Below are 57,671 nucleotides of genomic sequence, written 5' to 3'. Positions count from 1 at the left end.
AAGTCAGTCAGTCTTCCGGTCTTTCTTCGGCTTTCTGGTGCGCCGGGAGATGGTTGACCGGGATGTCACCCTCAATCTTGAAGCCATCCAGTTTCAGCAGAAAGAACGGGTCTATCTGAGTCAGGAAGAAATGACACAGCTGATTGCTGCCATTGATCATGATATTGTGCGCTATGCCGTGATTGTCATGGTCAATACCGGTCTTCGAGTCAGTGAATTGTGTCATCTGCTCATGACCGATGTGGATTTAAAAAATCGGGTGATCCGAGTCCGTCAGGGCAAAGGCAACAAAGATCGCAGCATTCCCATCAGTGACCGGCTGCTGATTGAGCTCCATACCTATCTTGAAAAATATCGACCGCTGATGGAAACCACCCGTTTCTTTGCCACCTCAAAAACCGGTACCTTATCCCGACAGACCATTAATCATGAACTGGAAAACACCACCAGAAAACTGGGCTGGGACAAGCATGTGACGGCACATATTCTAAGACACAGCTTTGCCACAGCACTGGTTCAGAACAATGCACCGCTTCCCGCTGTGCAGAAACTGATGGGACACAGTGATCTGCGGGTGACCAGTCTTTATATTCATCAGAACATGGCTCAGCTGCAGCAGGCAGTCAATCTCATTTAGAGATTGGCGGTTTGTGATTCAAGGGATTAAAAACGAAAGGAAAAAATGAAAATGAACGAAGAAAAGAAACTGGAAGAAAAGAAACTAGAAGAAAAGAAACCAATTGAACCGATTTATGATCGACGAGTCAATGCCACTCTGGCTGGTCTGATGGAGGGTAAGTCCCGGGAATCATTAGCTGAAGGTTTAATCTGACCAACTGGCGATCCCTGGATACCTACATGAGACGAAAGGGCTTCACCTGGGACAGTACCAATCAGACCTATATTCCGGCGGTGACCAGTGCCGATAGTATTCTTGAGGAACTTGATAGTGGGGCACCCTTCAAGGCTGAAATGATCATCAAACGTTTTGAAGAAATGGGTGATGAGGCCGATCCCAGAGCCATTGCCCGATCCTTTGATTTCAGTGATCATCGGGAGCTGGGCGAGTATATGGAAAGTCGCAACCTCTTCTGGGATTCTGACAAGAAAAACTATGCCCTGAGGGTTGATCATTCCGGGGATGACAAACCGGAAGAAATGGCCAATCTGACAGCCGTTGTTTTTCAGCCAACGGATGAGCAAAAAGAAAGCCTGAAAAGTCTGGAACCCTACCTGCCGATTTTGAATCTGCTGCTTCAAAACAAGGATCGGCTGGTGACCCTACTGATGCCTCAATCCGGTGGTGCTCTTCCACGGTATGCGGTTCCAGGGAAATCTGTGACACAGAGTATCTATATGTCAGAAGCCCTGACACGGCTGATGAAAGAATACTGCGACAGCCGGAATCTCAAACAGCGGGATGTCATTGACGTCGCTTTGATTGAATTCTTCAAACGCTATGGCTATCAACGGGAAGTTGACAAGCTGCTGGGCAAGTGCTGAGAAATAGATTGATGATTCCACCCTTTTGTCCTGTTTTTGTCGTCAGTGGTGTCAGTATCGACAATTTTCTGACCTGACTGACGGTTCTGACGATCGTTTTGGAGGAAAAAGGTGGCGAGTAGATTTTCCAGATTCAGTTTTAATAGCATTTTAAAGGGAAATCGATTATAATGATACTAATATCGAAGAAGGTGAACGAATGAACGAGACTGAGAAAAAAGTACAGAATCCGCATGACAAGTTTTTCAAGGATACATTCTCGAATCCACTGGTGGTTAGAGATTTTATTGAGAACTACCTGCCGGAATCTATTTTAAAATTAGTTGATCTGAATGAACTTGAAATTCAGAACAGCAGTCATGTCGATGAGGAACTTAACGAGGTGTTTTCAGACATGCTGTTCCGGACGAAAATCAATCAGAAAGACGGGTATCTTTATTTTCTGTTTGAACACAAGAGTTATCCGGACAGAATGGTTGCCCTGCAGTTATTGACTTATATGGTTCGTATCTGGAATGAAAAAGTTAACAGGAAAACGGATACCCATATTGCAGTGATTATCCCGATAGTGATTTGTCATGGGGAAACAAAATGGAAAATCGGATCGATGTTTAGTGATCTGATTCTGAATTTTGACACATTGCCGGAAGAAATCGGACAAATGATACCGAATTTTAACTACCAGCTTTATGATTTATCACAGTTTTCGGATGAAGATATTAGGGGAAACGCAGAACTGATCATTGCCCTTTCAGTTGCCAGGGATATTTTCAAGAAAAGTGGTGAGGAATTTCTCGAAACGATTTTCAAAGCCGCCAGAGCTCTGGCGGAGCTGGATGAAAAGAAAACGGGCATTCAGTATTTTGAAACATGTATGCGCTATATTCTGACATCTGGTCCAAAGCTCACAAAGGAGCAATTGACGACTGTTATTAAACAATTGGCAGTAACCTACAAGGAAGGAAGTGAAGTAACCATGACATTGGCTGAAGTATTAAGAGAAGAAGGGAAAAAAGAAGGAATTGAAGAAGGAAAAAAAGAACTGGCGATTGGTCTCGCAATTAATCGATTGACTAAGAGATTCGGAATAATGCCTTCAGAGTATCGGGAAAAAATCAATACGCTTGATCTAAATTCTCTGGAAATGTTGAATTACGAAATTGATGATTTTAATAGTCTTGATGATGTCAGGAAGTTCCTTGGCTTCTGATTTTTAATTTTTTGATTCTAATGAAAAGAGTGACGGTGGATGACTGGCACAAATCACTGAGTGCCTGAGCACCACTCTTTTGTCCCGTTTTTATCGTCAGGGGTGACACGGGGACGTTTCTATTGTCACACTAGTTGAAAAAGTCTGAGCGATCTGACTGAAAAATTTTGTAGTAGTTGCAGTGGCTTTTAGCTTTTGTCTGTTTCCAATGAGTTGAGCTAGTTTGGGATCATCCAAACTCACTTAAGAATCTGAATTCTCCAGCCAGCTATCTTTATTGTCCCTAAATTGCCGTCAGTGCCGACAGTCGTGTCAGGTCAGTTGTTGTAGATCGTTCCGGACTCCAGTGCCAGTCGATCTGACGACAGAGTCACCCAATCCGGACGAAAGTGCCAATGTTTTCGGTGTCAGAATTGCAATCTCAGTTGTCACCATTGTCGGGACTGTCGGGAAAAACGAATCAAACTAATGTGATCATCACCGCTTCCCCAGAAAAACGTTCCAGATTTCCCCACAATCATCGGTTCCCTGAATCAAACTCCCATCTTAAATAGATATTATAATTTTGAAGATCATTGGCTTAAGTAGTCAATGGTCTTTAATACATTTTTGGAGGAAATCAGTATGAAACTAATGAATGAGACGATGATTCCATTGAGATGTCATTGCTATTCAAGGATTGAGGTGATAAAATAAAGAAAAGAAAAACATGTTTAAAGGTATCACCTTCATTGTAATAAGTTACTGGTTATGTTCGTGTGTTTTCGATTCGAAAAAGAAATGAAAAAATAGTAGTGAACGTGAAAGGACAATAAAAATGCCGACAATTAGTATGTTTTATGGAATTATCATTCGGATGTTTTGTGCTCCAGAAGAGCATAATCCGCCACATTTTCATGCGTATTATGGAGAATACAAAGCCATTATTGACATTAAAACTTGTGAATTAAAAGAAGGCAATTTGCCAAAGAAACAGCTTAAGCTTGTTTTAGCATGGGCTGAGCTAAGACAGGAAGAACTACTTGCAGATTGGATGCTGGCAATGAATAGTGAGCTTCCATACAAAATTGATCCATTAAAATAGGAGGTCGAATAATGTATTTAGCAGTTATTGATGTAGAACCTTTAAATGATTATAAGTTACTCTTAACTTTTGAAAATGGTGAAAAGAGAATATTCGATGTCAGTCCATATTTGGATAAGGGTATTTTTCAAGAATTAAAGAACGAGGAAAAATTCAGGACTGTACGTGTTAGTTTTGATAGTATTGAATGGTGCAATCAAGCGGATTTAGATCCAGAGTTTTTATTCGAAAAGAGCAAAGTTTGCTAGGGTGTGTCTGAAAACTAATTCTTTATAATCGCCACGATGTGTTTTAGAATAAAGCAAAAACGACGGGAGAAGTATGATGCCATCAAAACGCTATGAAATTACAGATGAACAATGGGAACAGATCAAAAATTTATTTCCCAAAGCCAAAACGGGTCGTCCGCCTAAAGATAATCGGTTAATCTTCAATGCAATTTTATGGATTGCACGAAGTGGTGCTGCGTGGCGAGATCTTCCCGAACGTTTTGGTTCGTGGAAAACGGTCTACAGCCGTTTCTGTAAATGGCGTGATGACGAAACACTGGCAACTATTTTTTATGCCTTAAATGCCGATGCAGATTTCGAAAATCTCAGCATTGATTCAACCATTGTAAAAGCGCATCAGCATAGTGCCGGTGCTAAAAAGGGGCTGTAAATGCAGAAGTGAATCAATACATCGGAAAAAGTCGGGGCGGTAACACGACTAAAATTCATGCAGTCGTTGACGCCCTGGGAAATCCGATTTACTTTGAACTTTCTGGTGGTCAAGTTAACGACAATACTGTCGCGATTGATCTATTATCAAATATTGATATAAAAAGCGCCAATATCCTGGGCGATAAAGCTTACGGAACTAAAGATATTAGAACTTACATCACTTCACAAGAAGCTGTCTATACAATTCCGCCAAAGTCAAATACTAAAGAACCATGGGATTGTGACTGGTGGCTTTATAAAGAACGTCATCTGGCTTTTATCAAAATAATAAGAATTTCGACTTTTCAGACACACCCTAAGAAAATTTAAAGACTTTGAATTGGAAATAGTGCATGAGAAAATTGACTGCTTTTTAGAAATGGAAGAACTTAGAAAATTTTTCGGTTTTTGCAAAGAAGACGTAAGGAATGAAGAGGAAAACTAAATGAATTTTGTAAAGGAATGATAATGTTTATCAGCATATAGGAGAAGAGGATGAAAGAGCGTATAAAAAAAGGTTTAGGTTTATTCATTATTATGATGATGCTCAGCTGCATAATGCCAATCGGGGTCTTGGCAGAAGAAATTTCCGTAAAAGGGGCAGAAATTGATCTTGGTGTTGAAGATGTTAACATTCAGACCAGTGCTACCGAAGGCGATTTTGAGTATGTAGCAGTTGAAGGGGGAGTTTCAATCACATTGTATACCGGAAATGGAGGAAATGTAATAATCCCCGATACGCTGGGTACTAGTAAAGTTGTGGCCATTGGTGAATTTGCGTTTTTCAAGTGTTCTAAATTAGCCAGCATTGAGATCAGCAACAACGTCACTTCTATTGGTACAGCTGCGTTTGGTTATTGCAGTGGATTGTCAAGTATCACGATCCCGGACAGCGTCACTTACATTGGCAATGTAGCATTTCAGGATTGTAGTGGATTAACGAGCATTGAAATCCCGGACAGTGTAACAACCATTGGTGATGGGGCATTTTTGAATTGCGGTGCTTTAACCAATATCGAGATCCCACCAAATATAACAACGATTGGTGCACATACATTTTACAACTGCAGCGGTTTAACCAGCATCACGATTCCGGATCGGGTGACGTCTATTGCGGATTGGGCATTTGCATCATGCGGCGGATTAACCAGCATCAGCATCCCGGACAGCGTAGCATCCATTGGTGAATATGCACTAGTACTTTGCAACAAATTAACCAGCATCCAGGTCGATGAAAATAATTTAACCTATTCAAGTGTGGATGGGGTTCTATTTAATAAAACCGGTACCACATTGGTCAAGTGCCCTCCGGGCTTAACCAGGATCTTGATTCCGGAGGGCGTGACGGCTATTGGTTATGGTGCCTTTGATCACTGCGGCGGTTTAACGGACATTAGGCTTCCCGATAGTGTAACGAGCATTGGCGACTATGCATTTTATGGATGTTATGAGTTAACCGGTATCCATATTCCAGATGGGGTGACAACTCTTGGGGATAAGGCATTCTATCTTTGCGGCCAACTAACTGGTGTCAATATTCCTGATAGCGTGACAAAAATTGGTGAGTATACATTTTATGGGTGCAGTAGATTAACCAGTCTCGATATTCCAGCAAAAGTCGAGACTATCGGCCCGAATGCTTTTGATAGCTGCGCAAATCTGGCCAATGTTACGCTACGTGCCAATAAAACGGATTTTGGTGATGCTGCCTTTGCGGGAAGTCCACAGGTTACTATTTATGGCATTCCCGGGTCTGATTCTGAGAAGTATGCCAAGGCCAATAACATTCCTTTTGTTGCACTTAATGGAGGATTGACAGGATTTGTGGGACAGGATCCGGCTGGGAATTGCTATTTTTACAACAAGACTGATTTTAATAACGCCTACCTGGCCTATCAGATAAACCCAAGCGTATCTCAAGCAAAAATGTATCTGCATTACTTGAATCAGCAATGTCGAATTGTAGCGCTCGAAGATATCAGTAAGGGTTATATGGATTACAGTGCGGCAGCGGCAGCTTCACTTTTGGCCCAAATGCGAGGCGAAACCTTCGATATTAATGCTTATTTTAGTCGAAGTGATGCCATACTTTATCAAGAAGCAGTGAACCACGTTGGTATTGTCGATTTAAGTGGAAATGTGAGTTACTAAAACCGAATGCATAACAAATTAGAGTCGGGGTTTAATCTCCGACTCTAATTTGTGTACACAATTTTTTAGACTTCTTACTAAAATCGCATCTCGTCAAAATATTATTTTATAAAGCATCAAGATGGAGTATAATGGTGAAGAAAATAAAAATTTGGCTAAACTCGGAGTCATGAATGGTAAAAACAACCGATGAATTTAAAGGAGAAAAGTAAGTTGGAACTACAGATAACGATCGTTGATGATTGGAAAAAGTATTATTTAGAGAGTAATCAAGGGAAAGCATTGGAGATACAAAACGAGTCAGATTTTTGCAAAGACAGTTTGGCAAAGGGCGAAAATAATAAAAAATCAGCAGGCGGTTTTTTTCATCAACAATTGACTTTGCTGATTAGAGTCGAAGAAACCATCCGGGAGAACATACAATTGTTTATTGAAGGGTTGGAAGAAGAGGGGATGCTTATTCCTGGTGATTTTGTTTTTAAGCTGCTGATAAAAAATGATCGCTGGTTTATTGCCGAAAAAAACAGTCAGATTGTTTTTGAAGTTGACCACTGATTTTTGGCATACGACTTGCCACAGTTTGAATAGGTGGCAGAAGCCGCTGTTTTAAATCAAAACCGCTTGAAGCAGGCAGAACGGCCTTGTAATTTTAGCTTGGATCATATATAATTTTGATAGTGAATACGTTTAATATGGTTGGGTCTATCAAGCGTGCAAAAAAAGTGGATTGCGAGGATACAATGGAAAAACAGGTAAAAAAATTTACGGCTTTATTAAGCTTGGTTCTAGTCCTGCTGGTGTTTTCTCCCGGAAGTATCTGGGCAGAGGAGAAAACTGATTTGTCGGCACCTCTCAATCCGGCATTTGTTGAGTACGTGAAGGAATTAAACACGGAAACAATCACTGGCCAATCGGCAACTGGCAACCTGCGGGGACACATTCCGATACCTGTTGACCGCTATCTGGGCGATAGCGATCAACTGACAACGTCAGAAGTTCTGCCAGCAGCCTATGATCTGCGATCAACAGGCCGGGTTACGGCGGTCAGAGATCAGAACCCCTATGGCAGTTGCTGGGCTTTTGCTTCAATTGCCTCGTTGGAATCATACCTGAAGGCAACGCAATCAACCGATCTCTCGGAAAATAATCTTATGCTTAATCACGGCTTTGACTGGGGTCCTGATGATGGTGGCAATGAAGGCATGGCAATTGCCTACCTGACCCGTTGGAGTGGTCCGATCAGTGAAAGTGATGATCCTTACGGATCAGCTCAAAAATCAGGGCTGTCACCGGTATATCATGTTCAGGAAGCAGAACATCTGCCCAATTCTCCTTCAGTTATCAAACAGGCCCTGATGGATGGTGGGGCCCTGGACACATCAATTTGTTCTGCGGCGATGGACAGTGATTATTATTTTAACAGTGAGACCTCGGCCCTTTATTATGATGGATCTGCCCGGGTCGATCACGATGTGGCTATTGTCGGCTGGGATGATCACTATGACCGGAGCAATTTTAATAATCAACCTCCGGGAGATGGTGCCTGGATCATTAAAAACAGTTGGGGAAGCAATTGGGGTGATGGCGGATATTTTTATCTGTCATACTATGATACCTATGCCGGCAATAATATTACGGCGTTTCACAATGCTGAAGCCACGAACAACTACAACCGGATTTATCAGTATGACCCACTGGGGCAAATCTCTGCCAGAGGTTATGGCAGCAATGTGGCCTGGGGAGCCAATATTTTTACAGCCTCAGACAATGAGGTGTTGACAGCTATCAGCACCCATACCTTAAGTCCCGATGCCAGCATACAGATTAATGTCTATACCAATGTCAGCCCCGATGAGCCGGAAAGTGGTGAGCTCAAAGCGACAAAAACCGTTACGGTGCCCTGGAATGGCTACCATACAATTAGTCTTGATGATGCCGTTCCGTTAACTGCCGGTCAACGCTTTTCGATTGTGATCAAGTATACAACCCCCGGCTATTCTTACCCGATACCGGTTGAAGAAGCCTTGTTTAATTACAGCAGTGAGGCGACTGCCAATGCGGGTCAAAGTTTTATTACTTCTGATGGTGGCTATTTATGGAAGGATATCTCCCGCTCGGATTATGTGAATGTTTGTATCAAGGGGTTTACCGAGGCAGTGTCTTCATCGGTTCTTAACAGCATTGCCATCACCACGCCAGCCAATAAACTAAGCTATCAGGTGGGGGAAGCCCTCGATCTTTCCGGGTTGGTCGTCACCGGCACCTACAGTGATGGTAGCAGCAAGGTGGAAACCGTCACGGCTGCCAATGTTACTGGTTTTAACAGTGCTACTGCGACCAGCAGTCAGTTACTGACGATTAATGTGGGTGGCAAAACCACGACCTTTATCGTCCAGATTGTTGGTTCGTCGGAACCGGGTGTGGGTGTCTTTACCGGTTTTCTGGGACAAGACCCTTACGGGAATTACTTCTTTTATAACAAAACGGATTTCAACAATTCCTATCTGGCTTACCAGATCAATTCAGGGATGCCATCAGCGAAGATGTACAAGCACTATTTGAACAATGGATGTCGGATTGTGGCCCTGAAGGATTTGAACAAGGGATATATGGATTATGGAGCCGCCGCATCGGCCAGTCTGCTGGCGCAGTTGCGGGGCGAAAGCTTTGATATTAATGCTTACTTTGGTCGCAGTGATGCCAGTCTCTATGCCGATACAGTCAGCAGTGTCGGAACTGTGGATGTCAATGGAGTGGTCACTTACTAGCGGATTGACGAGCTGGTTATTTTAGATCTTAATTGAGTTTTACAGCTAAAAATGGGTAAACAAATACAAACAATGGCTAGAAAGGTAAGCGGTGTTTGATGTTTATCCATTTTTTATTTTAAGATCGGGACGATCAGATTTTGAAAGGAGTTAAAGAAAAAATGAAGCGCTGGGCAAGTTTGGAAAAGCCAATGAGAACCAAAAACGATGAAAGATGGTTCTATCAGAAGCAGGGGTTTGTCAAGAGTGTGATAACTGGTTTTATGGTATTGGCAGTTTTGTTTGTGTCTTTCGGGAGCGTATCGGCTGAGGAGACTCCGGCGATCTCTGATTCAGAGCAGTTTATCCGTTGGCATTCGACAGCCTTCGGAACCGGTTGGTACCTAAATAATTATGTTCAAAGCGTGATTCAGGCCGAAGATGGTTCTTATGTTTCAGTGGGATTTACCTCCCCTTATCAGAATAACAGCATAGCTCAGCATGCCTATATGACCAAGTTCAATCAAAATGGCTCAATTGCCTGGGATACGGTTTTTGGTGGTGGGGCCGACGGTCAGGGAACCGCATCTCCCAATACCAATTACCGCTTTTTGAAAGTAATCCAGCTGGCCAACGGTGATTTTTTAGGAATTGGCCAAACGGATGACAATCTCGGTATGGCGGTAAACGGTTATCAGAATATATTTGCTGTACGTGTCAGTAATGAAGGCAATGTTATCTGGCAGAAAGCCTATGGTGTCCAGGACCGTGAGACCAATGTCAACGCCTGGGGTGCCGCTGAAAATGTTGATGGTTCGATTGTTGTCTGGGGCAGCTACTGGAACCGCTATAATGATTATGACCGCGGTTATCATATCCTGGTTGAGCTTAATCTGAGTGGTGATGGCAATCTGAATCAGACAAACCTGATTACCGACGACTTTGGTAACGATTCAACCATCGATGCGACTGATCATGATATGAAAAAAACGGCCGACGGCGGTTATCTGGCCTACCAGAATATCTGCACTTCCGGGGCCCTCTGGACTGACACCCTTGTTAAACTCAATGCCTCCGGTCAACGGGAGTGGGGTCTGGCTCTGATCCCCAAAGAATCATCAACTGGATACGGTTCATCACGTGTTCAAAACTCAAGTATCTGCGTGCTGCCCGATGGTTACCTGATTGCCGGGATCACGACTGTGGCTGCTGATGGCGGCTTGTCAAATGCTCCGATTGTTTATAAACTTGATTTGGCCGGGAATGTCCAGTGGACAAAGGTTTATCAGCATTTGACTCTCAATAATCAAGCCACGGATATCTTTGCCTGTCAGACCGCCGACAACAATGTCATCCTGTCAATTGTCAATGGTTATTCAACTACCGACTTCACTGCCTTTAAAGTGGCAAGTTCGGACGGGTCAATCCAATGGGCTAAGTCTTATGGGAATACGACCGGCTTTGAACGGGGCTATGGTGGTAACGCTTTTATCACGATCAAGGAAAATAGTGTCGGCCAATTGCTTGGGGTCGGGAATGGTTTTATTACCAAATTTTCTGGCGATGGCAGCGTTGCCTTTGTGACAGAAAAATTCACCACTCAGGTTCGTGACAGTTTCAATATTATCGATATCGAGGCGAACGCCTTTACCGATGCCGGAGCCATGATGAAGTTCACCTTTAGTGGCACCATGTCACAAAAGGATCTTTCCTTACTGACCGGACTGACTGCTCAGGACAGCAGTGCTGTCGGGGAACCGGCAACCTTGCAAAGCATCGCCATCACCACCCCGGCCAGTAAGCTGCAGTATCAGGTCGGTGAAGCCCTCGATCTTTCTGGTCTGGTGGTTACCGGAACCTACAGCAATGGCACCAGTAAGGTGGAAACCATCACTGCTGACAATATCAGTGGTTTTGACAGCTCGGCAGCAGCCATCAATCAGGTGTTGACCATTACTGTGGGCGACAAGACCACTACCTTTACGGTGCAGATTGTAGGATCTTCCGAACCAGGGGTCGGAGTTTTTACCGGCTTCCTGGGACAGGATCCTTATGGCAGTTACTTCCTTTATAATAAGGAAGATTTCAACAACTCCTTTCTGGCTTACCAAATCAACCCAAGTCTGCCATCAGCGAAGATGTACAAGCATTATCTGAATAATGGTTGCCAGATTGTGGCTCTTAAAGATCTGAACAAGGGTTATATGGATTATAGTGCCGCCGCCTCGGCCTGCCTGCTGGCGCAGATGCGGGGGGAAAGCTTTGATATTAATTCCTATTTTGGCCGCAGCGATGCAAAACTCTATGACGAAGCAGTCAGTAATGTGGGCATTGTTGATCAGTATGGCAATGTGACGTATTAACGTCTATTTAAAAAAGGTTTGCTAAATAACAAGATCTTTAAGCCGGGGTAACCCGGCTTTACTTATATCCAGGGCATTTGGTTGCGTTTATAGATGAATTAGAGATTATAATTAAAAATAACTTAAGAAAATTTAATCTTTGCCGATAATAAAATAAGTCGTGTGATTATATCATGACTGATCTGAAAAACATTCTTTAGAGTATATAGTCCGTCATAACAGGAGGTGGTGATCTGTTGCCCGATTGTTACGGCAGTGATCGCAACGAAATAACGAAGCTTGAGCAGTTTCTCAGGGGGCAAAAATCCGGCATCCTGATTGATTGTCTGAAATTTAGCTTTAAGCTGAATAATTAGCACTTATATGGACTTTTTGTTGCACTTTTTGGTTAAATGTGGTAAATTTAGATTAAGACAAAATTAATAATAAATGACAACGAGGACAAGCAGTAAAAGGAATAGTTGACGAGTTAGTTGGAGTAATGAGAAAGAGGGAGAAAAAATGAAAAGACAGTTAAAAAGATGGATCAGTCTGCTTTTGGTTTGCCTGATGCTGGTAAGCTCGATCCCGTTTAATGTTCTGGCACAAGAACAGCAGGCCGCCGCACCGGTTGCCAACGAGACGGTTGATCAGACAGAGTTTAGCGGGGCGACGCCGGATGGCGAGCTGCCTGATGCGGCATTTACGGCTCCGGCAGTTCAGCCGGAAATAACGGTGCCAGATGCCACCGTCCAAAGCGACCAGAGTGTGGTGGCGTCGGAAAGCATTACCACCGCAGAAACCGAAGATTTGGACGTTATCTTAACAGCAGATAAATCATCCCCACAAAACCGCAACACGACGGTCACCTTTACGGCCACCGCAACCGGTGGCGTGGCGCCCTACAGCTATGAGTTTACGCTTGATGGCGAAACGGTTGTGGCAACGACCAATGCAGCCACCATCGAGTTAACTGCGGCCGGCACCTATAATATCGAAGTGACCGTAACCGATGCGACTGAAGGTGAGGCCGAGACAGATTCTACTTCGCTTAGCTATGTCATCAGAGACAATCCGCTGGTAAGCCTAACCATTGATCCGGATCAAACCAGCAACCATTATGTCAATGAACCAGTCACCCTCCAGGTGGCTGTTGATGGCGGAACCAGTCCGCTTAGTTATCGTTTTTATTATCAGCTGGGTTCGGCGTCAAAGGTCGAAATTAAAAATCCCACCATCAACGATCATCTTGCCCAGGTAGCCTTTACACCAACCAAAGCTGGCAGTTATAGTCTGTCAGTGGAAGTAGCTGACAGCAACTATCTCAAAAAAACTGAAAAAATCAATTTAACGGTGCTGGCTCCGGTTTCAGCCGGAAGCTTTACAGCGGATAAACCCTCGGGCCAGAATGTCGGCACCACCATCAAGCTGACGGCCAACGGCAGTGGCGGAAAAGCCCCCTACACCTATGAATTTAGCTATCAGTTAAGTGGCGACGAAAACATAGTTCCCATTGATGTCGAAAAACTGCCAACCGCCAATACAGTTGAGTTCACCCCCGAGACCCCCGGTATCTATACCTTTATTGTGACAATCAAGGATAACGGGGGGCTTGAAGATAAAAGCGTAACTAAATCGATCAGTGATTTTCACATCGTCAATGGTCCGGTTATTGAAGCCTTTACGGCCACAAATATCAGTGATCCAAGTAATCCCGAAAAACCGACCTATGTTAACGACACAATTCGGCTGAAAGTAGCTTTGGCAGAGGATACCGGTAGCGATGGGGTCAAATACACCTATATCATTAAAAACGGATCAAAAATCATCAAAACCGTTACCCAGGCCGGGGATAGCTATGATTTTACACCAGACAGCCCGGGTACCTACAACTTTACGGTCAAGGCGGTCGATTCTGACAATTTATCAGATACTGAAGCCACCAGTCTGACGGTCTTAAAAAACGTAGCGGTGACCCTTAAAACGGATAAACCCTCCGGCCAGAAAATCCACACCGACATTAAGCTGACAGCCGCCGCCAGTGGTGGCCAGGCCCCCTACAGCTACCAATTTGAATATGTCTATCTGGATGAAACCAAGGTCTTGCAATACGCTTCCGAGACCAAGACTGCAACATTTGTCATCCATGATCAGGATAAAACCGGTTTGTATACCCTGCAGGTTAAGGTAACCGATGCCAATGGCTTACAATCCAGTGCGGATATAAACAATTATTGTATTACGAATCCACCGGTGATTGACAGCTTTAGTGCCGACCCGGTCAAGGGCAGCACGGTCTATGCCGGAGAAGCGATTACCCTGGCAGCCTCAGTTACCGAGGGCACCGGTGAAGGTGCGCTGACCTATATATTTACGGACAATGGCGTTGACGTAACCGAAGATCCGACGTCAGCAAGTAACACCTGTGTTATCCCTTCGGCAACTGCGGGCAGTCATACCTTTGAGGTGACGGTTTCCGATGGTGTGACCACGGTTAAACAGAAAATTACCAGCTACAAGGTGACTGCTGGGGTCGAAGTCACCAGTTTAAAGGCTGATAAGCCCACCGGCCTGATCGATGGCGATATCATTCGCCTGACCGCCACCGGCAAGGGCGGCGTCGGCCCTTACAGCTACGCCTTTTATTATGATTTTGACGATGGAACTTCGCCAAAATCGATAAAAAATCCCGTCAGCTTTACCGATCCCAAGTCAAAAACCGTCAGCCAGAAACTGGCAGCCGGGGAATATACCTTTTATGTGGAGATAACCGATAAAAACGGTGAGCCCAGTAAAAACGGCATGGATAAGAAAATGGTTGTTAAGGTTACCGCTCCGCCGATTATTACCGGATTAAAGGTCACCGATCCAGCGGATGCGACAAAGGAATTGACCAGTTCCTATGCCGGTGATACGATCACCTTAACGGCAACAACTGATTACACAGATGATCTGAGCTACACCTTCTCCTATAAGGTCGGTTCCAAAACAACGATTATTACGGATGAATTGGATGACGATGGCGTAGCTGACGATAAAACAGCGAAATTTAAGCTACCAGCTGCCGGCAGCTATACCTTTGAAGTCAAAGCTACCGAAGATAAAGTGGACGGTTTAACCAGTCCAGCCGTAGCCTTGCAAAAATTTACGGTCTATAAAGGCTTTGCCGTAAAAAGCCTGACAACCAGCAAGCCCTCGAGCCAGAATATCAATACCGAAATCAAGCTGACTGCGACCGCAGCGGGCGGCCAGGCGCCTTATACCTATGAGTTTTTAAGAAAAGCGCCTTCAGATGCCGACTTTAAGGATATTACCGGTGATCCGGAAAAAAATTACGTCATCGATAATACTACCTCAGAAGCAGGTAACTATACCTATAAGGTCGTGATCACCGATGCCGGCAAAACAAAAAAGGATGAAAAGACTATCGATTTTACATTCACCAATCCTTTTACGGTTACATTAACGGCCGATAAACCAAGCCAAACCGTCTATCAGGGGGATACGGTTCCGCTGACGGCGACGGTTGACACCGGCGCGGATACAAACACACTTGATTATCTGTTCTACTGGAAAATGGGCACCGAAACCGGTGAAATCGCATCTTTAACTGCAAAGACTGAACGAACCCAAACGGCCGATTTTAAACCCGAGGCCCCCGGCAGCTATACCCTCTTTGTTGATGTCATTGATGCGGTTGGCACCGTCAAAACTGCAAAAATTGCCAGCTATCAGGTGCTGGCAACCCTGACGGTTGACAGCCTCGTCGTTGATAAAGAAGCCCCCCAGAATATTGGCACCACGATTAAACTGACCGCCACCGGCAGCGGCGGAAAAGCGCCGTATAAATATCAGTTTTATTATCAATTAGAGGGATCAGATTGGGAACCGCTGGGCACCATAACCACATCCAAATCGATCAATTATCGGCTCCATAAAGTCGGGACCTACAAATTAGGCGTCCGATTATTTGATGCCAATAGCACAAGCGAGGAAATTAACAATGCGACTGAACCTGATGCTGACTCCGTTTATCTTGACTATGTGGTGGTCGACAAACCAGTCATCACCAGTTTTACCGCCAGCCCGTCGTTAAAATACTATGCCGGGGAAGCGATTACTTTGAAGGCCGCAGCCAAAGGCGGCAGCGGTACCTATACTTATGCGTTTTCATATGTGGATAGTGAGGGTGCGACAATAACTAAAGAGGTTGAGGGAGCTAGTTCATCCGCAACCGTAACATTTGAAGATGATGTAACTACAGCAGATATCAATGAAGCCATAACAGCAGCCGGGACCTACCAATTCAAACTGATAGTAACGGATGAAGATAACGATGATCCCGATTCAAATACGGCTGAAAAGACCCTTACCTACACCATCGTCAACAAACCTGCTATTAAAACCTTTAAGATCGACAATAAGACCGGGGAGGTGACCGTTAAGAAAGGCACCAGCATCAAACTGACGGCATCGGGACAGTATGGCATCGGCACCTATCAGTATAAATTCTGGTATAAAGAAGATAAAGATGGAGCTGTGCCAAAAATGATCCGCTCTTTTTCAGGCACTCCCACTTTCACCTACCGACTCCCAGCAGAAGGAACATACATATTTTATGTTGATATTAAAGACAGCAAGATGATAACTGATGGTACTGTTGAAGAAAGTAAAATGGTTAAAGTCACAGTCACTGAATAAATCAATTAGTTGCATCAGCAGAAGGGACAAATAATGTACACAATCGACAAAACAGAGTAAGCGTGAAATACAGCCCAAATTGAAAAGCAGTCCAATTGATGAGACAATAATCTCACCAAAGGACTGCTTTTTTACGTTTGATGGAGAACGATACAGTAGCTCAGCTGATCTCAAAATAAAGTGAGTCATTTTTATTATTTGCAGAAAAAGCTGGCACACAAAACGCCACACGTTGTTTTTTGAAACCATTACGATATAATGAATAGAATAAGTTGAGATGGGAGAAATTGAAATGGAAAAATCAAAAATAAAGTGGCTGATTGAAACAGTTCTGATGATGCTTTTGGTACTGGTTTGCGCATCACCAGTCAGTGCCGAACTGCAGACGTTTCTGGTTCGAACGAATGATGGGAGCTATTACGAGTACAATCATGTTGAGCTGAATAATTCCTACCTGAGTGAACAGATCACGCCGGGTGCGACCGGCGGGAAAATGTACCGGCATTTCAGTGGTTTGCTGAGTGATTCCGGTAAAGTTGTGGGATTGGGCGATAGTGCAAAGGGTTACATGGACTATCAATCGGTGTCAACAGCCTTTCTGAAAGCTCAGCTGCAGGCATTACCCTTTGATGTCAATCAGTATTTTGCTGAGGATAGTGCCAAGCGGATGGAAACCTTGGTTGGGCATTTGAATTGGGTTGATATTGACGCTCGGGTAACTGCGGCAACCTATCCGGTATCACTGGGGGAGATCATCCGGGAAGAAGGTGATATGGAAAGTACGATCAAAATTGAGTTCACACCGGCTGAATCCGGCACAGCGGTAACGCTGACAGTTTTGCCCAAAACAGGGATGCAACTAAAGACTGATTCTTTAAAAGCGATCACCAGTCATGGTAGTGTTTGCCTATTAACTCCAGGGGTTGGGAAAACGGCGACTTTCACCATGCCGACCGATACGGTTCTGGTTTCAGCAGCCTTTGAAGGGATTCCCGTTGTTGCCTACAATGAAGCTGGGACATTTGGCCCGACAACTGGTTTAGAAACACTTGACAGTAATGTTTGTATCAATGTTCCTGGCGTAATTTTACAGAATCTGCATATTACCGGGGATCTGACCATTGGCGAAGGGGTTGGCAGCGGCGATGTCAGCCTGAATAACGTGACGGTCGATGGCGATACCTTTGTCCGTGGTGGTGGTAAAAACAGTATTCACATCAATGGTGGCAGCTACAATAAGATCACTGTTGAAAAAACGGCCACTGGTGAAGTTCGAATTGTCGCAACCAATGCTGAGGGGCTTGAAATTGTAGTCTCAAATGATGCCACTGGCGAAGATATTATCCTAGAAGGGGATTTTTCTGATGTCACCGTCAATGCCCCGGATGTGGTCATTAAAACCCAGGGTGACACCACCATCGAAAAAATGAATGTGGCTGAGGCGGCAACTGGTTGTCAGGTTAATCTGGCTGAAGGAACACAAGTTAAAAGTGCTGTTCTTGAAAGCGGGGTTGATATGAAAGGAAAGGGCAAGGTCGATAGCGCTGAAATCAATTCGGATGGAGTTAAATTTGAGACCGCTCCGGTAAAACAGCAGGTAGCCGAAACAGTGACTGTGCCACCGGTTGTCACACCGGTCACCCCGCCGCCAACCCCGGATCCTGTGTATATTCCGGCAACGAATGTCACGCTCACGAGCGCAGATATTTATGATGAAGTGAAAGTTGGCAATACCCTGCAGATAAAAGCGACGGTAGAGCCGGTTAATGCCAGTAATAAGAAAATTAATTGGACAGTTCAAAAGGATGGCGATAATCCGGGTAAAGCAGAAATAAATACTGCTGGTGTATTAACGGCTAGAGAAGCAGGATGGGTCATAGTTATCGCTAATAATCCGGCATCAGACATTGAACAGATGATTTTTATTCATATTCTAACTGCAGATGAATGGAATATCCGCCAGTATCGGGATTCAATGGCAGTCTATCCGGCAAAAGACGAAACGGGTCAAAAGATCATTGCCAATTTTACCGGTCTTTCCGATGAGGTTCAGGCGGGTTTAGCGAGTTATCAGGCGGATATGGAACTGATGTTTAATCGTCAGCTGGAAGATGGGGAAGAACTGAAAGTGACAGTTGGCGGAAAAGATTATACGATTTCAAAAAATATACTAACGGCAACGGCTGGTTCTTATAGCGAATCGTACCCGTATGGAGTAAAGTTATCTGATTTAGAATATTTTTTATTTGGCTATGATCCCCTGACTTCAGATCAGTCAGGCTCTTGGGAAATATATGTTGCTGATAACAATGAGAGTTTAAAAACAGAAATTAAGCTCAGCAGCATGATGATGGTCAGCAAAGGTGCAATGGATACCGATGTGATCTTTATGGGCGGGCCTTTAAAGATCTTTACCGCAGCTGTTACAGATTATTTTGATTCAGTCAGTATATCTGGCGGATATGATCCGAAAAATCTAGAAATAACGGTCAGTTACAATGGCATAAAGGAAGCGTCAAAAACGGATTTGGCAGGTTACTATGCTGATGCGATGATCCATCTTTTCCGGCCATTGGAAGACGGCGAAGCGGTTATCCTAAATGCATTTGGCCAGGATTACACCATTACAAACAAACAAGTGCCGGAACAGGATATTCTTTTATCAAAGCTGATTGGTCTGGAGAGCTATACAGATGCGAATCTGGCGATAAACCAGAGCAATTCATTTGAGATCAGTATTAAAGATAAAACCTTGCACTCGGCGCTTGACGTATCGGCCGATGCGGTGCTGGTAAAAGGTGAGGAGGTTATTTCCAAAGGTGATCCCTATGGTTTTTGGGTTTGTACCAAAGGGATACTGGCCTATACGGAGTCTGTTCTGGCAACGGTAACTGAAAATAAGCTTGAGGTTAATTTAACTTATCAGGATGGCTTGACTGTTGCGGAAAAAGCCGGGTTAACTGGTTATTATGCCGATGTTGAAATTTGTCTTGGTCGCCCTCTGGAAGCGGATGAATCCCTGACGATTAAAAGCTTTAATAAGACGGCAACCGTCACAGCAGCAGATCTGCCAAATCAGGGGCAGTGGTTAAAATTATCCAAAATACTGGAAACAGCCCCGGAACTGGCGACTGAGCATAAAGGCTTATATCCCATTCAGGTGACAAACAACACGCTAAAGACCAATCTGGACATTAATTTTTATCCGGTTTTAGTTAATTCAAATGATAATATGATCCATTTGCTAAATATCAATTGTGAGAAACAAGCATTATTGAAAATAGCAGCGGGCGAAAACCAGGATCAACCTGAAAACCTGACGGCTGTTGCCCCGACAACCGTTGATGGGAGTGATGGCAAAATCACCGGGGTGAATGATCAAATGGAATACCTGGATCCGAGCAACGGCTATTGGACAAAAGTCGCTACTGGAATAACAGAAATTACTGGACTAAAAGCTGGAAACTATTTAGTTCGATATGCAGGTAAGCCGGGAGTCAATGCCAGTGAATTGGCTTCTGTATGGGTGCCGCAGCCAGCATCCGTGCCGGAGAGTTTGAGCTATGATCAGGCAACGGATCAGGATCTGGAAATCCCGATTAGTTTTAATGGAAATATGTTAAAAAATATAACGGATGGGAGTGATGACCTGCGGGATATGACAGATTACACAGTTGATTATGAAAAAAGCAAGGTTGTTTTAAGCAGAGAGTATCTAAAAAGTAGAGCGGTTGGATCACTTAACTTGAACTTTGAGTTTTATGGCATGACCGATACCTGCGGGATTGATGTTAAAAAGCTAGGCCTATGTGTTGCGGTCTCGAAATTAGTTAATGTGCCCGACGATGCAAATAAAGATTATTGTCAGGGAAATCAGAATGCTGTTGAGATAAGTCAAAGCAACAATTGCGTGAACATATATGGGGATTTGGACGTCTTAACAGCGTATACATCAACGGATGGAAGTCAGGCGCAAGAAGCGAAGAAATGGATTGGTCTGATCGTTGATACGGGTGAAGACAGCATTATTGGTGTGAAATACGGAGATTACGAATTTAAAGATAGTGATGTGACAGAAGCAGACAGTGTTTTAGCGACAGCAGGAAGCTTTGTGCTTTGGATTGATGCCGAAGCGGTGGCGACAAATCCAAAAACCTTTGCTTTAAGCAAAGACGGAATGAACTCTACAACCATGACGATTAATTTTAAAGGCGCAAAAACAGAGTTTTATCAATCTTTAGTACCAGAAAAGAAAGATATTCTGGTTAGTCTGTATAAAGCGAACCCAACAAGTTATATGGTAACTTATGATGGGATTGAATTGAGTTATGACAAAACTTTTGGAGGTTTCACGGCTGAAATAGATATAGACACGGATGAGAGTAAGTTACCTGTTATTATCAAAAAAACAAGCGAATAACAAAGGAATATCAAGAGCGTTGGGATTAAACAAGAAATAGAATCATAGTCAATTAAAAGTATCGCTGCTTTTAATTGACTATTTTCTTTTTAAGAAAGTTATTCTTTTGTCGTTGGATAAAGCTCCATTAGTTTTGTTTTGCAAAAAAACATGTCACACAGGTTGCCACACCTTGTTTTTATGAAAAATTAAGATATAATTAAGAAAACAGTTGAGATGAGAGAGGTTGAAATGGAAAAATTTAAAACAAAGTGGTTGTTGAGGGCAATCCTCGGAGTGGTATTTTTACTGCTCTGTACGTCATCGGTCAATGCCGAATTGAAAACGTTTTTGGTCAGATCCATTGACGGAAGTTATTATGAATATAACAGTGCGGATTTAAACAACTCCTATTTGAGCAATCAATTAAATCCGGGCGGCAGTGGTTCGAAGATGTATCTTCATTTTGAAAACCAGCTGAGCTCAAAGGGAAAAGTAATTGGGCTGGGAGATACTGTAAAAGGCTACATGGACTATCCCCAGACAGCCATGATGCTGCTGAAGTATCAGATGTGGGGTAAGAGTTTTGATATTAATGCCTATTTTGCTTCTAGTGAGGGGGTTAAACTGACGGAGGCGGTTACCAATGTCAAGGTGGTTGATAAGAATGGGAATGTTGGGGGAGGCGGAGGAGATGACGATGCCAGTTTTGCGGTTAAGATCAAAACCGATGGATTTATCTATGATGCAGCTACCAACACCTATTTATGTGATTCAAAAATTGATTCAATCAGTGGGACAGTCGCTTCAGAAAATCCGATGAAAGATTTGAGCTATAAACTAACGGATGATAAAGGTAATGTGTTAAAAGAAGGTAGCTTATCTCCAGCGAAAAGTTGGACAATTAATGACGTCGGTCTGTTTTTTGGAAAAAACACCTTAAATGTCACCGCCAAGGACAACAGCAGCGTATCGGTGTCTTCTGAAATTGTAATTAATAACATCAACATGGAAAATATGGAAAGTCTTAAATTGGATGTAAATGACAACGATAAGGATGGGCTATTAAATTATCTTGAAAACTATTATGGTACCGATATCAATAAGGCCGATACCGATGGAGATGGATTAAATGATGGTTTTGAAATTGTAATCAGTAACACCGATCCGCTTAAAAAAGATACGGATGGGAATGGCGTTGAAGATGGCAATGAGGATTTTGATGCCGATGGATTGAACAATAAAAGTGAACAGGATAACAGTGGAGATCCCTATCTGACAGATACCGATATGGATGACTTGGCGGATGCGGATGAAGTGAAATATAAAACAAAATTGGATAATTATGATACCGATGGGGATTCGTTAAAAGACGGTGAAGAAGTGACAATGGGACTCGATCCGCTAAAACAAAAAACGGATGGTGTCACTCTTGACAATGAAAGAACTTTCGAACAAATATTAAGCACAGAAAATATTGAACCTGTTTTAATCGCCGATGACAGTCCGGCAAAACCATCGCTTTCAGGTGGTGCTACCGGAAATTTAAATACGGGCACATCGATTTCAGTGTCGAATAATGATGTCTTGACTGAGAATCGGACGATAGTCGGAGAGCCGGTGGAAGTCGCATCGGCATCGGATTTTGGTGCAGATATGAAGTTGTCTTTTCAGGTGCCTTATGCAACACCGGATAGTGGTGAAATCATGGGGACAATTAATGATGCAGGAGAAATTGTTCCGATTGATTCCAGCTATGACAGTGCCAGCCAGACAATATCCACCAATATCAGTGAAAATGGTACTTACTTTGTAATGGATGGTTACGCCTTTTTAACGGGGCTGGGCATTGATCTGGATGTTGGCAGTGGTATTTCAAGTAGTGTCAGCAGTGAATCAACTCCAGTTGTAGAACCCAAAACGCCTGAGGAAATTGAAAAGTCACAATCTAATGATCCATTGGTCAAACCTCAGAGTAATAAAATTAGCGTAAATAGCGTGACTGATGCAACGCAAACTGAAATAACGGATATAACGGAGATAACCTCTAAAACGGATTCGTCCTTGTCAGAAAGTCTGAGTGCATCATCTACTTCAGGAAAAGGTCAGGCTGAAATAGTTTTTGTTCTTGATACGACCGGTTCGATGGGCGATGAGATTTCAAATGTTGCGCTGAACCTGAACCGCTTTGTCGATATCCTGACAAAAGACTATAACATCAATGCAAGTTTCTCAATCGTTAATTATCGGGACATAACCTGCGACGGTTACGATTCGACACATGTTATCAAAAATAATGTTTCCAACTGGTTTAACAATAGTGAGATCACCAAGTTAAAAAATACGATCAGCAGTATCACGGTTGATGGCGGCGGTGATGAGTCGGAAACGACAATAGATGGTCTTGAGATGGCGCGTCAACTTGACTATTCCAGCACAACGAAAAAATATATGATTCTTTTGACTGATGCCGACTTTAAATCTGAAAACCGCTATGGCATTGGTTCAATGGATGAAATGATCAGCAAATTAAACGCCGATAACATAAGTACATCAGTGATTACCTCCTCTTATGGACAGGAGACCTACCGTAAATTGTATGAAGGAACCGGCGGCGTCTATGGAAATATTTATGATGATTTTTCCAGTGTTCTGGAAGGAATAGCGAAATCAATTGGGAAAGAAGTGGGGACAAACTGGATCACCTTGGATGGCACTTATGAAACTGTCCAATTGAAAGCTCCACTTACCGCAGGGAGCACAACGGATTCTGATAGTGATGGAGTGCCTGATAATAAAGAAATTGCGAATATCTCAGGAATTCAGCGTGATTTGACCCCGACAATCAGAGCGACTTTGACACGAATGAATAAAAATTGGGAGACGTATCTAGCAGCTGGAGGTAAAACGAAGATCACGACTTATCCTTATAAATCGAATCCGACAAATGGCGATACAGAGGCTGATGGAATTAATGATAATGAGGACACTGCACCAAAGACTAAAGGACTGAAAGATGGGATAGTCGGAGCGTTAAAGATTTGTTCTTATGGTGTGGGTCCTAGTAGTTTTGGTGCCCTTTCCGGACATGCATTTCTTGCATATACGAGCTTTGTAAATGATACTACGTCTCTTTATGGTATAAAAGTAGATACATATGATGACCGTGCAAAAGAAGGTGATATAAGGAAAAACAGGGCTGTATGGAACCACATTTCACTTACTTCAGATCAAGTATTGACGATTGGCGGCTGGGCGGGATGGTTACCGGATGAATTAAAAGGTACCTGGATAAACAATGAATTGATGCTCTTTGAAAAATCTGGTTTACCATCCGATCAACGATCTCTTACTCATTATGTAACGCAAGATGAGTTTGACAAAATAGCTTCACTTACTAAAGATCATTGCAAATGGACAGAGCTTTATAATTGTTCTGCATTTGCTGAGGATATATGGAATGAAACTTTTAAAGATAATCTGTCTGCCAAAGGCTACCTGATGTTCAGCAATCCAGCTTCATTAAGTAATAACATTGAAAAACGTGATGGGTATAAAATAGCTGACCCATTACATGCTGAAAGACCTTATTCTAGTTCACCCGGAGGTGGTGGCGGTGGCGGCGGATGGAATATTTTGAATAGTGAGGTTAACTGATGTCAGCTCAGTTAGTTTTAGTTATGCTCCCCAATCGTATCCGATATAAGTCAATAAAACGCTGCTAGAGAGTGAATCTAATGAAAAAACGACGTAGACGTAGAAACATGAGGACTTCTATATCTTTGCGCCTCGTTATGCAAAAACCACATAAAGAGTCAGGAATCCCATATTGTTGGGGATTATCGGTGTTCTCGTTATGTTAATCTGGGAATGCAGGTTAGACTACGATTTTAGTCCAGGAAAAAAATTATTACATATACCTTGCTTTCCGCCTGTTTTGCTTTAACGTTTATTTACAAATATTATACAATTCACAGGTGTGAAAATTATATAGCTATGCGTAAAAACCCAATGCTAGCAATGGGGTTCGGCATTTCGCAAATGCCTTAATTAAAATTAAGAGTAGGATTTGACTATTATGCGAAGAATAATAATTATTATAATAGTTGCGATAGTATTTGTTGTTAGTATTATTGGAATTAGATTTATTCAATTTGATGCTAATTCTCAAAACATTCGTTTAACTAACGTGCAAATTAACTCTTCAAGTATTACATTTGAAATTGTTCGGCTCGATAGTGGTTTCTGTTTAAAAGGATATAAGTATGATGTAAACAACGATACACTAACAATAAGATTTTATGGAACAATGTTCAAAGATTTTGCAATGTCGGGTTCAGTACAGACAATTGATATACAAAATGCAACTCATATTAATAAAATTGAATTATGGATGCCAAATGAAGCTAATATTACCGTATGGGAGAAAAATTGAAAAATAGCAATGGAGTGATATCATAAAAATGCAGTCCCAAATATCAAGGAAATGAGGTGAAAAAGAAAGAAAAAAGGACTGGAAAATTATGAAAAAAGCATACAGTGAAGAAGAACGCTTTGAAGCGTTAAAACACAAACCAGTTGCAGTTCTTGATGGTCCCTGCCATATTGTGGCCCTTAAAGATCAGAGCAAGGGCTATCTGGATTATCAGGCCGCGGCAACCGCCTGTCTGATGGCACAGATGCAGGGAAAGACTTTCAGTATCGGTGATTATCTGGGCGGCAGTAGTGCCGCCGGCTTTTCGGTTACGGAGAGTATGATTAAAGTAATTGACTCAAACTTCGCACATAATAATCGTCTAAAACCATTGTAATTCCGATGTTACGGGCATAAAAATAGCATGAAAACACCAGATTTGTTATAATTGAATTAGCGAAAAACAAATAAACAACCTGGAGGCTCATGCTATGAAAATTATAACACAAACCTGCGCAGACTTGAATTCTAATTCTAAACTTGTTACACGTTTTAAAAAAAAATATCAGGTTGGCCTGCTTTTAAAAACATGTAATGCTTATAAAACCAAAGGTTTTTCAGTAATTTCGGTTTTTGAGTATCTGTTGAGTGTCATTTTTACCAACCGATCGATGTACATGAATTATGTGACCAATCACCATTGTCCAGAGTGTGGAAAAGATACGATTTATCGCTTCATGAACTCCCCCAAAATCCATTGGCAGAAGTTTACCACGTTGCTGGCCGCCCGGGTGACCAATCAGAGTCTTACCAATGAATCCCGGGAAAATGTTCTGATTGTAGATGATACCCTGTTTGAGCGAAACCGCTCGAAAAATGTGGAGCTGTTGTCCCGCGTCTTCGACCATGTGAAGCATCGCTATACAAAAGGATTTCGCCTGTTGACGCTGGGGTGGTCTGATGGGAACACCTTTATTCCGGTTTCAGGTTCGCTGTTGTCATCATCCGATGATAAAAATCTTCTGAACAAGGCTGATGACAGTCTGGACAGACGCAGTATTGCAGCCAGACGACGAAGCCAATCGGGACGTAAAGCGACGGAAGTGATGCTTGAGCTGATTCAATCCGCCCTGAAATCAGGGATCAGTGCCAGCTATGTGCTGTTTGATACCTGGTTTTGCAGCCCATCCTCTCTGATTGCCGTAAAGAAAATCGGGATTGACGTGATTGCCATGGCAAAGAAGACACCCAAAATTCACTATCTCGTTGATGGCGAGAAGAAATCGGTCAAAGCCATCTATTCATCCTGCAAAAAACGTCCGGGGCGATCACGATACCTGCTTTCAGTGGACGCTACTATTCAAAATGACGACATCACGATACCGGTCAGACTTGTCTTTGTCAGAAACCGGAATAAACGAAATGATTACCTGATTCTGATTACGACCGATCTCACCCTTTCTGAAGATGACATCATCCGCATTTATGGAAAACGCTGGGCTGGAGTGTTATCATAAAAGTACAGTCCCAAATTGCAAGGAAATGAGGTAAAATAGAAATAAAAAGGACTGACTAATAATGAAAAAAATATATAGTGCTGAAGAACGCTATGAAGCGTTGAAACTGGCAAATGAGATTGGCAACAAAGCGGCAGCAGAGCGATTAGGTATAAAAATCGATACATTATACACATGGATCAGCAAAGCTAAAAGTGGAAAGGTTGGTTTTTGTGATGATCCAGGGAATATCCCACTAGCAGATCCCAATCGTTTAAAGCAGCTCGAAAAAGAGCTACGGGAAGCAAAAGAAGAGATTGAGATTCTTCAGGATGCGCTTGGTTTTTTTGTCAAGCGCCGAAAGAAATAGCGAAACAGCAGCGTATGTCATATATTACCGACCGCCGGGACCGTTGGCCGGTTGCCCTGCTCTGTCGTACGCTTGGTGTCAGCGAATCGGGTTACTATAAATTTCTGCGATCAAAAAGCAAACCGGATAAGCACGCAAATCTTTTGGCGCAAATCTATGAATTAATTCAGGAAGACGAAGAAAACGCCAATTATGGTGTTCGACGTATTTATGATTATCTTCGATTAAATCGGGACTATCATGGGAGTTTAAGGACAATCTACCGGATCTGTAAAGAAAATAATCTGATGATCCGCATGAAGATTAAACCCAATGGGATCACGAAAGCCGATGCCAAAGCGCAAAAGTCTGAAAACCTCATCAAACAGGATTTCACAGCGGAAGCGCCGAATCAAAAATGGCTTACTGATATTACAGAAATCCCCTGTAAAGATGGAAAACTTTATCTGGCACCCATTTTCGATTGCTATGACGGCAGTATCCGGGGCTTCAGGATGGATGACAACATGCGGGCAGACCTTTGTGTTGAAGCGTTTCAAAACGCCTGCAGAGATGATGGTGCCGAAGGAATGATCCTTCATTCCGATCGGGGCACGCAGTTTACCAGCCAACGCTTTCGAAAGGTATTAAAAAAAGCAAATGCCATCCAGAGTATGAGTGGCACCGGGCGTTGTTATGATAATGCCCGGATGGAAAGTTTTTTCGCAACGCTGAAAAAAGAGAAGCTCTATAAAATTAATACCAAAAGTATGCCCATGGTTGAAGTCAAAACGATTGTTCATCGCTACATCCATTATTACAATCGTCGACGAATTTACAGTACAAATAATGGCTATCCACCGCTAGTTTATCGGGGGCTTTTTATCGACAATCACCAGCTCGCTGCATAGCATTCAAAGTTTTGATGATTGTTACCGACGATGAGGGCTGGCTATTCTATAGGGACTTGGATAATTCCTTGCGCGTTTTGACTGAACTATTATTGACAATTCCAGGCGATTGAAGTTTTCTTCAAAGTATGCAAGTCCTATCTGAAACTGACAAAATCCTTCAGAGGACTGTCTTTTGATGCCCAGACGGCTCATGTTGCCATTGTTTTTACTCGCTACACGTTGTTGTCACTGGAAAATCGTTTCAACCTTGATGTGCGCAGCATCGGGGAATTGTTCTACTGGTCATGTGATGAACTGGCTGATATCACTTATCAGGAGTCCTATCTTCTTTTGATTGAGCTGATGCTGAGTGTTTGCCAGGATATTCTTCATCTCAGTGATGAAAAAATGGGCATATTGCTCGATCAGTTCCTTAAGAATTTGCCAGTAATGATAAAAAGTAGCTTGAAACCTTGTGCCTGAATGGATATTTTTCAAGAAAAACGTTTTGCATCAACGGGTTAAGGTGTTTTTAACATGCGAAGTTTGAGATATAAAGAATAAAACGCTTAAAGGCGAGACGTTTCAGGACGTCTTGTCCTTTGAGTGAAGCGAAAGGAATGGTTAACGATGAAAAAGGGATTCAAGAAAGGTTTAAATGTACTTGTCGTTATGCTGGTGTTGATCAGTGTGATGCCAATAGGGGTCATGGCGAAAGGGGCAACAACAGAAACTATTCAGTTAAGCGTTACCGAAGGTGACTTTGAGTATACGAATAGTCCAGGTGGGGTTTCCATAACCAAGTATACCGGGAGTGGTGGCGCAGTGGTGATTCCTGATACGCTGGGTGGGCTCACGGTTGTTTCTATTGGTGACTGGGCATTTTGGGGTTGTAGTGGATTAACAAGCATCATGCTCCCGAATGGCGTGACGTCCATTGGTGATTTGGCTTTTCAGGATTGTAGTGGATTAACAAGCATCACGCTCCCGAATAGTGTAACAGACATTGGTGTTCAGGCATTTTGTCATTGTAGCGGTTTAACCAATATCACAATCCCGAATAGTGTGACAGAAATTGGTAATTATGCTTTTTCTGGATGCAGCGGATTAACGAGCATTTCAGTTCCGAATAGTGTGACAACCATTGGGGTTTCTACTTTCGGGGAGTGTAATGGTTTAAAAAGTATTACATTACCGACGGGGATTACGACTATTGATGATTATGCGTTTATGAGTTGTAGCGGATTAACCAATATCGCAATCCCGAATAGTGTGACAACCATCGGTGATTATGCTTTTACTGGCTGTAACGGATTAACCAGCATTTCAGTTCCGAATAGCGTGACAAGCATTGGCGTAGGTGTATTTTCATATTGCAGTGAATTAACCAGCATCATAATTCCAACTGGGGTGACAGCCATCAGTGATTATGCATTTTTGAATTGCACTAGATTATCTAGCATCACAATTCCAGATAGCGTAACAATCATTGGTCAGCAAGCTTTTAATAATTGCAACGGATTAACCGGCATAACAATCCCGAAAGATGTTACAACCATTGGCGATGGTGCATTTTTGGGTTGCATTTCATTAACGAGCATCATGATCCCGGAAGGGGTGACGGCAATTGGTGATAAAGTGTTTAGTGATTGTAGTAGTTTGATGAGCATTTCCGTATCGGATAAAAACAAAAAATATATATCTGAGGATGGCATCCTTTATGACAAAACGATGACAACACTAATTCAATGCCCCATTAACCAAACGAGTGTTGACATTCCAGATAGTGTAACCACCATCGGAAATGAGGCCTTTTGGGGATGTCGCATCCTGGCAGAAATAATTATACCAGACAATGTAACGACTATCAGTGATAATGCATTTGAGTATTGCACGATGCTAAGCAGCATCAGATTATCAAAAAATATTTCTCACTTGGGATCGAATCCTTTTTCACGATGCGATCAATTAGTGAACATCAACGTTGATGAAAATAATGTCAATTATAGCAGCCAGGATGGTGTCTTATACAATAAGTCTAAGACAACGTTGATTGGATTTCCGGGAGGAAAAACCAGTGTCACGATTCCGGGAAGTGTAACCGCCATTGGTGAGTGGGCATTTTGCGGTTGTGACAATTTAACAAGCATTATCATTCCCAAAGGCGTGACTAGCATCGGAGATGCTGCTTTTTTTCTTTGCCAAAATTTAATTACGCTTGATATTTCGGAGAGTGTCACAAGTATTGGAAATTCGGCTGGAAACCGCTGTCCAAAACTAACTAAGGTCATTGTGCGTGGAAATAAGACGGATTTTGACTATGTCTCTTTTGAAGAAAGTCCCCTGGTCACAATATATGGCATCCCCGGAACCAATTCTGAAACCTATGCCGAGGTCCATAACATTCCGTTTATTGATCTGAAGTATCTTCCCTCAAGTGCAACCCTACAGAGCATTGCGATTACCAGCCCGGCTGTCAAGCTGACTTATCAGATTGGAGAAGCCCTGGATCTCTCTGGTCTCGTGGTAACGGGAACCTATAGTGATGGAACCAGTAAAGTCGAAACCCTCACTTCCGACAATATCACCGGTTTTGACAGTTCGGCTACAGCTACAAATCAGGTTTTATCCATTTCCATTGATGGAAAAACAGTGACTTATACAGTAAAAATTGTGGCTGGAGAAGAACCGGAAAAAGGTGATTTAACTGGTTTTTTGGGACAAGATCCCGCCGGTAATTATTATCTTTACAACAAGGCTGATTTTAATAACTCCTATCTGACCTATCAGCTCAATCCAAGCTTGTCAGGGGCAAAAATGTATTGGCATTATCTGAATCAACAATGTCAAATTGTAGCTCTCAAAGATCTGACCAGGGGATATATGGACTACAGCGCAGCAGCATCAGCTTCTCTTTTAGCCCAAATGCGCGGCGAAGCTTTTGATATTGATACCTATTTTGGCAGAAGTGATGCCCAAATTTATGAAAAAACAGTTACCGTTGTCGGAATAGTCGAAAAAAATGGCAACGTGTTCTATTAAACAAGGAGAAAGGGTAAATGATGAAAAGTTTGTTTGAAAAAAGGATTTTAAAAAAGAGTTTGTTGGTAATAATTGCATTTGTGATGTGCAATGGTGTTTTAGGAGCCGGTGTTTTGGCCCAAGAAAATGAAGCAGTTAAAGACAAGCTGCCTAGTCTTGATACTATCCAGACTAATGGTGATAAGATGCCCCAATTGTCCCCCGCAGAAGCAGTCATCTCAACTGCTTCTGAAACGGAAGGGGATTACGAGTATTACAGTTATGATGATGGTGTTACTATTAATAAATATACCGGCAGTGATGAAAAAGTGACAATTCCGGCAATGATTAACGGTGTACCGGTACGTTATATTTCTTATCGTTCATTCAATACATGTGACAGTGTTACCGAGATTATCGTCCCCGAAGGTGTTAATTATATCGGCAATGAAGCTTTTTATAATTGCACCAATCTGACAAAAGTCACTCTGCCGAATAGTCTGGAAAACATGCATGTTAGTCCTTTCTCAGGTTGCTTCAAGCTTGCCGAGATTGTTGTGGATCCGAAAAATGCATATTTTAAAGTTGTCAATGGTATGCTCCTAAGTCGTTCAGGGGAAACCATTTATGCCTGCCCGGCTGCTAAAAGCAGTGTCGATATCCCTGAGGGTGTGACGGTGATAAGTGAATCGGCATTTTCCGATTGTGAAAAACTGCAAACCATCGCATTGCCAGCCTCACTGCTTACGATTGAAAAAAACGCCTTTGAATTTTGTAAAGGTATATCCAGCATCTCCATACCAGACAAAACTCAAACAATCGGAGTTGGAGCATTTGTCTATTGTGATAAGCTGGAAAACATCAGTTTTGGAAAAAACCTGACCCGCCTTGATATGGTTGCATTTGCAGATTGTGACAGCCTGAAAGAAGTGACCTTGCCGGAGAGTCTGTCGTCATTAACTGGCTATGATGTTTTTGCCCGTTGTCCGCAACTGACAAAGGTTGTAATCCCGGAGACAATCACCAAAATTTCAGGCGATATGTTTGATGGGAGTGCTCTGGCCAATATTTATGGAAAGAAAGGCAGCTACGCCGAGACCTATGCAGCAACTTACAGTATCCCGTTTATTCCCCTGGAGATATTAAGCCTGTCAAGTTTTACCACCGATCTCCCATCCGGTCAATTGGTTAATACTAACATCACCCTTTCGGCTTTCGGTGCTGAGGGAAAAACACCCTACCAGTATCAATTTTCTTATCAGCTGGGAGATAAAACCGGCATCATTCAGGCGTTTGGAGCGGCCAATACCGCAACCTTTACGCCGGCAGTCGCCGGCAGTTATACACTGATTGCGGAAGTGAAGGATTCTGACGGTAAAACAGCCACCAGCAGTCTGACGATGAGAATTAGCGATGGTAGCACGGCTGAGCCTGAATTCCTTTCATATATCGGTAAAAGCGCCAGTGGGAAGTATTTCCGATATAGCCAGGCAGATTTTAACAACGCATACCTGGCGTATCAGATTAATCCTGCATTGGCCTCCGCCAAAATGTATCAGCAGTTTTTAGACAGTGGGTGTCAGATTATAGCCCTGGAAGATGCGGCCAAAGGGTATCTTGATTATCGGGCTGCGGCCAATGCCTGCCTGTTGGCGCAGATGAAAGGTGAAGCCTTTAATATTCTAACGTATTTTGCCAGTGATGAAGCCAGTTTGCTTGCAGAAACCGTATCCAATGTTAAGAACGTGGATCAGTATGGAAATATCAGCTAATAAGCACAGGAGAGATTAGACAAAAGAAGATTTATCAAAATGGAAAGAGAGAGTGTATGAAAAGAGCGATGAGAAAGTATTGTTTAGTGACGGTAGTCGTTTTTCTGCTGGCATTAATGCCAATGACTGTTTGGGCGCAGGGAGATTCAGCGCTGGCAACGGTAGAAAGCTTAGATACAGCAGTGGAAAAATTGGCTGGAAATACAAGTATGGCAGTTGGGACGGGTGTGGATTTGCCGGATATTTCTGAAAATGAACCGCAGCAAAAAAGCATGGCACTACCGCAGTTGGAAAGTGATACGAAAAAAGACTCAGTTAAAACAACGGATACCCAGATCGAAACCCAGGCTGTTTCAGGCGGTTTTGAGTATGAGGCAGTAAGTGGCGGGGTTTCGATTACAAAATATAATGGGCATGAATTTGAAGTGACGATTCCGGATATGCTGGACGGAAAGCCGGTTGTAAAGATTGGCAGTGGAGCGTTTGCAAATAGTAGTGTCTCAAGTATCATCGTTGGAAATAATGTAAAAACGATTGAAAGTAAATCACTTGGTATCTCGCTAGAATTTGGTAGCTCGTTAAAAAAACTGACGATACCGAAGACAACAATGGATATAGCAGTAGATGCAATAATATGGGAAAATTTTGGTATAGTTGATGTATATGGTTCAAAAGGATCAGCTGCGGAAAGTTTTGCCAAGAACCTTGATGATGTTCGCTTTTTGGATGTTGAAAGTGAAGAGAATAACTTTTATTATGAAGATGTGGCGGGTGGTGTAAAATTAGTTTATTATGGCGGCGCTGAAGAAAAAGTGATGATTCCGACAACCCATGATGGATTACCGGTTGTTGCAATAGAAAGAAGAGCCTTTGGCGACTGCGATACGTTGAAAGAAGTTACGATTCCGGATTCGGTAACGCAGCTTGGAAATGGAGAATCGTATGATGGTATTTTTTCTAATTGTAGTTCGCTTGAAAAAATAATCCTGGGGAAAGGGGCTTCGGAAATTCCGTCACGCTTTGCTGCTGGTTGCATTAAACTAAAAGAAGTAATTTTTAATGGAAAAATTAAATCAATTGGATACGGGGCGTTTTCTGGCTGTAGTAGTCTTACAATTATCAATTTACCGGATTCACTTGAAACAATCGGTTCATATGCTTTCCATCAATGTAATAGCCTTACTAACATCAATTTACCAGATTCACTGGAAACAATCGGTGAAAGTGCTTTCTGGGGGTGTAGTAATATAACTTCACTTGATATACCTGACAAAACAGCAACAATTGAAGTATGGGCCTTTACCTATTGTGAAAAACTCACTGATATTACATTTGGCAGCGGTCTTAAAAGTCTTGGTGCAGAAGCTCTTTCCTGGTGCGATAGTCTGGAGGAAGTTTCGATTCCAGAAGGTCTGACAACAATGGACAGCAGCAGAGTTTTTATAGGCTGTTCGGCATTATCAAAAGTTGAAATACCGAAAAGCGTAATATCGATTAATCCTTATATCTTTAATGGTTCACCGAACACACACATTTACGGGATTAAAGGTTCTTATGCCGAGTCTTATGCTAAAGAATACGAAATACCCTTTGTTGAACTGGGGAGCCAGCCGGACGATCCGGGGGATGAACCTGGTATGGGTGAACTAACCGGTTTTATCGGTCAGGATCCGGAAGGCAATTATTTCCTCTATAATAAGGCTGATTTTAATAATGCTTATCTGGCGTATCAGATCAACCCAGATTTGGCCTCGGCGAAGATGTATCAGCATTTTATCAATCAGAAATGTACTATTGTGGCACTTCGTGATGCGACAAAAGGCTACATGGACTATAGTGCAGCTGCAACGGCCTGTCTGCTTGCCCAGATGAAGGGTCAGAGTTTCAGTATTGAGACTTATTTTGGCCGCAGCGATGCCAAACTCTATGGACAAACAGTTAATAACGTTGGAAATGTTGCCAAAGACGGAAGTGTTACCTATTAAAAAGTTTTGAATCAAAAGAAGGAAGAAAAACCAGATCAAGCCTTAATTGAAAGCCTCCAGATATTCCTGCAACTGCTTCAGATACTGTTTTTCAGTATCTGAAAGCTCAAGCTCAGGCTGATCGGTAATCTTTGTCCCCAGCCAGCTGGTGCGGGTTTTCATCGCATCCAGCTGGTTGGGTATATCAAGGGCAATTTCGGCATATTTTTGAACGTTTGCCAAATCCCCCTGAGCGTTATAATAGGTCATCGTTTCGGAAAGCTTGGCCAGCAGGAACTGATAGTCACCCAGATCATAGGGATTCCAGTTGATGGCTTGTTCCATGTAAAGAACCATCTCTTCATAGTTTTTCTCTTCGGCGGCGACCATCGCCTTGCCCTTATAAGCCAGGGCAATCGTCTGATTGCTGGAAAGAATGGAATCTGCCCAGTAAGTGACTGCTTCGGTGGTACCTGCCTGGCTCAGGGCATAAATTTTTATTTCGGTATCAAAAGGCATCATTTGATAGGCCGTGTTTTGTTTGCCCAGATAATCATTGCCTAAAGCGATCAGAAAATAGGTGTAAAAACCGGTTAATATCACAAGGATAGAGATGGTAAGTCCCAGCCACTTGCGGTTGAAATAGGATTTTCGTTCACCGAAGGATAAGGTCATAATAAAAATAAAGACGATCACCAGATACTGAAAATCCATATCCAGAAAGCTGTGGGCGAGGATCACAATAAAAATCAACTTATCCAGCCGTTTCATCTGGCCGTGGAAAAAACTGTTGAAACATACGGCGATAAAGGCAAGGAGTGCCGTTATTCCGGCATCCAGCCCCAGCTGCAGAAGCGTATTGTGAATAAATTTAACGGTATAGACCCCAGTCTGAAACTGCGGCTGTAAATAATAATAGCCCAGATAACCCACTCCCAGCGGATTTTCTAAAAGCATGAGAAGACCATCCCGGGCGTACAAAAAACGCCCCAGCAGGGTGCTGGGATTGGTAAGGATTTCCGTTAATCGATTGATGGTATTGAAGTCCAGACCGGAAATCAGAAAGAGGGACACAACGAGTAAGCTGCCGCCAGCCAGTAACAAAACGGTTTTTCGAAGTGCTTTGTTGCTAAGCGCATAAAATAAGAACACGATCACCAGCATGACCAGGCTGATACGCGAGCCGGTCAGGATGATCCCCAGGGTCAGAATGACGAGTTGGATCATTGTGCCAGGTTCAGACGGCTTGTTTTCCAGAAGAATCAACATTCCGATCATTAGGAATAAGGCAAAGGTGTTGGGATACTGAAAAAAGCCCCCAAGGCGACCGGCATCAATTAGAATATTGGCCAGAAAGGGGATGAAATAGGCGATTCCACTTAAAATCACCATGATAATTCCAACCAGGGGGATCATGGCATAACTTTTCTGAATTTCTGCTTCTTCAAATTGCATAACAACCAGCATAAAAAGAATCGGGACGGAGAATTTAACCCAGCCGATCAGGCTCATCCCCCAATCCACCGACCAGGGGATGACCAGCAGATAGGAAAAGAAAACCAGCAGAAGCAGGATGGAATTGAAATTAAGGGCCAGCCGCAGAGTTTTTTTGCGGATGATCAGAAAGCATATAAAAAAGCTGAGAACGATGCCGGTAAAGGCTGCAGTGAATTCAAAAAATAGTCCCAGTAGAAAAGGAAAGAGAAAGAGCATTAAGCTAAAAATCCGTAATTCCAGTGAGTTGGAATTAATTGTCAGAAAGGTGTCCCTAAAAAAATGAAGTGGGGATCGATTTGTCTTTGATTGAGGTTTGTATTTTCCTGTTTTTTTCATCTGGTCTCCTGTAATCTGTATACTTTATTTATTCCGATCAAAAAACAATATGTTATGATGTTAAGATAAGCATAAATGCAACTTAAACAAAATTCAAGCAAAATTATCGAAAGATAATGATACAAAGCTATGTAGGCTAAATAACCAGAAAGAAAACAAAATCACAGTTTTGATTTAAAGTCTAAATATACTGCTTGAATTTAAGAGTAAAAAAAGTAGAAAAGCATCTTAGTGCAATGATGGCGACTAGAGGTGTTGGACTTGACTTATAAAAAAGAGAGAGGCGTTTTATGAAAAGAAAGCTTAAAAAATTCGGTCTATTTTTAATTATTTTTTTGTGCAGCATGATGCCAGTAGCGGTACTGGCGCAGCAGGATTCAGAAACTGGGGAGGATTTTTTATTTACAGACAGTTCCGTAGAGTCGGCATATACAGAGCAGAAAATTGATACTGAAACGGGTGAGAATTCTCCCCTTAATTCGGTTCAATCGCTGGTATTGCCCAAATTGGTAAGTGCTGCGGCTGACATGTCGGCTACATCGGATACACAGATTGTAACTCAGGCGATATCTGGGGAGTATGAATATATAGCGGTCAGTGGTGGGATTGCGATTACGAAGTACAAAGGCGGCAATAGTCAAGTGATTATACCCGACACCCTGGATGGACAGCCGGTAGTTGAAATTGCGAGTTATGCACTTTATTCTAATGGCATCTATAAAAACATTATCATTGGCTCAAATGTCACCACCATCAGAGCGAATGCGATTGGTAATTATTCGTTACAAACAGTTACGATTCCAGCAACCACAACGGTGATTGAAGCAAATGCTATCAGCGCCAGCAGCGCTATGAATATGGGGCTGAAAGTGATTGGGACAAGCGGATCAGCTGCGCAAGATTATGTCAGAGATGCGGGATTGGAAAACTTGATTTTTGTTGATCAGAACAGTGTTGAAAATGGTTTCTGGTATGTAATCGAAGAAGATGGAGCAAAAATTGTCCATTACGAAGGAAATGCCGATACCTTGGTTCTTCCTGCCACACTGGGCGGAAAACCGCTGGTCACAGTGGGTTCATATGCTATTGTTGATTCAGCGTTAACCCGGTTTGAAAGCAATAGTGAACTTAAAAAAATTGAAGAATTTGCTTTTTCAGGATGTTCTCCATATGGTGTTGGCTATAATAATCTGGAAATATTGCTAATACCTTCTGGCTCGACAGAAATCATAAAAAGCACCGATTCAGGTGATTATTCATTGAATGCCTTAAAGAGAATTATCGGGAAAAGTGGCTCAATAGCAGAAAGTTTTGCAACTGCGAATCACATTACTTTTCTGGTGATCGGAAACTTCCAGAATTATTACTGGTATGAACCGGTTACCGATGGCGTTAAAATTTCATATTATGAAGGATCAGACAGCATTCTGACAATCCCGGAAACTCTCGCCGGTCTTTCGGTTGTAGCCATTGGTTCAGGTGCATTTGCAGACCGTGATTTGCTGACTGAAGTCACCGTTCCAGATTCTGTCACCAGTCTTGAAGACTCAGATACATACAGTAGCGGAATTTTTAGTGGATGTGACTCGCTCGAAAAACTGATGATCGGAAAAGGAGTTACACAGATTCCCTCGGACATGGCTTATAGTTGTACAAAATTAAAAGAAGTGATTTTTAACGGAAGTGTAAAATCAATAGGTAACAGAGCTTTTTGGCGATGTTATAATCTGCAGAGCATTAATTTACCCGAGTCACTGGAATCCATTGGAAATGCTGCTTTTTTACACTGTGATGGAATCAGTTCAATCACGATCCCTGATAAAACCTCAATCATTGGTTCGGGTGTCTTTGTCTACTGTAAAAACCTCACCAGTCTGAGATTTGGTAGCGGATTGATCAGTCTTGGCGACCAGGCCGCCGCTTGGTGTGACAGTCTTGAAACTGTCAGTATCCCTGAAGGCCTGACGACTATCGGCAGTAGAGAAGTTTTTAGAGGCTGTCCACTATTGTCAAAAGTCGAAATGCCGGAAAGCGTTTCTGCCATCACTACAAATATTTTTGAATATTCGCCTAATACCAGCATTTATGGTTTAACCGGTTCTTATATTGAAACTTATGCGGATAAATATGACATTCCCTTTGTATCCGATGGCGAAGCCCCAAAAGGCGAACTAAGCGGTTTTATCGGTCAGGATCCGACCGGTAGCTACTTCTTGTACAATAAAACCGATTTTAACAATGCCTATCTGGCCTACCAGATTAACCCGGATCTGGCGGCAGCGAAAATGTACCAGCACTTCCTGAATCAAAAATGTCAGATTGTGGCTTTAAAGGATTTGACGAAGGGTTATATGGATTACAGTGCGGCCGCCACCGCCAGCTTGCTGGCGCAGATGAAGGGTGAAACATTCGATATCGGAGCTTATTTCGGGCGCAGTGATGCAAAACTTTATGAAAAAGGGATAAGCAGTATTGGCAATGTGGATAAAGATGGGAATATTCATTAAGAAAAGGAGAAACTTGGAAGATGCGGCCAAAGGATATCTGGATTATGGTGCCGCAGCAAACGCCTGCCTGCTTGCCCAGATGAAAAAGGAGACATTTGATCTTATGGCCTATTTTACCAGCGATGATGCCAAGTTGCTAAAAGAAACGGTGACGAATATCAAGACAGTCGATAAGGATGGAAATGTCATCAATTAAAAAATGCCAACAGAACAACTATTTTATTATTATTTCATAAAAAAACCAAAGCATCGCCGGAAAACCCATCTGGCGATATTTTTTAAGCTTAATTTACAAAATCTATGGTATACTCATGCTCTATACGGTATAATTGATAAGTCTGCAAGATGGCTGAACGAAAAAAATCATAGAGGGATGAAAAAATGAAAAAAAAATATGGGATTGCAATAATTCTGTTGATGGGAATTCTGCTGCTGTCGGGTTGTGCTCCTTCCGAAGACAAGCAGGCGAAGGAAGTTTTGGCTGAGTATTTTAAAATTCGCGAGCATAAACTTTATATCGATGACTATCAGCAAAATGGTGTCATTGAAACAAAAAGCATTGAAAATAAGGAATTGATACTGGTCAGTGATGCTGCCAGTAAAAATAAACTTTACGTTTTTGAACCGACCAAAAACAAAAAGACCAATCCGGTTTTTCTGGTGGATATAGCCAATAAGGAGGTTTTTCAGAAGTTTGTCAGTACCCTTCAGGGTGGGGTGCCGATTTATGTAAAAGTGTCACCACTACTGGAAGAAGATATCGTTGATGCGGCTTTTGCTAAGATCGAAACCGAAACCACCCCGGAGCTCAAAGAAACCGTAACCCAACAGCTGGAATCAGCGAAAACGGAATTGTATGATCAGCCCGCCACCCAGGGCAGTAGCTCAGGCACTGCGTCATCAACAGGCGGTGCCACCCAATCGGCCAGCAACCAGTCCGGTTCAACCAGCCAGTCAGGGAGCAACACATCATCTGGTTCAAATACCTCCTCCGGTTCAGGAAGCTCTTCAGGAACACCGACTGATCCGGGTAGCGGCGGCACCACTGATCCGGGAACATCGGATCAGCCCCTGCCGACAGCGACGGTTGAGTTTTATAAATCCTTATCGCCGGGAATGAAAATTGCCCTGGTCAAACTGGCGACTGATCAGCCGGAAAACTACAAGGTGACTTATGCCGACGTGACCTTAACCTACAATGGTGAATTTAGTGCCTATATCGGGGATGTGCCTACAGCAACGGCAGAAAACCTGCAGCCCACCACGACCAGGAGATAAAACAGATGAACGGTTTCAGCTCAAAGTTATTGGTCACTGTCATCCTGGCAGTATTGTTGATTGCTGGCGGGACAACGACGTTGGCCAAGCTTGATCAGTTTTTACTCAAGGATTCCGGCGGTCAATATTATTCCTATAATAAGGACGCCATTAACAGTTCATACCTGGCTTATCAGCTTGACCCCACAAAAGCTGCCGGCAACATGTACCGCCACTTTACCGGGGTGATTAATACCGGTGGTGCAGTGGTGGGTCTTTATGATACGGTTAAAGGCTATATGGATTATGCCGCCGCTTCGGCAGCCTTACTGAAGGCACAGCTGCAGGGTACAGCTTTCAATATTGATTCTTATCTGGCCTCGGCTGGGGCTAAAAAACTTGAAGCAGAGGTCAGCGGGGTCAAGGTTGTCAATAGTCAGGGGAATATTGAAGGGGTAGGGAGCCTCATTTATGGAGATTGGCTGTTAATCAGCAATGAATCCACTGATGCTGCCACCACCCAATCTACTGGAACGCTTAGTATTTCGGGGGATTCCATTGAAACCCTGGATACGGCCGATCTCGATGATGAAGCTTTTCGTGTAAATCCCAGTTTGCCGGCTGATGAGACAGCTGATGCGTTATCACCACCAGCTGCTATGCAGGATAGTTTTGCCGCAGCAGCCCAGGGTGATACCCGATCTTTTTATGTTTACAATTATCGGACAGCTACCTATGGCGATACCTTAAGTGCCCGTCTGGCCTATTCGGGCGATCAGGTTGAGGTTTGGGTTGAACAGAATAATCCCAAAGTGATCATCACGGATGAGATGGCTGCTATAATGGGTGGTGAGTTTGAAAGTCGGATTTATGCACTGATTCGTGACAACTATTACACCGAATCGGATGTTAATGGCGATGGCAAGGTGGCAATTCTTTGCTACGATATTATCGATAATTACAGTGGCTCCGGTAGTGCTTATACCGGCGGATACTTTGCTGGCAATGATTTAACTGGAACGACGAGTTCAAATCGGATGGAATTGCTCTATGCTGATACCTGGCCAACCATGGGAACTGATCCGGCCAATCCGGATGTCACAAAGGTTTACTCAACGCTGGCACATGAGTTTCAGCATCTGGTCAATGCCAACCGAAATCAGCTAGAAGAAAAGCGACCAATGGAAACCTGGCTCAATGAAGCACTGTCACTCAGTGCCGAGCATCTCTATGAGGGGGTTCAAAGTAGTCGGATTGAGTATTATAATAAGTCAGCGGCAATCCGTAATGGTCGGTCGCTGCTTAACTGGAACAACAGTAATGAAGTGTTGGCCAATTACGCCCTTTCCTATCTGTTTTCCCAGTATCTGACGGCGCAGATGAATGAGGCCTTGGGAGTCGGTCATCAGGTCAAATTTTTCAGAGAAATCATAGTCGAAGATTCAGGCGGTTATCAGGCAGTAGAAAAAGTTGTTAAAAAGCATATTGATGGTAGTATCAACTTTGGGAAACTAATGACTAATTTTCGAGCTGCATTGCTACGAAGAGACAGTAAAGGCATTTACGGATTTGGCGGACAAACAGGATTTGACGCCATTCAAACCCCGCTTTACACCGGTGGAGCCAAGGCGCTAGAAGGGGGCGGGGCAATTGTCAAGGGATTATCCGGGCCGTTTACGGATCCCGGTAATCGCGGCCTGAACATCACCTATCTGGGATTGTTCAGGCCATAGAGAAAATAAAGAAAGAATGGAGTAACAATGAAAAAGAAAGCAATTATTATTGGATGTGCCGTTGCGGTTGTCGCAATTGCGGTGTTATTGGTATTGGGATTTATGAATTCGGATGCAAACCGGGCCAGTAAAATCCTGGAGCAATATTTTGCAGAACAGACAGACAGAGAAGAAGCTTTAAGCATCAATGATTATGAAAACACTGGAATAGTAACCGATGAAGCTGCGCTGGAAGGTTTTGAAATTACCCTAAGCGATAGTGTTAAACTGGAAAAGCTTTACCTCTTTACTGCTAAAGCGGAACCGGAAACCAAATCACAATTTATTGTTGATGTTCAAAATGAGACAGTTTATGAAAAAGAGGTGCGAAAACCATTGCCAAATTCAACCGTGAAATTCTATCAGTCGCTGGTACCTGGGAGTAAAACTGTGGTAATTACGCTGGAAGCTGAAAACCCACAAGATTATAAGGTTTCCTACGGCGGTGTTGAGCTAACCTTTAATCCGGAGTTTAATGCCTTTGTTGGTGATGTTCTGGCGACAACACCGGAAGATTTGAAACCGGAGTAAAAACTGGCATATCTGAATAACTTAAAAATTAGTTAAAAACCTGATTCAGTAATTGGATCAGGTTTTTCTTTTGGGTACAATCTTGATTATAGATTAAATGATTGAAAAAAAGGCAGGAAACTGCTAAAATTTAATCAGGAAAAGTAAAAAATGTCCGATATACTATAAGAATATTTATATTGAAAAGTGGTTTTATAGATAAAAAGAAAAGAGGTCAATCATGAAAAAATCAATGGCGGCTTTGTTTGGCTCAATCCTGACTGCATCAATGTTGTTTTCCCCCGGCAGTGTTGCAGCAGCAGAAGTAACAACCACAGCAACCTATGGGGTGCAATACAAAACGCATATCCAGGATTATGGCTGGGAAAGTGCCTGGAAAAGCAATGGCGCTCTTTCAGGAACTGTGGGAGAATCCAAGCGGTTAGAGGCCTTACGGGTCGAACTGACAGGGGCTGATCTGCCGTTTGGAGCCAATATTCAAACCTACGTTCACGTTCAGAATGAAGGCGATTTGGGTCCCTTTGATATGGGAAGTCTGGCGGGAACCGAAGGAAAGGGCCTACGGCTGGAGCGGATCACCCTCAACCTGCGGAATCTCCCGGATTATCAGCTGCGTTATAATGTACAGGTACAGAATGTCGGCTGGTTGCGGGATGAAAACGATGTATCAACCTGGTTTGTCAGTGGCGAATCGGCCGGAACCAGTGGCAAAGGCTATCGGCTGGAAGGGATAAAAATCACCCTGGTTGAGACCAACGATGCCTATGATGCTTACAAAAAAGCCCTGGCGGCTGTAAAAGAGGAAAATTACACCTCCCTGTCCTGGATCTATTACCAGGCAGTGGTGGAAGCTTATGCCGTTACTGAAGATGACGAGAAAGAGACGATTATTGAGGCAACCGAGGCTGTCCTTGATGCTCAGAAATCGCTGGTCAGGGGCAGTGATCTGTCGGTCTATAATCAGGCCATCAGCAGTGTCAATGAGATTGACTATACCCCGGAAAGTTGGGAAAGTTATCAGGATACAGTCTGGAGTAACTATGTCACCAAAGATGATAGTCAGGCGGTTGTTAACGCAGCCGTTAAAAACATTCAGGCAGCTCAAAAACGACTACAACGAAAGGTCAACCTGACCCGTTACAATGAACTGCTGGCCGGTGTAATTGAATCCGACTACCTGCCCGAGTCCTGGGCGGAATACCAGCAGGTGCTGGCTAATAATGTGGTAACTGAAGCAAATACCCAGACTGCTATTAATGAGGCAGTTAAAAACATTGAGGAAGCCCAGAAGAAGATGGTTCGACGTTTGGATTTTACCGGCTATAAAAGTCTGCTGGCAGCAGTAAAGGAAGCTGATTATACGACTGAAAGCTGGGCAGCTTATCAGGACGTTGTCGATGCCAATGTGATGTCTGAAAACAATACCCAGTCACAAATTGAAGCAGCCATGGCAAAAATTGCCGCAGCCCAGAAAAATCTGATTAAAGCGGCTGATCTCAGTGCCTACGAAGCGGCGCTGGCAGCGGTTTCTGAATCCGACTATACCCCGGCGTCCTGGCTGGTTTATCAGAATGTCGTTAAAACCAATAAGGTTACCGCCGCCAGTGGCCAGACAGCAATCGATGCGGCGACCGAAAAAATAGTGGCAGCTCAGCTTAAATTGGTAGGAAAAGCTGACTTTACAGCTTATGAAACAGCCCTGGCAGCGGTTAACCAGAATGATTACACGCCACTTTCCTGGATGGCTTACCAGAAGGTGGTAACAGCGAATCGGGCGTCAGCAGCAGCAGCACAGGATGCGGTTGATAAAGCAACCGATAAAATTCTGGCGGCTCAGTTGAATCTGGTTTTAAAAGGCAATTTGACGAATTACAAAAATGCCTTGGCCGCAGTGAAACAAGCCAACTACACCACCGAAACCTGGGCGGAATACCAAAAGGTTGTCAAAGCCAATGGGATGACGGCCAACAGTTCGCAGAGTGAGATTGATCTGGCGACTGAAAACATTCTGGCCGCCCAGGAGAACCTTGTCTTGAAAGATGGTGATCTCAGTGCCTATGAAAAGGCTCTGTCCAAGGTTAAAGAGGCTGATTATACCGCCGCCTCATGGAAACTTTATCAGCAGGTGGTTGAGGCGAACGTGGTAGATGGCGAAAACACGCAAACTGAAATTGATCAGGCAACGAAAAACATTCTGGCGGCTCAAGCCAATCTGGTAAAAAAAGGCGACTTGACGGCCTATAACATCGCCCTGGCCGGGCTGACAGAGGCTGATTATACCGCTTCATCATGGTTGGCTTATCAGGCGGTGGTTAAAGCCAATGTGCGCACCGTCGAGGATGGCCAGGTCAAGATCGACTTGTCGACTGAAAAAATTTTGACTGCCCAGAAGAGTCTGGTTAAAGCTGGTGATTTGACGGCTTATTCCGCAGCATTGGCGGCGGTACGTAAGGAAAACTACACGGCGGCCAGCTGGGCAACATATCAGACGATTGTTAATGCTAACGTCAGAACCCGCAACGATACCCAGAGTCTGATTGATCTGTCAACCAAGCGGATTACTGATGCTCAAAGCAAACTGGTGCGAAAATACGATATGAGCGCCTATAACGGCCTGTTGGCAGCGGTGAAACAAGCCGATTACACCCCGGCCTCCTGGACGACCTATCAGACGGTGGTCAAAGCCAATGTGGTAACAGCGGCAAGTTCGGCAGCTCAGATTCAGGCAGCTATTGAAAAGATTGAAGCCGCCCAGGCCAAGCTGGTCAAAGTGGTGGATTTAACCGCTTATAACAACGCTCTGGAAGCCGCTAAAGAAGTAGAGTATATTCCTGAAACCTGGACTGCCTATCAGCTGGTGGTAAAAGCCAATGTGGTGACCACGGCCAATACCCAGACGCAGATAGACACAGCGACGAAGAATATTATTGCAGCCCAGAAAGAGGTTCTCAAAAGAAAAGTCAATTTGACCCGTTATCTGGAACTTCTGGCAGGGGCTGTGGAGTATGATTACAGCCCTGCCTCCTGGGCTATTTATCAGAAAATTTTATCAGAAAATGTGATGTCCGAGAATAATACCCAAACTGAGGTGGACGCAGCGGTCAAGAAGATTGAAATTGCTCAGAATAACTTGGCTCGACGATTAGACTACACCAAATATAAAGAATTGCTGGCGGCTACCGAAGGAAAAGAAGATCTTTATACTTCGGTGAGCTGGGGGATCTACCAGAAGGTCGTAACGGAAAACACCCTGACGATGGATAAGGAAAAGGATACCCAGACAGCCATTGACAAAGCGGTTATTAACATTGAAGCGGCTCAGAAGAAGCTGGTTAAAGCCGGGGATCTGACCGCCTACAATCTGGTGCTTAAGGCGGTCAAGCGGGAAGACTATACCACTGCGACCTGGGATGTTTATCTGAAAGTGCTGGAAGCCAATGAGATGACCAAAAACCATAGTCAGGCCGATATTGATGCGGCAACCGAGAAAATCCGGCTGGCACAACTTAAACTGGCCAAAGCGGCCACTGACATTGCTGAATACAATAGACTGACCGGACTTTTACCGGAAGATTACACCTCGGTTTCCTGGGCTGTCTATCAGAAGGTTCTTGATGCCAATTATGTGACACCACAGGATGGGCAGACAAAGATCAATGCAGCGGTAGTAAAACTGCGGGAAGCCGAACGAAAGCTGGTAGAGCGTGCCGATGATTTCAGTGAATATAACAAGGCGCTTAAATATAATCTGTTTCTCGGTGGCGATCCCGACGATGCAGCAGCGACAAAAGCTCCTGTCTTAATGAATGAAGGAGATTACACCACCTCCTCCTGGGCTGTTTATCAGAAGGTTCTTGATGCCAATGTGATGGATCTTGATAAATCCCAGGCGCAAGTTAATCTGGCGGTGGCGAATATTAAGAAAGCCCAGTTTAAGCTGTTAAAAGGTGGCTTGTTGACCCGTTACAATAATCTGTTGAAATATAATATTGTTCTGGGCAAAGATCCGGATGATGCGACCGATACCAGAGCACTGCACCCTATGAAAGAGACCGAATACACATCAACCTCCTGGTCGATCTACGCCAAGGTGCTCAGCAGCAATGAAATGGATCGGGATAAATCTCAGGCCCAGATTGATGCAGCGGTAGTGAAGATTGAGCGGGCCCAGGCAAAACTGGTTGTCCGGGGTGACTTAACGGCGTATTATGAAATTCTGAACAAGGTTAAAAAAGCTGATTGGACGACCAAGTCCTGGACGGAATACGAGAAGAAACTGACGACAAAAGGATATTTTGTAACACCTGACAATTCACAGGCCGAAATTAACAGAGCAGTTGATTTAATCGAGTTGGCCCAACTCAATCTGTTGCCACGGGGGAATACCGACGAGTATTATGATTTACTTGATAATTATACCGATCCCAGTGTCTTTAAAACAGCGCCATGGAAAACCTATATCACCGAATTGGCTAAGTATGTTGTGTCTGGTGACAATTCGGATTACGAAATCAAAATTGCGGTTGATGCAATAAAGCGGGCACAGCAACGGCTGAATTTACCTGAAAATACGGCATCAATCTTAACCGCCTACAATGAAGCGTTATCGAAAACAGATGCTTCTACTTCGTATACCCCGACGTCATGGGGCATCTATGAAAAGGCAATAAAACCGTATCTCAATTATACAAAAGATACTGATCAGGATAAAGTTAATACGGCAACAGATAAGATAAAAGAAGCTCAAACGTTTTTGGTGCGAACCAATCAGACGGAGTTGAATAAGTTCAAAGATGCGATTGAAATGTATCTCCGTAATCACTTGCAGGTTAGGACAGCTGTGCCAAAACCACTCAACACGTACGTCATTTCTGGCAGTTCCGATAATAAAGAAACATGGGAAGCTTATGTGGCGACAGTTGAAAAATATGCTAAAGCCTATTCTGATTCATCCTGGCAGCAGACCGCTATTAACGACAGCAGTCGACCGGAGGTGATTTTGGCGGCGGTTGCTGACATCAATAAAGCGATCAGTAAGCTTAGACCGGTTGCACCTAATCCGGATGGAATTAGTTTAGATTATACCGCCTATGATAAAGCACTCAACGAATCAGTACCATGGCGGGATGATCTTGAGATCTGGACCGAAACTATGGCCAAGGTAGCACCTCGATATACCCAAAAATCCTATGACGATTATGTCAGGGATTGCAACAGTTATGAGATTCTCAATCGGATTGAGTCGGCACCTGGGGTTAAAATGGATCAGACGAAGATAGAAAATGCAACCGCTTTTATCACCAATGCTCAAAAGACTCTTTGGGAAAGGGCAGAAGAGGCTGATATAAACGCCTACAACAATGAAGTGGCCCAATTTAAAGCGTTAGTGACTTCAAAAGGCAACTATACCAGTGCAACCTGGGGTCTTTATGAAACAACCTATTTAAACGTACCGTCGAATCTTAATGATTTGCAGAACCTCAAAAAGACCGATTGCCAAAAAGCAACCGGTGATTTGATGACAGCACGCCTTGGTCTCAAGTTTACGGCGGCATTCGTTGGTTCAGATCTGACTACGGCTAATCTGTCGACCGATGTTGTAAAAACTACCAATTTATTGGCAAGGGCTCAGAACTTGTTGAAAGATAAGACGAAATATAAGGTCGAAGTCAAAAATCTAGGTAATGCTAATGTTGATGCCAATGGCATCGTAACAGGGAATCCGGGTGATGCTGTAGTTATTGGTTTTAGGGTCAGTGAGATCGCAGATCTTAATAATTACCATGAGGTGAAGATTACCGGGATTACGGTGTCGGCACCTGCGGCAACCGCAGCAACAGGCACCATAACGATTGATAACAATGCAATTGAAACTGCGACACAAGCATCAATCGTTGGTGGGGCAGCTGTAGCTGATGTAGCCAAAGCCAACGATTCACAGCTAAAGCTTATTATTGATGGGGCGGCGGTTGAAAGAACGGTTAATACAAGTGGAGCAGCAGGAGCTAATCCAACTGCGGCAGAATATGTAACAGCATTAAATACCGCTTTTGCAGGAAATGATGTCGTATTTACACAAGCGGCCAATGTTATAACTGTTACAACAAAAACCTATGGAACTGGGGCTACTTTAGCGGTTGCAGCATCTTCAACGCCAGAAAAAGACTTGCGGGAAACGCTTAAGTTCGATGCTGTGTCTACACCTACAATTTCAGCAGGCACAGACAAGGATACGTTAACGGTGAACGATGGAACAGCATCTGTATATGTATTTGTTCCAGCTGGCGCTGGTCTTACAAATGCTGTTGGTAGAACATCAATCGCTGTCGGCGCAGACGCCACGACGACAGCGTCTACATTGGCAGCTGCTATTGCTGGTAAAACTAACGTAGGCGCGACCAATGGTGGAACAGCAACTGTAACAATTACAGCAAAAGTTACCGGAACAGCTGGAAATGCCTATACTTTGGCCAAATCTGATGGTGTTACCAGTAACTTTACGTTGTCTGGAACTAACCTTGCTGGTGGTGTATAAGCGGTTTAGGGGTAAACGGCACCTGCCTACCGCTACTTAACTTATGCAACTTAACTGATTGAGTTGGGAGGGAAAGATCAAGGGAAAGCTCCAAACAAACTCATTCGAAAGCACTTTGCAGTCAGAGTCAACAGGCACCAGCTGCAAGGCACCGTTTTTTACTTCCTAGGCTTTTGTTGCAATTTAGTTAAAAAACGATCCGGTTTCGTTAAGATCCGGATCGTATTTTAAATTCAGCAAAAAACCATGTCACACAAAATGCCACAGCTTGTTTGCCTGAAAGCTCTGTGATAAGATAGCAGTAAAAGAAGAATAAAGGAGACGAAGAAATGAACCAAACCACAAATAGAATTTTGGTCACGATCCTGATGCTGGCAGTGTTTTTTATCGCTGGAGGTGGGATGATTTCTGCAAAGATGACGGGATTTCTGGTAACAGCTTCCAATGGCGTATGCTATGAGTTTAACAAGGATGAGCTCAACAATTCCTATCTGATGTACCAGCTTCGGCCAGATTCCGGAGAGGCTGATCTCTATCGCCAGTTTGCCGGTATTAAAGGTGGAAAAATTGTGGCTTTTCGGGATGATTCAAAAGGCTGGATGGATTATGAAGCTGCTCAGTCGGCGTTATTGAAAGCCCAGATTCTCGGGCAGACTTTTGATATCAATACCTTTGCCGAGTCAGCGGAGGCCCCTGTCTATTCCGGTGCCGTCTCAGAGATCGTGGTCGTGACACCGGGCATGGTGATAGCTGGGATTGATGTCTCCTATCAGTGCTTTATCGAGTCCCAGGGATGGAGTGACTTTTCAGAGAACGGTCAGGTCGCAGGAACCATCGGTCAGGCCAGGCCGCTGAAGGCCTTGAAAATGCGACTGGTTGATCCGCCATCCGAGGCAAAAATTAAGTTTCGACTTTACCGAAACGGGCTTGGGTGGCAGGAATGCGTAAGTGCTGGCGAGTTGCCAGAGGTTCAAGTGTTAGACAATAATATCGAAGCCATCACCATTGAACTGGAGAATATGCCTGACTATTCAGTTGAGTATCAGGTTAAAATAATTGGCCATGATGACTGGCAGCATTGGGTTTGGGATGGCGCAATGGCCGGAACAGAAGGGATGAACCTGGCTATTGAGGCGTTTCGGGTGCGGATTGTCCAGCTATAGAAAGTCAGAATTAAAGAAACCACTTTTACCAACTCAGCGAGCGTTGTGGAAGGTTTTTTTCCTCATTGTTCACTGTAACTTATTGATCTGAAAAAGATCTGGGCGATGCTCTGGATAACGCTAAAATCGGGCGAGAATATATCTTAAAGTAGTTTTCATTTAATGAGAACTAAGATATAATATCACTATCATAAAGTCGGGCACGAGTTGATTGCGAAAGGGGGATGAGAAATGACAAACGAAGAATTTCAATTGCTGGTATTAAAAAAGCTGGATTCATTTGAGGGCTTTCAGACAAATGTCATTGAAAAGCTGGATTCATTGGAAAATGGGTTAAGCGGAGTCAAAGCACAGCTGGATGCAGTCGAGAATAGATTGAGCGAAGTCGAAGTAAGACTGGATGCAGTCGAGAGTAGATTAAACGAAGTCGAAGTCAAACTGGATGCAGTCGAGAGTAGATTAAGTGATGTCGAAGTAAGACTGGATGCAGTCGAGAGTAGATTAAACGAAGTCGAAGTCAAACTGGATGCAGTCGAGAGTAGATTAAGCGAAGTCGAAGTAAGACTGGATGCAGTCGAGAGTAGATTAAGCGATGTCGAAGTCAAACTGGACGCTGTTTATGATCAAACAGCGTTCTTGACGGAGTTTAAAACCGAAACCGGACAACAGTTTGTGGATATCAATGAGACCCTTGATTTTGTTTTGCACAAAGTAGTTTTGACTGAAAAAGAAGTCTACTCGATGAAAATGAAACAAGCCCAGTAGCCATAGTGCGGAATCAAATAAGTATTGAAGAAATAAAGCAGCGAGCCCCGATCGGTTTGCTGCTTTATTTTTGCGTTGGAGGCCAGCTCGTTTACCTCATTGCCAAAACTGACAGAAAGGTGTAAAATCTATTTAACAGAAATTTATAAGTTCAGACTAGGATAAACGGAGGATTTAGAATGAAAAAAATGAGTGCAAGCCTGATTGGGGCTCTTTTTCTGAGCTCGATGGTATTTTCGACAAACGTTTTCGCAGCTGGAATAGAAACAAAAACCGCAGGTGATATTGGTGTTACCTATCGCACCCATATCCAAAACGAGGGCTGGCTACAGGGCTGGATGGTCGATGGCGCCATGTCCGGATCGGAGGGCAAGGGTCTGCGGCTGGAAGCGATCGAGATTGAATTAACTGGCGATGTCCCCGATGATCTGAAGATTCAATACCAGACCCATATCGAAAATGAGGGTTGGGCACAGGGCTGGGTTACCGATGGTGCTCTGGCGGGTTCGGAAGGAAAAGGTCTGCGTCTGGAAGCTGTTGAAATCAGGCTGACAGGAGCCAGTGCATCAGACTATTCGGTCAAATACAGAACCCAGATCGAGAATGAAGGCTGGGCTCAAGGATGGGTTGCCGATGGCGCTTTATCCGGATCCGAAGGCAAAGGTCTGCGTCTGGAAGCAATTGAAATTATGGTGGTGGAAACACCAGTTAAAATTGCCTATGATGCCTATCAGGACGTTTTAAATCAGGCGAGTGAAGCGGATTATACCGTTAACAGCTGGACAACTTACAAAAAAATTGTGGATGCCAATGTGGTAACAAAAGATGATACGGCCAACAGAATTACCGAGGCAACCATCGCAATTAAAACGGCGCAGGAAAGTCTGGTAAAAAAAGCCGATTTGACAGTTTATCATGATGTACTTAATAGTGTGATGGAAGAACAATGTACACCGGAATCCTGGGCAATTTATCGGACGATCGTGGAAGCCAATGTGGTGACAGCCGAAGACCCACAGGAAAAGGTGGATGCGGCAACGATTGCCATTATCAAGGCCCAAAAAGAACTGGTTAAATACGCAAATATGTCCGCTTATAATACCGCGGTCACAGCAATTAGCGAAGATCAGGTAAAATCGGGTTGGACAGAATACAAAGAAGTGCTTGACGCCAACCATGTGACAAAGCTGAATACTCAAGATGAAGTGGATGCGGCAACAGCAAAAATAGTCGCGGCTCAAAAGAATCTGGTACTGTATTCCAATTTGGGTAATTTTAACAAAGTCATTGCGTTATATATCGAATTTGGTACTGACGCAGACAATGCGCCTTATAGTCGGGAAAGCTGGGATGCTTATACCACTGTTTGCGAAACCTATGGTACCCTTAACAACGGTACCTGGGTTTATGATGTAATTTCGAAAAACTCAGATCAAACTGCCATTGACAGTGCAACAGCAGATATCAAAAAAATGACGGATGTCCTGGTTGCAACAGCCGACCTCAAGGCCTTCAATGCTGCCAAAAATATTAAGATAACCGATGGGCCTTATACCACTGCGTCCTTCGAAGCCTACACTAAAAACGCTCAGGTAATTTCAATTGCAGATCTTGAAGCAGATCTTTTAAAAAGCTATTCGCAAAGTGTGGTGGACGGCTATACCCAGACATTGATAGCCATCCAACATGAGCTGCTTATTCACGCCGCAGATCTCAGTGCTTATAATGAAGCTTTGGCTAAAGTAAAAGCAGTCGATTATACTGAAAAAACTTGGGCTACTTATCAGACCATCGTTGATACCAATAAAGTAGATGGTGACAGTACCCAGGAAGCAGTCAATGCAGCAACGGCCAAAATTCTCAGTGCCCAGAAAAACCTGACCTATTCGGCCGCCTATGTGGCTGCTAATTCCAGACTTGATTCCTACTATTTTGGGGTACGCAAGGTTGGCGATAATATTCTCACTCGAGCTAATGAACTGATTTCCGCCGCAGGTTTTGACAAAACCCGCTATAAAATCAGTTTCACCCGAATCGATAACGGAACAGCCGTCATTAATCCAGTTACCGGGCTGATCACTGATGCTGGTGCAACAACCGCATCAGTCAGTTTCACGATTACACCGGTTGATGGATCTGAAGCAGCAACGACCAAGAATATTGATTTATTTATAAACAAGTAGTCGAACTATTCCAATCAATAGCAAAACATCGATAAAAGACAGATTTGAAGCTGATTCAGCTTCAAATCTGTCTTTTTAAATTTCTGATTCACGATACCCCATTCACCACAACTTCCATCCCCGCCAGATCAAACCCGGTTTCGCAATAAACGGAATAGGTGTATTTATCAGTTTTCCAGGTGGCTAAGCCCATGCCATCGGGGTTGGTCTGGTAGAGAACCGGAATCCCGGAAGCGTTTGCTTTGGTTTCGCCGCTCTGGAATTCGGTGTAAACACCCGCAATGTTGTCGATCATCACATCACCCTTACGAACCGTGTAGTTGACACCACCCAGGGTAAAATTGGCCTGGGCAATGTCATCAGAGATAGTGAAGTATTTCACATCCGTGATACCGGCCGGTAGGGTTTCGAAGGTAAAGCCGATCGCATCCTTAATTGCCTCACTTGAGGCCTGCTCCACCATCGGGTTGGGCAGTTCGGTTTTGGAATCATCCTTTTTTTCGGCGGCAGGGGTGCAGCCAGTAAAAAGAAGAACCGTGAGAGAAACAAGAATCAAGGGAAACAACAACAGTTTTTTTGATTTCATAATAGACCTCTCTTTATTTTATATTTTAGGTAATTGCTAAACTGCCGTGAGCTTTGCGCCCAGTTTCGCACGAAACAATTTTTACACTGTACGGCGGACAGTTCGCTGAACTGTTCGCCTACACGTTACAAAATTGTTTGTGGAAACTGCACTCAAAGCAATCATTGTTCGATTTTTTTCATTTCGCAATTATCTATTTTATTTTTAGATGTTGGGGCATGTCATGGCAACGTTTCGTTTGTCATACCGGTTGTTAAATTTGCGGCTAAATCGGACAGCTACTGTCCCTGGCCACATGGGTAAACTGGCTTTTGCCGCTGGCATAATCAGCTACGCATTGACCATGACCCAGTAGTTTGTATTTATAGCTGAGCAGTCCCTCCAGGCCAACCGGGCCCCGAGCATGGAGTTTACTGGTGCTGATCCCCACCTCGGCGCCGAAGCCGAAACGGAAGCCGTCACTGAAGCGGGTGGAACAGTTCCAAAAAACACCGGCTGAATCCACCAGGGTCATAAAGGTTTGGGCCGTAGTTTCGGTAGTGGTCAGAATCACATCGGTGTGGCCGGAACTATAGGTGTTGATATGGTTAATGGCCGTTTTCAGATCGGGTACAATTTTAATTGACAGGATGTAATCCAGGTATTCGGTTTTCCAGTCGATTTCGGTAGCTGCCTCGACGGCAATGATCGCCTGAGTGGCAGCATCCCCCTTAATATGAACATTTTTGGCCTCCAGTGCCGCTTTAAGTTGCGGCAACAGAGCAGGGGCGATTTTTTCGCTGACCAGCAGGGTTTCCAGGGTATTGCAGGCAGCCACGTACTGGGTTTTAGAATCGACAATGATCGCAACGGCCTGGGTAAGATCGGCATCTTCATGAACATAAACATGGCAGATGCCGTCGGCGTGGCCCATTACCGGAATGTTGGAGTTGTTCATAATATATTGAACAAAGCTGTTGGAGCCCCGGGGAATAATCAGATCAATGTAGTGATCCAATGCCAGCATGGCAGTGACGTCTTCCCGGGTCTCCAGATTTTGGAGCCAGTCCTTTGGCAGACCCACAGAAGCGGTGGCTTGATTGATAATTTTAGCAAGCAGTCGATTGGTTTCCAGGGCTTCACGGCCGCCTTTTAAGAGTACCGCATTGCCGCTTTTCAGGCAGAGGGTGGAAATCTGAACAAAAGCATCGGGTCGGGATTCGAAGATAACCCCAATGACCCCAATCGGGCAGGTGACCTTATAGAGATCCAGACCTTCATCCAGCTCGGTTGACAACTTGGTAGCTCCCAGGGGATCGGTCAGCTCCATCAGGCTGTGGATTCCCTGGATTACGTCATTGATCTTTGCAATATCGAAGGTCAGACGTTTAAGCAGGGGGGCACCCAGGTTTTCTTCCTGAGAGCGTTTCATATCGACTTGATTGGCAACTGCAAGTGCTTCTTTGTTTTCTTCCAGAGCGTTGGCAATGGCCAGCAGCCCGGCATTTCGCAGCTGACCGTCGGTGGCTGCTAACAGGATGCCCGCCTCCCGGGCGATTTTTCCGCATTGTTCCATTTGCATTGGCATTTCCTCCTAAATTTTGGGATTGGGTTTTTAGGGCGAGGGTCTGACCCCTTGGTCATCACGGATCGCTCCTACAAACTAATGTGTGATAGTCGTATTTTAATAAACTGTAAATATGGATTCGTAGAGGCGGGTTTTACCCGCCGAAGGGACGTTTGTATATTGACCAACGTTCCGGGCGAATGCGATTCGCCCCTACACTATGATGTGTGACATTATATGTGTTAACAGAGTTATTGTTTTCTTCGTTGGGGTGGGTAAGCCACCCCAATGACGGCCTTTATTTTGCCAATAAATTCTCTCGAATCTTCTTAAAATCTTTCTCTCGTAAATCAGTTTTTTCCATTAAATAGGTTTCCACATTTCCGAAATTGGTGTTGACATAGTCCATCGAAATCTTTAACCACTCGGGTTTGACACCATAAAATTCCCAGAGGTGATAATTTTCAATACCCAGTTCCTCGGACATAATGTTACCCAGCAGGTTAAAACTCTCGTCGAAGGTCAGATTCGTCAGCGTATAGTCAGACAGGATCACATCTTCACTAACGCCTAAAATGCTCAGAATCAGATAAGTCATAAAACCGGTACGATCTTTACCGTTGGTGCAATGATAAAGAATTGGGTATTCCGATGGTTCGGTTAGGTATTTGAGCACTTCGGCAAAGCACTGGGCCCGATCTTCGGTCTGGATTTTGTAAATATGGCGCATAAATGCATCAATTACGCCCGGTTGGGTGAAATCCTGATGATCCAGGCCCATATCTGCACTGGTGAAAATTGGCAGCAGATGGTATTCCGTATTTTTGGGCAACCGATCAGCCTGACGCTTTGATTTGGATTCATTTCTGAAATCAAAGACATGTTTAAGGCGTAGGGCCGAAAAATAGTCGACATCCTTATCGGAAAGGTGGGCCAGCTCTTCACTACGGATCACTTTTCGCCACTTGATTTTGCGACCATCGATTCCCGTGTAGCCGCCGATATCCCGAATGTTGATGGAATTTTCCAGTTGGATCAGACGTTTGCTCAACTGGGTTTCTTCACAAAAAATCAGATTGTTTTCATCTTTGAAATTATATAAGATCCGACCATTGGGGGCAATCAACCCCGGATAGGTGGATTTTTGTGGTTCGGACTTGGAAACAGGAGTAACCTCAGCGGAGGTGGTTTTACCCGGTTTATCAGGATGAGCGGATTCGGTCGTTGTCATACTTACTGGAGGCAAATTTTCAGACAGGGGTTCGTTGAGAATCGTTTCTTTAGTGAGTGCTTCAGACCAGGTGGTAGATGGGGGTGACTGTTTTTTCCGGATTCGTTTGCTAACCAGAAAATAAGCGGGGATAGCAGCAGCTGCGCCAGCAATTATGGCAAGGGTGGTCGTTTTTTTCATTGATGATTTCCTTTCTGTGACTTCCATAGGATCTGTTTTTTGATTCATTATATGTTATGATTATAGCATAAACTTAATCAAAAAGTCCTAAAATGTGAGGAGTTAAGTATGAATACGTTAAGTGTTACTGATGGCCCGGGTCTGGGAATTTACTGTCATATTCCGTTTTGTCTCAAAAAATGTGCTTATTGTGATTTTTCGTCATTCTCTCGTCAGAGTGAGGCAGTAATCAGAGATTATTTTGCAGCCTTGCATAAGGAAATTAGAAAATTTATCGAAGAAAATAAAAAATTTGCGTTGCCAGCAGTGGATACCATCTATTTTGGTGGGGGAACACCTTCTGCGGTTGATGTCAGACACATTGAAGCAACTCTTTTGCTGTTAAACGAAGTATTTCAGGTAAAGGACGACGCCGAAATCACCATTGAAATCAATCCCGGGACGCTGACTGCCGATAAAGCCAGACGCTACAAAAAGGCGGGGATCAATCGGGCCAGCGTGGGGCTGCAGGCCTGGCAGGATTTTCTGCTAAAAATCCTTGGTCGGGTTCACAGTCAAGCCGATTTTATCAAAGCGATGGAGCTCTTAAAAGAAGCAGGATTCAATAATTACAGCGTTGATGTAATGGTGGGCTTGCCAGGACAAAAGATCACCGATGTGATGGAAACCGTACAAGCGGTAATAAATTATGCCCCCACCCACCTTTCCTGTTACAGCCTGATTTTGGAGTCGGGAACACCGATGGCCAACTGGGTGGAGTCGGGTCAGCTGGAGCTGCCGGATGAAGATGAAGAACGGGAAATGCACTGGGCCGTAGATGGTTTCCTAAAAGAAC

Annotated in this window: 38 protein-coding genes (2 of these 38 running past the window's edge); 34 read left to right on the top strand and 4 right to left on the bottom strand. The window is 43.6% G+C overall.

Annotated features, from left to right (window positions below; translation table 11 throughout):
* The 24 genes from BI182_RS13220 to BI182_RS13110 form a co-directional block, all read left to right on the top strand.
* On the top strand, positions 1-119 hold the 3' end of the coding sequence (locus BI182_RS13220) for a tyrosine-type recombinase/integrase (protein ID WP_286808536.1). The gene continues 409 nt to the left of window position 1, outside the view; only the last 119 of its 528 coding nucleotides appear in the window; its start codon lies beyond the left edge, outside the window; the stop codon is at positions 117-119.
* Positions 50-637 carry a tyrosine-type recombinase/integrase gene (locus tag BI182_RS13215; RefSeq protein WP_286808535.1) on the top strand — a complete coding sequence of 196 codons (588 nt, stop codon included), beginning with the start codon at positions 50-52 and terminating at the stop codon, positions 635-637. The genes BI182_RS13220 and BI182_RS13215 overlap by 70 nt, the downstream gene beginning before the upstream one ends.
* Positions 638-688: 51 nt before the next feature.
* On the top strand, positions 689-832 hold the full coding sequence (locus BI182_RS13210; protein WP_286808534.1) for a hypothetical protein: 144 nt from the start codon (positions 689-691) through the stop codon (positions 830-832).
* A 26-nt stretch (positions 833-858) separates the two neighbouring features.
* On the top strand, positions 859-1,503 hold the full coding sequence (locus BI182_RS13205) for a hypothetical protein (protein ID WP_286808532.1): 645 nt from the start codon (positions 859-861) through the stop codon (positions 1,501-1,503).
* Between the two features lie 199 nt (positions 1,504-1,702).
* The gene (locus BI182_RS13200; protein ID WP_286808530.1) at positions 1,703-2,713 is read left to right on the top strand and encodes an Rpn family recombination-promoting nuclease/putative transposase; all 1,011 of its coding nucleotides are present in this window, start codon (positions 1,703-1,705) and stop codon (positions 2,711-2,713) included.
* A gap of 817 nt (positions 2,714-3,530) precedes the next feature.
* Positions 3,531-3,797, top strand: a complete 267-nt coding sequence (locus tag BI182_RS13195) for a DUF4160 domain-containing protein (protein ID WP_148637377.1) — start codon at positions 3,531-3,533, stop codon at positions 3,795-3,797.
* An 11-nt stretch (positions 3,798-3,808) separates the two neighbouring features.
* The gene (locus BI182_RS13190) at positions 3,809-4,045 is read left to right on the top strand and encodes a DUF2442 domain-containing protein (RefSeq protein WP_286808527.1); all 237 of its coding nucleotides are present in this window, start codon (positions 3,809-3,811) and stop codon (positions 4,043-4,045) included.
* A 73-nt stretch (positions 4,046-4,118) separates the two neighbouring features.
* Complete coding sequence (locus BI182_RS17350; protein ID WP_502691644.1) at positions 4,119-4,457, top strand: IS5 family transposase; 339 nt, start codon at positions 4,119-4,121, stop codon at positions 4,455-4,457.
* A gap of 8 nt (positions 4,458-4,465) precedes the next feature.
* On the top strand, positions 4,466-4,828 hold the full coding sequence (locus BI182_RS17345; RefSeq protein ID WP_502691643.1) for a transposase: 363 nt from the start codon (positions 4,466-4,468) through the stop codon (positions 4,826-4,828).
* A 165-nt stretch (positions 4,829-4,993) separates the two neighbouring features.
* The gene (locus tag BI182_RS13180; RefSeq protein ID WP_286808526.1) at positions 4,994-6,649 is read left to right on the top strand and encodes a leucine-rich repeat domain-containing protein; all 1,656 of its coding nucleotides are present in this window, start codon (positions 4,994-4,996) and stop codon (positions 6,647-6,649) included.
* A 213-nt stretch (positions 6,650-6,862) separates the two neighbouring features.
* Entirely contained in the window at positions 6,863-7,204 is a 342-nt protein-coding gene (locus tag BI182_RS13175) for a hypothetical protein (protein ID WP_286808525.1), read from the top strand.
* A 185-nt stretch (positions 7,205-7,389) separates the two neighbouring features.
* Positions 7,390-9,417, top strand: coding sequence for a C1 family peptidase (locus BI182_RS13170; protein WP_286808523.1), 2,028 nt, complete (start codon positions 7,390-7,392; stop codon positions 9,415-9,417).
* 191 nt (positions 9,418-9,608) lie between these two features.
* The gene (locus BI182_RS13165; protein ID WP_286808521.1) at positions 9,609-11,759 is read left to right on the top strand and encodes a bacterial Ig-like domain-containing protein; all 2,151 of its coding nucleotides are present in this window, start codon (positions 9,609-9,611) and stop codon (positions 11,757-11,759) included.
* 501 nt (positions 11,760-12,260) lie between these two features.
* Entirely contained in the window at positions 12,261-16,439 is a 4,179-nt protein-coding gene (locus BI182_RS13160) for a hypothetical protein (protein WP_286808520.1), read from the top strand.
* 292 nt (positions 16,440-16,731) lie between these two features.
* Positions 16,732-20,859, top strand: coding sequence for a X2-like carbohydrate binding domain-containing protein (locus BI182_RS13155; protein ID WP_286808519.1), 4,128 nt, complete (start codon positions 16,732-16,734; stop codon positions 20,857-20,859).
* A 231-nt stretch (positions 20,860-21,090) separates the two neighbouring features.
* Entirely contained in the window at positions 21,091-24,495 is a 3,405-nt protein-coding gene (locus BI182_RS13150) for a vWA domain-containing protein (RefSeq protein ID WP_286808518.1), read from the top strand.
* A gap of 421 nt (positions 24,496-24,916) precedes the next feature.
* Positions 24,917-25,273 (top strand): hypothetical protein, encoded by a 357-nt coding sequence (locus tag BI182_RS13145; RefSeq protein WP_286808517.1) that lies wholly within the window; start codon positions 24,917-24,919, stop codon positions 25,271-25,273.
* A gap of 88 nt (positions 25,274-25,361) precedes the next feature.
* On the top strand, positions 25,362-25,649 hold the full coding sequence (locus tag BI182_RS13140) for a hypothetical protein (protein WP_286808516.1): 288 nt from the start codon (positions 25,362-25,364) through the stop codon (positions 25,647-25,649).
* Between the two features lie 94 nt (positions 25,650-25,743).
* Entirely contained in the window at positions 25,744-26,769 is a 1,026-nt protein-coding gene (locus tag BI182_RS13135; RefSeq protein ID WP_286808514.1) for an IS4 family transposase, read from the top strand.
* Between the two features lie 61 nt (positions 26,770-26,830).
* Entirely contained in the window at positions 26,831-27,118 is a 288-nt protein-coding gene (locus BI182_RS13130) for a transposase (RefSeq protein WP_070370131.1), read from the top strand.
* On the top strand, positions 27,115-28,008 hold the full coding sequence (locus BI182_RS13125; RefSeq protein ID WP_286808561.1) for an IS3 family transposase: 894 nt from the start codon (positions 27,115-27,117) through the stop codon (positions 28,006-28,008). The genes BI182_RS13130 and BI182_RS13125 overlap by 4 nt, the downstream gene beginning before the upstream one ends.
* A gap of 612 nt (positions 28,009-28,620) precedes the next feature.
* Entirely contained in the window at positions 28,621-31,032 is a 2,412-nt protein-coding gene (locus BI182_RS13120) for a leucine-rich repeat protein (RefSeq protein WP_286808512.1), read from the top strand.
* A gap of 17 nt (positions 31,033-31,049) precedes the next feature.
* The gene (locus BI182_RS13115; RefSeq protein ID WP_286808511.1) at positions 31,050-32,783 is read left to right on the top strand and encodes a leucine-rich repeat domain-containing protein; all 1,734 of its coding nucleotides are present in this window, start codon (positions 31,050-31,052) and stop codon (positions 32,781-32,783) included.
* 56 nt (positions 32,784-32,839) lie between these two features.
* Positions 32,840-34,768 carry a leucine-rich repeat domain-containing protein gene (locus BI182_RS13110; RefSeq protein WP_286808509.1) on the top strand — a complete coding sequence of 643 codons (1,929 nt, stop codon included), beginning with the start codon at positions 32,840-32,842 and terminating at the stop codon, positions 34,766-34,768.
* 42 nt (positions 34,769-34,810) lie between these two features.
* Here the strand turns inward: BI182_RS13110 and BI182_RS13105 are convergent, their stop codons facing one another.
* The gene (locus BI182_RS13105; RefSeq protein WP_286808508.1) at positions 34,811-36,580 is read right to left on the bottom strand and encodes an O-antigen ligase family protein; all 1,770 of its coding nucleotides are present in this window, start codon (positions 36,578-36,580) and stop codon (positions 34,811-34,813) included.
* Positions 36,581-36,870: 290 nt separating this feature from the next.
* Between BI182_RS13105 and BI182_RS13100 the strand changes: the two genes are divergently transcribed.
* The 9 genes from BI182_RS13100 (at position 36,871) to BI182_RS13060 (ending at position 53,293) form a co-directional block, all read left to right on the top strand.
* Positions 36,871-39,087: a leucine-rich repeat domain-containing protein gene (locus BI182_RS13100; protein ID WP_286808506.1), complete on the top strand. Its 2,217-nt coding sequence runs from the start codon at positions 36,871-36,873 to the stop codon at positions 39,085-39,087.
* The gene (locus BI182_RS13095; RefSeq protein ID WP_286808504.1) at positions 39,071-39,283 is read left to right on the top strand and encodes a hypothetical protein; all 213 of its coding nucleotides are present in this window, start codon (positions 39,071-39,073) and stop codon (positions 39,281-39,283) included. Before BI182_RS13100 ends, BI182_RS13095 begins: the two co-directional genes overlap by 17 nt.
* Positions 39,284-39,468: 185 nt before the next feature.
* The gene (locus tag BI182_RS13090) at positions 39,469-40,365 is read left to right on the top strand and encodes a hypothetical protein (protein WP_286808503.1); all 897 of its coding nucleotides are present in this window, start codon (positions 39,469-39,471) and stop codon (positions 40,363-40,365) included.
* Positions 40,366-40,370: 5 nt separating this feature from the next.
* On the top strand, positions 40,371-42,077 hold the full coding sequence (locus tag BI182_RS13085) for a hypothetical protein (protein WP_286808501.1): 1,707 nt from the start codon (positions 40,371-40,373) through the stop codon (positions 42,075-42,077).
* A 27-nt stretch (positions 42,078-42,104) separates the two neighbouring features.
* Entirely contained in the window at positions 42,105-42,647 is a 543-nt protein-coding gene (locus tag BI182_RS13080) for a hypothetical protein (protein ID WP_286808499.1), read from the top strand.
* Positions 42,648-42,867: 220 nt separating this feature from the next.
* Positions 42,868-49,182 (top strand): hypothetical protein, encoded by a 6,315-nt coding sequence (locus BI182_RS13075; RefSeq protein ID WP_286808498.1) that lies wholly within the window; start codon positions 42,868-42,870, stop codon positions 49,180-49,182.
* Positions 49,183-49,511: 329 nt separating this feature from the next.
* Positions 49,512-50,345, top strand: coding sequence for a hypothetical protein (locus BI182_RS13070; protein WP_286808497.1), 834 nt, complete (start codon positions 49,512-49,514; stop codon positions 50,343-50,345).
* Between the two features lie 231 nt (positions 50,346-50,576).
* Positions 50,577-51,110 (top strand): hypothetical protein, encoded by a 534-nt coding sequence (locus tag BI182_RS13065; RefSeq protein WP_286808494.1) that lies wholly within the window; start codon positions 50,577-50,579, stop codon positions 51,108-51,110.
* A 179-nt stretch (positions 51,111-51,289) separates the two neighbouring features.
* On the top strand, positions 51,290-53,293 hold the full coding sequence (locus BI182_RS13060; RefSeq protein WP_286808493.1) for a hypothetical protein: 2,004 nt from the start codon (positions 51,290-51,292) through the stop codon (positions 53,291-53,293).
* 88 nt (positions 53,294-53,381) lie between these two features.
* On the opposite strand, the gene BI182_RS13055 is transcribed toward BI182_RS13060, so the two are convergent.
* The 3 genes from BI182_RS13055 to BI182_RS13045 all read right to left on the bottom strand — a co-directional run bounded on the left by BI182_RS13055 (position 53,382) and on the right by BI182_RS13045 (position 56,836).
* Complete coding sequence (locus tag BI182_RS13055) at positions 53,382-53,879, bottom strand: hypothetical protein (protein ID WP_286808491.1); 498 nt, start codon at positions 53,877-53,879, stop codon at positions 53,382-53,384.
* A gap of 265 nt (positions 53,880-54,144) precedes the next feature.
* Entirely contained in the window at positions 54,145-55,440 is a 1,296-nt protein-coding gene (locus BI182_RS13050; RefSeq protein WP_286808490.1) for a glutamate-5-semialdehyde dehydrogenase, read from the bottom strand.
* Between the two features lie 283 nt (positions 55,441-55,723).
* On the bottom strand, positions 55,724-56,836 hold the full coding sequence (locus BI182_RS13045; protein ID WP_286808489.1) for a tyrosine-protein phosphatase: 1,113 nt from the start codon (positions 56,834-56,836) through the stop codon (positions 55,724-55,726).
* Positions 56,837-56,944: 108 nt separating this feature from the next.
* Between BI182_RS13045 and hemW the strand changes: the two genes are divergently transcribed.
* A protein-coding gene (hemW, locus tag BI182_RS13040) for a radical SAM family heme chaperone HemW (protein ID WP_286808487.1) crosses the window boundary here: on the top strand, positions 56,945-57,671 show its 5' portion. Its footprint extends 443 nt past the window's final position; 727 of the gene's 1,170 nt are visible here — the first part of the coding sequence; it begins with the start codon at positions 56,945-56,947; its stop codon lies beyond the right edge, outside the window.

The organism is Acetobacterium sp. MES1 (assembly GCF_002237635.1).
Lineage (GTDB): Bacteria > Bacillota > Clostridia > Eubacteriales > Eubacteriaceae > Acetobacterium > Acetobacterium wieringae.
Note: the sequence above shows the minus strand (reverse complement) of the source record. Positions and strands in the feature narration are given on the sequence as shown.

Bases quoted from the DNA above. Each gene is read 5' to 3' on its own strand.
- BI182_RS13155 (WP_286808519.1), top strand. From the start codon at position 16,732: ATGGAAAAATCAAAAATAAAGTGGCTGATTGAAACAGTTCTGATGATG.
- BI182_RS13070 (WP_286808497.1), top strand. From the start codon at position 49,512: ATGAACCAAACCACAAATAGAATTTTGGTCACGATCCTGATGCTGGCA.
- BI182_RS13140 (WP_286808516.1), top strand. From the start codon at position 25,362: ATGAAAAAAGCATACAGTGAAGAAGAACGCTTTGAAGCGTTAAAACAC.
- BI182_RS13145 (WP_286808517.1), top strand. From the start codon at position 24,917: ATGCGAAGAATAATAATTATTATAATAGTTGCGATAGTATTTGTTGTT.
- BI182_RS13105 (WP_286808508.1), bottom strand. From the start codon at position 36,580: ATGAAAAAAACAGGAAAATACAAACCTCAATCAAAGACAAATCGATCC.
- BI182_RS13190 (WP_286808527.1), top strand. From the start codon at position 3,809: ATGTATTTAGCAGTTATTGATGTAGAACCTTTAAATGATTATAAGTTA.
- BI182_RS13150 (WP_286808518.1), top strand. From the start codon at position 21,091: ATGGAAAAATTTAAAACAAAGTGGTTGTTGAGGGCAATCCTCGGAGTG.
- BI182_RS13200 (WP_286808530.1), top strand. From the start codon at position 1,703: ATGAACGAGACTGAGAAAAAAGTACAGAATCCGCATGACAAGTTTTTC.
- BI182_RS13090 (WP_286808503.1), top strand. From the start codon at position 39,469: ATGAAAAAAAAATATGGGATTGCAATAATTCTGTTGATGGGAATTCTG.
- BI182_RS13210 (WP_286808534.1), top strand. From the start codon at position 689: ATGAACGAAGAAAAGAAACTGGAAGAAAAGAAACTAGAAGAAAAGAAA.
- BI182_RS13085 (WP_286808501.1), top strand. From the start codon at position 40,371: ATGAACGGTTTCAGCTCAAAGTTATTGGTCACTGTCATCCTGGCAGTA.
- BI182_RS13180 (WP_286808526.1), top strand. From the start codon at position 4,994: ATGAAAGAGCGTATAAAAAAAGGTTTAGGTTTATTCATTATTATGATG.
- BI182_RS13095 (WP_286808504.1), top strand. From the start codon at position 39,071: ATGGGAATATTCATTAAGAAAAGGAGAAACTTGGAAGATGCGGCCAAA.
- BI182_RS13055 (WP_286808491.1), bottom strand. From the start codon at position 53,879: ATGAAATCAAAAAAACTGTTGTTGTTTCCCTTGATTCTTGTTTCTCTC.
- BI182_RS13115 (WP_286808511.1), top strand. From the start codon at position 31,050: ATGATGAAAAGTTTGTTTGAAAAAAGGATTTTAAAAAAGAGTTTGTTG.
- BI182_RS13170 (WP_286808523.1), top strand. From the start codon at position 7,390: ATGGAAAAACAGGTAAAAAAATTTACGGCTTTATTAAGCTTGGTTCTA.
- BI182_RS13195 (WP_148637377.1), top strand. From the start codon at position 3,531: ATGCCGACAATTAGTATGTTTTATGGAATTATCATTCGGATGTTTTGT.
- BI182_RS13075 (WP_286808498.1), top strand. From the start codon at position 42,868: ATGAAAAAATCAATGGCGGCTTTGTTTGGCTCAATCCTGACTGCATCA.
- BI182_RS13205 (WP_286808532.1), top strand. From the start codon at position 859: ATGAGACGAAAGGGCTTCACCTGGGACAGTACCAATCAGACCTATATT.
- BI182_RS13100 (WP_286808506.1), top strand. From the start codon at position 36,871: ATGAAAAGAAAGCTTAAAAAATTCGGTCTATTTTTAATTATTTTTTTG.
- BI182_RS13160 (WP_286808520.1), top strand. From the start codon at position 12,261: ATGAAAAGACAGTTAAAAAGATGGATCAGTCTGCTTTTGGTTTGCCTG.
- BI182_RS13060 (WP_286808493.1), top strand. From the start codon at position 51,290: ATGAAAAAAATGAGTGCAAGCCTGATTGGGGCTCTTTTTCTGAGCTCG.
- BI182_RS17350 (WP_502691644.1), top strand. From the start codon at position 4,119: ATGATGCCATCAAAACGCTATGAAATTACAGATGAACAATGGGAACAG.
- BI182_RS13135 (WP_286808514.1), top strand. From the start codon at position 25,744: ATGAAAATTATAACACAAACCTGCGCAGACTTGAATTCTAATTCTAAA.
- BI182_RS13050 (WP_286808490.1), bottom strand. From the start codon at position 55,440: ATGCAAATGGAACAATGCGGAAAAATCGCCCGGGAGGCGGGCATCCTG.
- BI182_RS13110 (WP_286808509.1), top strand. From the start codon at position 32,840: ATGAAAAGAGCGATGAGAAAGTATTGTTTAGTGACGGTAGTCGTTTTT.
- BI182_RS13215 (WP_286808535.1), top strand. From the start codon at position 50: ATGGTTGACCGGGATGTCACCCTCAATCTTGAAGCCATCCAGTTTCAG.
- BI182_RS13065 (WP_286808494.1), top strand. From the start codon at position 50,577: ATGACAAACGAAGAATTTCAATTGCTGGTATTAAAAAAGCTGGATTCA.
- BI182_RS13080 (WP_286808499.1), top strand. From the start codon at position 42,105: ATGAAAAAGAAAGCAATTATTATTGGATGTGCCGTTGCGGTTGTCGCA.
- BI182_RS13120 (WP_286808512.1), top strand. From the start codon at position 28,621: ATGAAAAAGGGATTCAAGAAAGGTTTAAATGTACTTGTCGTTATGCTG.
- BI182_RS13045 (WP_286808489.1), bottom strand. From the start codon at position 56,836: ATGAAAAAAACGACCACCCTTGCCATAATTGCTGGCGCAGCTGCTGCT.
- BI182_RS13130 (WP_070370131.1), top strand. From the start codon at position 26,831: ATGAAAAAAATATATAGTGCTGAAGAACGCTATGAAGCGTTGAAACTG.
- BI182_RS13165 (WP_286808521.1), top strand. From the start codon at position 9,609: ATGAGAACCAAAAACGATGAAAGATGGTTCTATCAGAAGCAGGGGTTT.